The following is a 57671-nucleotide window of genomic DNA, read 5'->3' on the forward strand; positions in this document are numbered from 1 at the left end:
GACGGCGAGAAGGGCACCGGGCCACTGGCTCCGGGCGCACTCGACCGGCTGATGGCGAGCGGCAGCGGCCTGGCGCGGTTCCGCGGCGACGACGGCGTCCACGTGGTGGCGAAGGGCGAGACCCTGTCGTCGATCGCCGCGCGCGCGGGCACCGACTGGCAGACGCTGGCGCGGATCAACGGCCTCGCCGATCCCGACCGGCTGAGCGTCGGCCAGCGACTGCAGCTGCCCGATGCGCCCCGGGTGCATATCGTTCGCGCCGGCGAGACGGTGTCGGGCATCGCGCGCGCGGAGGGGACGAGCGTCGCCGCGATCACGCGCGACAATCGCCTGGCGGATGCCGACCTGATCCACCCCGGCCAGCGGCTGACGATCGGCGCGCGGGCATCTTTCCCGGTTCCTTCGACCGCGTCCGCGGCGCCTGCTGCCCCCACCGTGGCACCCATCGCACCGGCGACGACGGCCGCGATTTCGCCCGGCGCCGCCTCGGTGCGCGCGGCCGACGTCGCGGCGGATCGTGCCGCGGGGCACCAGTCGATCGGCAAATGCTACGCCTGGGTGAAGACCGCGTTGCAGCAGGCAGGCGCGGTGCCGGACTATATGCCCGGCGTGGCCGCCAAGGATGCCGGGCCGACGCTGGAGGCGCGCGGCTTCGTCAACCTGCTCGACCGGCCGGGCAACGCGATCCGCTCGCCCTATGACGCGCCAAAGGGGGCGGTGCTCGTCTACGGCGCGGCGCCCGGCGCGGTCGACCGCAACGCGCGATACGGCCATATCGAGATCCGCACCGGCACCGGCTTCGCCAGCGACTATGCCTCCGCCAACGCGCGCACCGGCGCCGCCGCCAACGGGCTGGAGGGGCGCGGCCGGGTGCTGACCGGCGTCTACGTGAAGCCGGACGCGGCGCCCGCCGCCGCGCCTGCGCCCACTGGCCCGACCCCGACTGCGGCCGAGGGGGCCTATGCTCCCGCCAACCTGCGCCTGGGCGCCAACGAACCGCATCGCGCCGCCATCGTCGAGGCGGCGACGCGGACCGGCATGACGCCGCAGACGGTCGCAGCGATCATCGACGCGGAGACGCTGAAGGACGCCAACGGCGTGTGGCGCGCCGATGCCGCGGCCAGCACCTCCTCCGCGGTGGGTATGACGCAGTTCCTGAAGGGCACCTGGGTGGCCGAGGCACAGCGCGCGGGCGGCGTCCTCAACGCGGAGGCGAAGGCGGCGGGAGTCGTCGACGCGAACAACCGCGTGGTAGACCGCGACGCGCTGCTGGCGCTGCGCACCGATGCGCGGCTGTCGATCCTGGCAGGTGCCGATTACGCGCGGCAGAACCTGGCGGCGCTGACCCGCGGCGGCAGCGTGCCGGCGGATGCCTCGCCCGCCGCGCTCGCGAAATACGCCTATCTCGCGCATCACGAGGGGCTGGCCGGCGCACGCGGCTTCGTGTCGGGCGACATGAGCTACCTGCGCGACGCGACGTTCGAGGCGAACGTTCCCGCCGCGAGCCGCCAGCGCTACCTCGACGCGGCGGGGGGCAGCGAGCCGCTCGCCTATCGCAATTGGCTGTCCGACTACGTCGACCGCCGCATCGACGTGACGCGCTTCATGGGCGATGCGGCGGGAGTCGAGGTGCCGGCGACGCGCAACCTGGTGCGATAGGAGCGGTGCGGGCACCGGACCGGATGCTTCAAGTCGTGCGCAACGGCGGCTAGACGGTCGCGCATGATCCGGACGATGCCCGCGCCCGCCCTCCTGACCATCCTCGCGCTCGCCGGGTGCAGCGCCGCGCCCGAGGCGGCGATCCCGGGCAATGCGGCGACCGCCGCGGCACCGGAAGCCGCCGCCTCCGCCTACGAGCCGTGCCGCGACCGGGCCGACGGCGATCCTGCGGCGCTCCAGCGATGCGCCGACGCGGAGATCGCGCGGATCGAAAAATCGCTGCCGGGCCACGAACAGGCCGAACGGGACCATCGCGCCGCGCTGGCCGCGCTCGGCGACGACGCGATCGAGCGCGGCGTGTTCGGCGCGGGCGCGGCGGCCGGCGTCGCGGCCGCCGATGCCGCGGTGCGGCTGTCGCGCGCGCGCGCTTCGTGGCTCGCCGGCGGTCCGGCGCCCACGGGACGCGCCGGGGCGGCCGCGCTGGGCGAGGCCGCGCGCACCGCCTGGGAGGCCGCCCGTGTTTCCGCCTGCGGCGCCTGGCACCCCGCCGACTGCGCCGCGCGCTACGACGCGCTGCTCGCACCCTATCTGCCGGAGCCAGCCCCCATGACCGATGCCGTTTCGACCACCGCCACCACAGCCACCGCCGCCGCCACCGGCCTGCCGCTGCCCGACTGCACGTCGGTCAAGGCATCGGCGCTAGTCGGTGGAGCGCTGGGCGACGCCTTCTACCGTCGCTATCCCAAATCGCTCGCCGACCCGGCCGCGGTCGAGACACTGGCGCTGGATGACAGCGAGATGGCGAACGTGGTCGGCTATCTTGCCTGTGTCGCGACGCTGACCGACGGCGATCCGGTGGTCGCCGACAATGCCGCCGCACTGTTCGCCAGCCCCCGCCACGGCCGGGCCGCCTTCGCCCGGCTGGAGGCGCTCGCCGCAAAGGGTGGCGCCGAGGCGGCCGGCGCGGCGCGCTTCCTCCGGCAGATGAAGGCGCAGGTCGCCGGATAGCGCGCGATCATCCGCGACCGAGCAGGTGGTCGACGAACTGCCCGAGCGTCCGGAACGACGACGTCCTCATCGCCTCTCCCGCGGAGCCGCCGGCGACCGGCAGCAACGCCCGCTCGAACCCCAGCTTGGCCGCCTCCTTCAGGCGCAGCGGCGCGTGCGCCACGGGGCGCAGCTCGCCCGACAGCGCGATCTCGCCGAAGGCGACCGCGTCGGCGGGCACCGCGCGCTCGCTGAGCGCGGAGACCAGCGCCGCCGCCACCGCCAGGTCGGCGGCAGGGTCCTGAATTCGATAGCCGCCGGCGACGTTGAGATAGACCTCGCAGGTGGAGAAGCTGAGGCCGCAGCGCGCCTCCAGCACGGCCAGGATCATCGCCAGCCTGCCCGAATCCCACCCCACCACCGCGCGCCGCGGCGTGGCGCCGCTGGCGAGGCGGACGACCAGCGCCTGGATCTCGACCAGCACCGGGCGCGTCCCCTCCAGCGCCGGGAACACCGTCGCCCCGGTGACGCCCTCCTCGCGCTGCGTCAGGAACAGCGCGGACGGGTTCGACACCTCGGCCAGGCCGCTGCCCTGCATCGCGAAGACGCCGATCTCGTCGGTGCCGCCGAAGCGGTTCTTCAGCGCGCGAAGGATGCGATACTGGTGGCTGCGCTCGCCCTCGAACGCCAGCACGGTGTCGACCATATGCTCCAGCACGCGCGGTCCCGCGATCGTGCCGTCCTTCGTCACGTGCCCGACCAGCACCACTGCCGTCCCGCGCTCCTTGGCGAAGCGGATCAGCTCCTGCGCGCTGGCGCGGACCTGGCTGACGGTGCCGGGCGCGCCCTCGATCAGGTCGGAGTGCATGGTCTGGATGGAATCGATCACCAGCAGCGCGGGCGGCGTGCCCTGCGACAGCGTGGTGAGGATGTCGCGCGTGGAGGTGGCCGCCGCCAGCCGCACCGGCGCGTCGCCCAGCCCCAGCCGCTGCGCGCGCAGCCGCACCTGGTCCGCCGCCTCCTCGCCCGAGACATAGGCAACGCCGTGCCCGGCCCGCGCCAGCGCGGCCGCGGCCTGCAGCAGCAGCGTCGACTTGCCGATGCCGGGATCGCCGCCGATCAGCGTCGCCGATCCCGCCACCAGCCCGCCGCCCAGCGCGCGGTCCAGCTCGGCGATGCCGAAAGGCGTGCGCGGCGGCAGCTCCACCTTGTCGTCCAGACCGACCAGCTGGATCGCGCGCCCGCCGCCCTGCAGGTTGTGCTTGGCCTGAAACGGCGTGACGACCGCCCCCGCCTCCTCCACCAGCGTGTTCCATTCCGAGCAATCCGCACACTGCCCCTGCCAGCGCGAGCTGACCGAACCGCACGCCTGACACACGTATCGCCGCTGCACCTTCGCCATCGCGCGGATGTAGCCGATGCGGAACAGGAAGGGAACGGGTGCGTGCGCGAAAACGGCGCGTTTCGCGCACGCCCGCTTCCCGGCGTCGCGCGATTGTGGTTCAAGTCGCGCCACGAACAGGGAGAAGACCGATGCGCCTGATGCTCGCCGCCGTTACCGCCGCCTTCCTCGCCGCGCCGCTCGTCGCGCAGGCGCCGATGGCCAAGCCCGGCGCGAAGGACGCCCGCCGCGTCACCGGCGGCACGTACAAGACCGATCCCGGCCACACGCTGGTGACGTGGACGGTCGATCACATGGGCTTCACGCCCTACACCGGCATCTTCGGCGACGTCGCTGGCACGCTGGAGTTCGACCCCAAGGCGCCGAACGCGGCCAAGCTGGACGTGACCATCCCGGTCGCGAAGGTGACGACCGCCTCGTCCGGCCTCACCGCCCACCTGCTGCGCGGCGGCAAGGACGGCGGCAAGCCCGACTTCTTCGGCGCCAACCCGGCGGATGCGCGCTTCGTGTCCACCCGCGTGGTGTCGAAGGGACAGGCGGCGACGATCACCGGCAATCTGACGCTGAACGGCGTCACGCGTCCGGTGACGCTCCAGGCGCAATTCTACGGCGCGGGCAAGGCGCCGGCGCAGATGGGCGGGGGCGAGAACATCGGCTTCACCGCCACCGGCACGATCCGCCGCAGCGAGTTCGGCATCGGCTACGGCATCCCGATCGTGTCCGACGCGGTCAAGCTGGACATCGCCGCCGGCTTCATGAAGCAGTAATCGGCCGCGTCACGCGGCGCGCCGCACCGTCGCCAGCCCGGCGAAGGTGCCGCGCACCGCGGGCGACGCGCCGGCGACCAGCCGCTCCACCTGCGCCACGAAGGCATCGCCGTCCGCATCGGCGGTGCGGGCGGCCATGTCCCAAGGGCCGAACTCGCGTGTGGCGATCTCGCGGCGCGACAGGACGACGACGGCGCGGTGGCGCGGGTCTTCGCGGATGCGTTCGAAGGCGGCCTCCACTGCTGCGGCCTCCCCCTCCAGCGCCTGAAGGAAGCGCACGCCGTCGGCGAACAGCAGCCCCGTCACGCGGTCGCGCGCGTTGTTGCGGCGACTGGTGGCGAGGATCTGGTCAAGCCCCTGCGTTTCGCGCGCGGTGGCGGAGCTGATATAGACGAGCTGCAGCATGGGACATCCTGGATAGAGCTGCCATCACTCTGCACCGTCCTGCTTTCCGGAAGGTAAAGGCCGCCGCACGGGCAGGTCGGCGGCAAGTCGCTTCTGGACAAGCCATGCGCGCGACGGCATGACGCGGCGGCATGATCCGTCGACTGCCCCTCGCGCTTCGACTTACGCGCCCTTAGGCGCGACACCTGCCGCGTGCCCCGCGCACGCCCCGCGCCTAAGGGCCCGACCGACCTTCTATCCCTCGATCGACCGCGAGAGTTTCGGCCATGCTGCGCGACCCATCCGCCAAATACCGCCCTTTCCCCACCGTCGACATCGCCGACCGTACCTGGCCGTCGAAGGCGATCACGCGCGCGCCGCGCTGGCTGTCGACGGACCTGCGCGACGGCAACCAGGCGTTGATCGATCCGATGGACGCGGAGAAGAAGACGCGCTTCTTCGACCTCCTCGTGAAGGTGGGGCTGAAGGAGATCGAGGTCGGCTTCCCCAGCGCGGGCGCGACCGAGTTCGACTTCATCTCCGGCCTGATCCGCTCCGGCCGCGTGCCCGACGACGTGACGGTACAGGTGCTGACGCAGTCGCGCCGCGACCTGATCGAGACCAGCTTCGCCAGCCTCAAGGGCGCGAGGAGCGCGATCGTCCACCTCTACAACGCCGTCTCGCCCGCCTGGCGCAAGATCGTCTTCGGCATGACGCGGGACGAGGTGAAGGCGATCGCGGTCGCGGGCGCGAAGGTGCTGCGCGACGAGGCGGCGAAGCAGCCCGACGTCGCCTGGCAATTCGAATATTCGCCGGAGACCTTCTCCACCGCGGAGCTCGACTTCTCGCTCGAGGTCTGCGCCGCGGTGATGGACGTCCTGCGCCCGACGAAGGACGCGCCGATCATCCTGAACCTGCCCGCCACGGTCGAATGCGCGACGCCCAACGTCTACGCCGACCAGATCGAGTATTTCTGCCGCCACCTGCCCGGTCGCGACGCAGCCGTCATCTCGCTGCACACGCACAACGATCGCGGCACCGGCGTCGCGGCGGCGGAGCTGGGGCTGATGGCGGGGGCGGACCGGGTCGAGGGCTGCCTGCTCGGCAATGGGGAGCGTACCGGCAATTGCGACCTCGTCACCGTGGCGCTCAACATGTACACGCAGGGGATCGACCCCGCGCTCGACCTCTCCGACATAGACGAGATCGTGAAGACGGTGGAATATGCCACCAGCATCCCGGTCCATCCGCGCACGCCCTATGCCGGCGACCTCGTCTTCACCGCCTTCTCCGGTTCGCACCAGGATGCGATCAAGAAGGGGTTCGCGGCGCAAGCCGCGCGCAACGACGATTACTGGGAGGTGCCGTACCTGCCGATCGACCCCGCCGACCTCGGCCGCAGCTACGAGGCGGTGATCCGCGTCAATTCGCAATCGGGCAAGGGCGGCGTCGCCTGGGTGCTGGAGCAGGACAAGGGCCTGCGCCTGCCCAAGCGGCTGCAGGCCGATTTCTCGCGCCACGTCCAGGCGCTCGCGGACGCGACCAGCCGGGAGCTGAACGCCGCCGACATCTTCGCCTGCTTCGCCGCCACCTACCTGCCGGGCGAGAGCGACCGTTTCGTGCTGCGCGACTATGAGGAGACAGGCGCGGCGGGCGACCGGCTGTTCGTCGGTCGCGTCGCGATCGACGGCCAGGAACGGTCGCTGTCCGGCCGCGGCAACGGGCTGATCTCCGGCGTGGTGGCCGCGCTGGCCGACAGCACGGGGCCGACGCTGGACGTGGTCGACTATGCCGAGCACGCGATCGGCCACGGCGCCGAGGCGCAGGCGGTGGCCTATGTCGAGTGCCGCGCCGACGACGGGCGCACGATATGGGGAGTCGGCATGGACACCGACGTCGCCACCGCCAGCGTGCGCGCGATCCTCTCGGCGGCGAACCGCGCGTAAGCGCAGCCTGGAAGGTCCAACCACGGCCTCGAAGGCCGCCGGTTCGCATCATGATGCCGGTTGGCGCCCACGCCTCAGCCCCGCCGCCGCACCACCTCGCAGCCGACGGTCGCATCGGGATAGACGTCCAGCTTGGTCGAGCGCACCTGCGCCTCGACCACGCGCTCGTCCGCGAGGCACAGTGCGGCGACCGCGTCGACCAGCGTCTCCTGCAAGGCGAATCCATGGGCGGCCAGCGCGAGGATGCCCTCGCGCACCGCGTCGTAGTCCATCACCTCGTCGATCCTGTCCGCGCCGGGAGCGCGCGGATAGGACAGCGTCATCCGCACCGACAGACGCACGCGCTGCGGCGCGGCCTCGTGCGGGTGGATGCCCAGCCGCATCGCGACGATCAGGTCGTCGATGATGATCGCATAGTCAGCCATCGCGCCCCTCGAACATCACGTCGCCGTCGCGCTTCAGGAAGCGCTGGCCGGCATCCACGTACAGCGTCTGCCCGGTGACGCTGCGCGCCTCCAGCAGGTAGACCACGGCCGCGGCCACGTTCTCGGCACCAACCGGGCGCCCCAGCAGGTTCATCCGCGCCACCCGATCGAACGCCGCATCGGACTGGTCCCCGCTCCTCAGTGTCAGCCCCGGCGCGACCGCGTTCACCCGCACCCGCGGCGCGAACGCCTGCGCCATCATCGTCGTCGCGCCGGCCAACGCGTATTTGCTGAGCGAGTAGCTGAAATAATCGGGGTTGGGATTGGCGAGCTTCTGATCGAGCAGGTTCACCACCGCGCCTTCCCCGCCCTGCCCGGCGAGCGCCGCCGCCAGCACGGCCGGCGCGACGCAGTTCACCGCGTGGAGCCGCGTGGCGAGCGCGGGGTCGATCCGCTCGGGCCGGTCCTCCTCGAACAGCGAGGCGGAATTGACGAGACCATGGATCGCGTCGCCTCGCGCCGCGCGCGCGAACAGCGCGGGCAGCGCCGCGGTGTCGGCCAGGTCGCCGCCCACCGTCGCGCCCCCCAGCTCGCGCGCCAGCGCCTCGGCCTCGTCGCGCGAACGGCCGTAGTGGATCACCACCGCGTGCCCCGCCCCCGCCACCGCGCGCGCGATCGCCGCGCCCAGCCGCTTGCCCCCGCCCGTCACCAGCACCCGCATCGGTTCGCTCCCCGGGGTCAGCGCGCCAGCCCCATCAGCGAGAGCACCTCCTTGCGGCTCCGCTCGTCGTCGCGGAACACGCCCATCATCCGGCTGGTCACCATGCCCACCCCCGGCGTGCGGACACCGCGCGCGGTCATGCAGGCGTGGCTCGCCTCGACGACGACGGCGACGCCCTGCGGCTTCAGGCCGTTCCAGATGCAGTCGGCGACTTCCGCCGTCAGCCGCTCCTGCACCTGCAACCGCCGCGCGAAGCCGTGCAGCACGCGCGCCAGCTTGGAGATGCCGACCACGTGGTCGCGCGGCAGATAGGCGATGTGCGCCTTGCCGATGATCGGCGCCATGTGATGCTCGCAATGCGACTGGAACGGAATGTCCTTCAGCAGGACGATTTCGTCGTATCCGCCCACCTCCTCGAACACGCGCGACAGATGCTGCGACGGATCGTCGGCATAGCCCGCGCAATATTCCTTCCATGCGCGCGCCACGCGCTTGGGCGTGTCGAGCAGGCCCTCGCGCGCGGGATCGTCGCCGGCCCAGCGGATCAGCGTGCGCACCGCTTCCGCTACGTCATCGGGCACTTCGATCTTCGCGGGCGTGCCGATCAGGTCGCCATCCTCCGGCTCACCGGGCACAATATTCGCTTCGTCTTCCATTCCCATCCTTCGATTACATACCGCATCGCAGCAGAGACTAGGTTCGGTTCTGCAACTGTTTCATTTATGACACTAGCGGAAGAAGCCGGGTAATTGCGTCATCAAAACGTTTGACGAACGAAAATTTCCGCCGCTAGTCTCCATACCGGAACATCGAACGATCGTGACCCGGCAAAAAGTCGGGCGCGACGAACCGGAGGGGATCACATGAGGAAGATGGAGCTTCTTGCCGCGTCCGCGATCGCGCTGGTCGCCGCCGCACCCGCCTCGGCGCAGACCGGCGCCACCACCAGCGCGGAAAACACCGCGCCCACGCGCGGGCCGGGCCAGGAAGCGCCGTCCTCCACTACGGATACCGGGCCGACCTATGCCGGCGACATCGTCATCACCGCGCAGCGCCAGTCGCAACGGCTGCAGGACGTGCCGATCGCGGTCAGCGCCTTCACCGCGGAGAACCTGGAGAAGCAGCAGATCGTCAACCCGGTGGCGTTGCAGCAGACCCTGCCGAACATCACCTTCACGAAGACCAACTTTACCTCCTCCAGCTTCACCATCCGCGGCATCGGCGACCTGTGCACGGGCGTCACCTGCGATTCGGCAACGGCGATCCACGTCAACGACATGCCGCTGCTCGGCACGCGCCTGTTCGAGAGCGAATTCTTCGACCTCGAACGCGTGGAGGTGCTGCGCGGACCGCAGGGCACGCTGTTCGGCCGCAACGCGACGTCGGGCGTCGTCAACTTCATCACCGCCAAGCCGGATCTGTCCGGCATCCGCGCCGCCGGCGAGTTCGAGTACGGCAATTTCGATTCGAAGCGCGTGAAGGGCATGCTGAACCTGCCCATCACCGAGACGCTGGGGGTGCGCGTCGCCGGAACCTACCTGAAGCGCGATGGCTTCACCTTCAACGAGGCGACCGGCAACCGCATCGACGACCGCGACCTCTACGCCGTGCGCGGCACGCTGTCCTGGGAGCCGACCAGCGACACCCGCGTCGACCTGATCGGCTATTACTTCCGCGAGAAGGATCGCCGCAGCCGCATCCAGAAGCAGCTGTGCAAGCGCGACCCCACCGGCATCCTCGGCTGCTCGCCCGACCAGCTGGCCTTCGAGACGGCCAACGCCAATTCGACGCTGGCCAGCGTGCTGACCAGCCGCGAGTTCTTCACCGTCGGCGTCAGCCCGGCCGTGGCCCCGTTCGCGCTGGGCAGCGTCTACCAGGCGCAGGACCAGTTCTTCGGCGCGACCAACCCGCGTGACGTGCGCCGCGTCCGCATCGACTACGAACCCACCTATTTCGCGGAGGAACAGCAGTACACGCTCAAGCTGTTCCACGATTTCGGCCCCGTCAGCTTCAACTTCACGGGCGGGTACATGGAAAGCCGGGTGGACTCCACCTCGGACTACAACCTGGCGATCGAGAACAGCTACGCCGGCAATGTGGGGCTGAACACGCTGAACGCCATCGGTCGGCCGGGGCTGCCGGGCGCCGCGTTCAACAACGTGCGCCAGTACCTCATCCCGAACGGGCCGTCGTCGCTGTGCCAGTCGACGCCCAGCCCGACCAACACCGGCGTCTACGGCGGCAATTCGGTCTGCGCGCCCACCAGCCTCGACTACGACCGGTCGGTGGGCCGAAACCGGCAATATTCCGCCGAGGCTCACATCGACAGCTCGTTCGACGGCATGTTCAACTTCCTGATCGGAGGCATCTACTTCGACAGCAAGGCCCGTGACGTCGATTACTACGTCACCGCCTTCGGGCTCGACTATGCGTCGGGCATCCTCGGCTCCGCCGCGTCCGGTGGCACCTCCTTTGCCGCGTCTCCGTACTTCCGGAGCGCGTCGCCGGAATTCCGCCTGAAATCCTACGGCATCTTCGGCGAGACCTATTTCGAGTTCAACGACGCGCTTAAGCTCACGCTCGGCCTGCGCTACAACAACGACGACAAGTCCGTCAGCGCGCGGACGACGCTGCTGACCGACAACAGCGTGCCGAGCCGCACGGTGCTGGTGCCCTTCGGCACGACCGATGCCAACGGCACGATGAACAACGGCAATTTCGACTATAATTCCGCCGTCGCCGGTACCCAGCCGTTTGCCGAAGACAGCGTCAGCTTCCAGCGGCTGACCGGGCGCGCGGTGGTCGATTACAAGATCACGCCCGACAATCTGATCTACGCCTCTTATTCGCGGGGTTACAAGTCGGGCGGCATCAACCCGCCCCTGTCGCCCGTGTTCGCCGTCCCCACCACCTTCGCGCCGGAGAAGGTCGACGCGTTCGAGATCGGGTCGAAGAACACCTTCGGCAACGGCCAGTTGCGACTGAACGTCACCGGCTTCTACTACAAATACCAGGGCCTTCAGCTCAGCCGCATCGTCGCGCGCACGTCGGTGAACGACAACATCAACGCCAACATCTACGGCGTCGAGGCCGAAGCGGTGGTCAGCCCGGTGCCCGCGCTCCTCATCAACATGAACTTCAGCTACCTGAAGTCGAAGGTGTCGGACGACAGGTTCCTGGCGAACCCGCGCGATCCTTCCGGCGGTCGCTCGGACGCGGTCATCATCAAGGACATCACGAACGCGTCCAACTGCGCGATCGTGCCGACCACCGCGGGCAACGTCGTCGGCGTGAACACCTACGTCGCCGCGGTCAACTCGGGTATCGGCCTGCGCGCGCCGACAGCGGTGCCGGGGACGAACACCACTGGCGCGTTCAGCGTCTGCTCGGCGCTTGCGGCGACGGCGGCGAACCCGCCCGCGGCGCTACGCGCGCTGTTCGGCGTACCCGCGGGCGCCCTGCCGTTCACCGTGCTCGGCTCGGGCGTGGAAGTGAACGTGCGGGACAACAACCTGCCGAACGCTCCCACGTACAAGTGGGCGGTCGGCGCGCAGTACACGATCGACATGGGCAGCAGCGGCTGGAACATCGTGCCGCGCGCGGACATCAACTACACCGGCAACAGCTGGGGCACGATCTTCAACCGCAACCCGATCGACCGGATCGAGGGCTATGAGGTCGTCAACGCGCAGATCCAGCTGAACGCGCCAGACGACCGCTTCTACATCCGCGGCTTCGTGCGCAACCTGACGCAGAACGACGCGACGACGGGCATGTACGTGACGGACCAGTCCTCCGGCCTGTTCACGAACATCTTCACGATCGAGCCGCGGACCTACGGCATCGCCGCCGGCTTCAAGTTCTGATGTCGCGCGGGGGTGCCGCCGGGCATCCCCGCAACCTTTGCGCCACGCCAGCCATTGCCCTCCCGCACACGATTGGGAGAATGATGCCATGACGAAGCAGTTGAAGAGCGGCGACGAGGTCAGCTGGAAGTCGCACGGCGGCACGGCGCACGGCAAGGTCGAGAAGAAGGTGACGTCGGACACGAAGATCAAGGGTCATCAGGTCCGCGCGTCGAAGGACGAGCCGCAATATGTGGTGAGGAGTGACAACGGGGGAAAGGCGGCGCACAAGGCGGCCGCGCTCCACAAGGAGTAGCGGTGATTCAGCCGGCGCTTGGGGCCGGCGCATACAGGAAGGAACGACATGGCCACCACGACGACGAAGACCGGCGGCATCCACGCCCCCGTGCAGCCCTCGGCGGAGCTCGGCGCGGTCGTCGGCAACGAGAAGCTTCCGCGCAGCCAGGTCATCAGCAAGGTTTGGGACTATATCAAGTCGAACAACCTGCAGAATCCGGAGAACAAGCGCGAGATCCTGGCGGACGACAAGCTGAAGAAGGTCTTCGGTCGCGACAAGGTGACGATGTTCGAGATGAACAAGTACATTTCCCAGCACGTTAAGGCCTGAGGCTTCCCGCCTTGGGCAGGCGCCTCCGCGAAGATCGGCGTGCGCGCCGACACATCTTCTCACCCCGTCGATGTACCGGGGTCCAGCGACCCGCATGCTCGATCGCGAGAGGGCCTGCGACGCGCAGGATGCCGGACGAACCCGGTGTGACGAAGAGGGCCTTCGCGGAGGTCTCGGCCCCAGCCGGAGCCGCGCTTCCCACGCGGTCGAAGCAGCCGGGGGCAAGCCCCCGCGCGACAGGCGCTTGATCGCGCCCGCGCCCGGCTCTACCGCACCCATGCGTGCCCCCGTAGCTCAGCAGGATAGAGCGACGGTTTCCTAAACCGCAGGTCGTGAGTTCGAATCTCGCCGGGGGCACCATTGCGGCTCGCCCGATCGATGGCGTCGATGTGGGTAGCGCCGCGGCGAAGGCGCGCCGTTGGACGGCGCGATGCGCCGCTGGCCGCGCTCCCCGGCGTGGCGTCGCTGGTGCGACGCGCTTGCCGGCTGCGCGGTGGGAGCCGGGCGACCCGCGACGAAATCGTTGCGGCTGCTTCCTTCCGGACCTGACCGGGTTGGCGACGGCCGCGCCCACCCGACTCCCGCGCGCCCTATGGCGGAGCCGGGCGGCGCGTTCAAGCCTCCGCGTCGCCCCCGCTGAAGCAGACCGACGGGACACCGCGCGCCGGGCCGTGTCCGTCAGCTGTCCGGCACGGCGAACGACAGGCCGGCGAGCCCCTCGTCGAGGCGGATCTGGCAGGACAGGCGACTGGTCGCCACCGCGTGCGGGACGAGGTCCAGCATGTCCTCCTCCTCCTCGCTCGCGTCCGACAGGCGGGCCATGTCCGCCGGGGCGATCACGACGTGACATGTCGCACAAGCGAGGTCGCCGCCGCAGGTCCCCTCCAGCGGCAGGCCCGCGCGCCGGCCGGCATCGAGCAGCCGCTCGCCCGCCCGCCCCTCGATCTCGCGCCCGTCGGCGTGGAGGATCATGCCGCCACCCGCTGTGCGTCCGCCGCCTGCGTCAGCCGGTCGCACGCCGCCGCCAGCTGCTCCGCGGTCGTGTAGCGGCCGAACCCCAGCCGCACCGAGGAGCGCGCCTGCGCGTCGGTCAGGCCGATGGCGCGCAGCACGTGGCTGGGCCGGCCCGAGCCGCTGGCGCAGGCGGGCCCGGCGGAGAAGGCGAGGTCGCGGCACTCGCTCATCAGCCGCGCCACGTCCAACCCGTCGCGCCGCACGTTCAGATTGCCGGGATAGCGCGCCGTGACGCTGCCGTTGACGGTCCAGCCGGGCAGATGTCGCCGCGCCACCTGCGCCAGGTGCGCGACATGCGCCGCATCCTCCTCGCCGCGCTCGCGCATCAGCCGTGCCGCCGCGCCGAAGCCGGCGCACAGCGCAGGCGACAGCGTGCCCGATCGCCCGCCCTCCTGATCGCCGCCGTGAAGCAGGGTGGCCGGCCTCGCGCCGTCGCGACACCACAGCGCGCCGATCCCCTTGGGCCCGTGCACCTTGTGCGCCGACAACGCCACCAGGTCGCACGAGTCCGGCACGCCGACGCGGCCATAGCCCTGGACCGCGTCGCACAGCAGCATTGCGCCGGCCGCGTGCGCGCGCTCCGCCCAGTGCGCAACCGCCTGGATCGTGCCGATCTCGTTGTTGACCAGCATGGTCGCGACCAGCCCGGTGCCCGGGGGCAGCGCGGTCGGTTCCGCCAGCCCCTCCCCATCGACCGGCAGGATCGTCGCCGCCCGCCCGGTCGCCGCCGCCGCCTCCGCCGTGTCGAGCACCGCCGCATGCTCGGTCGCCAAGGTGACGATGCCGCCGTGCGTCCCCTTGATCGCCCAGTTGAGCGCCTCCGTCGCACCCGAGGTGAAGATCACGCGCCCGCCCGGCGGCAGCAGCCGCGCGATCTCCTCCCGCGCCACCTCCACCGCCGCCTTCGCCGCGCGCCCGGCGCGGTGAGCGGAGTGCGGGTTGGCGTGGCCGTCGCGCAGCCACGGCAGCATGGCGTCGAGGGCCTCGGGCGCGAGCGGCGTGGTCGCCTGATAGTCGAGGTAGGTCATGCGGCGAACCGTCGCGCCCCGCGGGCCACCGCGCGCCACGCGGCGACGAAGCGGTCGACGTCCGCCCCCGTCGTGGTGCGGCCGAAGCTGACGCGCACCACCTCGCGCACCCGCTCCTCGGGCCAGCCCATCGCCCGCAGCACGTGGCTGGGCTTCATGCTGCCGCTGGCGCAGGCGCTGCCCGCCGACACGGCGATGCCGTCCAGGTCGAAGCGGATCAGCTGCGCCGTGGCCGCCATGCCGGGCATGCGGTAGCTGCCGATCGCGGGATGGCGCACCGCGCCGTCCGCCACCACCTCCCCGCCCGAGCGGCGGATCGCATCGTCCAGCCGCGCGCGCAGGTCGGCGTGGTCGGGTTCGGGCTCGTCCAGCGCGGCGGCATAGCCGAGCACGCCCGGCAGGTTCTCCGTGCCCGGGCGATAGCCGCGTTCCTGCCCGCCGGTGGGCGCCAGCGTCGCGAGATCGCGTACCAGCAGCGCGCCGACGCCGGGCGGGCCGCCACGTTTGTGCGCGGACAGCGCCACGAAGTCGGCGTGCCGAACCGGCGCGGGCGAGGCGGGCATCTGCGCCGCATCCACCAGCAGCAGCCCGCCCGCGGCATGCACCGCCTGCGCCACCTCGGCAAGCGGCTGGATCACGCCGGTCTCGCTGTTGCACCATTGCACCGCGACCAGCGCGTCGCCGCCATCGATCGACGCGGGATCGACGCGTCCCGCGGCGTCGACCGGGATCACGTCCGCCCGTCCCGCCGCGCGCAGCGCCGCGTCGTGCTCCACCGCGCTCACCAGCCGCCGCGCCGGGGTGGCGCGGGCCAGCGCCAGGGCCAGCGACTCGCTCGCCCCGCTGGTCAGCAGCACCTCCCCCGGCCAGCCATAGGCCGCCGCGATCCGCCCGCGCGCCTCTTCCAGCGCCGCGCGCGCCGCCCGACCCTCCGCGTGCGGCGACGACGGATTGGCCCAGTGCGCCATGGCCCCGGCCACGGCGGCGCGCGCCGCGGCGGTCATCGGCGTGGTGGCGGCATGGTCCAGGTAGAGGCGTTCGCCGTGACGATCGGGCAAGAGACGTTCCATTATCGCAATGTCGCCCTATATAGCGCCGCGATCCCCGCGTTCCCACGCGCTATCGAAAAGAGACCATGCCCGAAGTCATCTTTCCTGGGCCCGACGGCCGCATCGAAGGCCGCTTCTCCCCCGCCCCGCGCCCGCGCGCACCGGTGGCGATGATCCTGCACCCACATCCCAATGCGGGCGGCACGATGAACAACCGCATCGTGCAGGACCTGTACAAGACGTTCCAGCGCCGCGGCTTCGCCACGCTGCGCTTCAACTTCCGCGGCGTGGGCAAGAGCCAGGGGACGTTCGACAACGGCATCGGCGAATTGTCCGACGCCGCCGCCGCGCTCGACTGGGTGCAGAGCTTCCATCCGGAGGCGCAGACGACCTGGATCGCCGGCTTCTCGTTCGGCGCGTGGATCGGGATGCAGCTGCTGATGCGCCGCCCGGAGATCCGCGGTTTCATCTCGATCGCGCCGCCCGCCAACCTCTACGACTTCAGCTTTCTCGCCCCCTGCCCCTCGTCGGGGATCATCATCCAGGGTGCGGAGGACGAGGTGGCGACGCCGCTCGCGACGCAGAAGCTGGTCGACAAGCTGCGCACGCAGCGCCACATCACCATCCACCACGACACCATCCCGCGCGCGAACCATTTCTTCGAGCACGAGATGCCGGACCTGATGCGGTCGGTGGACAATTACCTCGACATGCGGCTGGACCCGAACTCGCCGATCAAGTGAGGTGAATGGCCGGTGAGCGCGGGATTCCGTCACGCCGGCCTTGTGCCGGGTCCGCCGTGCTGCGGACCCGATGGCCTGCAGGTTCCGGGCGCGGCTGATGCCGGGAGAAGCCCGGCATGACGGTGGAGAGATTGGCAGAGGTCTCTACCAGCTCAGGGTGATGAAGGCGAAATCGCTACATCGTCCAGATCAGCACGTTAGCGACCAGCACCGCCGCCATCACGAGCATCAGCGTGCCGCGCTTCCGGTCGCGGCCGGTGGCGATCAGATAGCCGCCGCCGCCCGCGCAGGCGAAGGCGCCGAGCATCGCGATGGCGGGCGCCGCTGCCGCGATCCCCTGCATCACGCGGCCCCCGCGCCGATCGCCCGCGCATAGGCGTCGACGTCGACGTTGCCGCCCGACAGCAGCACCAGCGTTCCCGGATCCACCGCCACTTTGCCCGCCAGCAGCGCGGCGAGCGCCACCGCGCCGCCCGGTTCGACCACCAGTCGCAGCGTCTCCGCCGCCCAGCGCTGCGCCGCTCGGATCTCCGCCTCGCTCACCGCCACTCCGGTCGCGTCGCGGCGCGACAGCACGTCGAAGGTCAGCGGCGAGACGCGGGTCGTCTGCAGGGAGTCGCAGGCGGTGGGCGGCGGGTTGGGGCCGACAGGCTCGATCCAGCTCGCCTCCAGGCTGCGGCGCATGTCGTCCCAGCCGTCCGGCTCCACCACCGTCACCCGCGCGTCGGCGAGCGCCAGCGCGAGACCGGCGGCAAGCCCCCCGCCCCCGCACGGCACGACGATGTGCGCGGGCGCGCCGAGCCCCGCCGCGTCCATCTGCGCCGCCGCCTCGATACCCGCACTTCCCTGCCCCTCGATGATCCAGGGGTCGTCGAAGCTGGGCACCAGCGTGGCGCCACGCGCCTCCGCCAGCCGCGCCGCAATCGCCTCGCGCGACTCGGTCGCGCGGTCGTAGTCGACCACCTCCGCGCCGAGCGCCAGCGTCCCTTCCCGCTTCGCCCGGGGGGCGTCGGCCGGCATCACGATGGTGGCAGGCATTTTCAGCCGCCGCGCCGCCCAGGCGACGCCCTGCGCATGGTTGCCCGACGAGAAGGCGACGACGCCGCGGCGCCGCGCCTCCGCGTCCAGCGCCGTGAGCCGGTGCCACGCGCCGCGGATCTTGAACGCGCCGATCGGCTGCAACGACTCGGCCTTGAAGGCCACGTCCCGCCCTCGCACCGCCCGTACGTAGAGCGGCGTGGGCGGCAGGATCGCCGCGATCTTGGCCGCTGCGTCGCGCACGCCGGCGCGGGTGGGGTGTCGCACGATCGTCACAATCTCACCATTCGTCGCACCAGCCACTTTACATCGCGAAATCGCGACCCTAATTCGCGCCTCCGCTGCCCCATGGGACTTCCAACCGCAAGGCAGCTTTCGAACGTCGTCGCCGAAAGGCACTTGGAGGTCCCTTGAATTGCACCAGCATCCTCGCGCGTTGGGGCTAGCCGCCCCGTCGACTGCTCCTGCCTCCGTCGCGGGAGCCATCGAGATCGCCCAGCGTCAGCCGGTCCAGCCGGTCACGCTCGTCCGTCCGCACGCCGCGGCTCGGGCCGCCCGGTTCTTCGTGGAGAAGTTCCCGGGCCGCTCGATGTACGCGGTGAAGGCGAACCCGAGCCCCGAGCTGCTGACGATCCTCTTCGAGAACGGCATCACGCACTATGACGTCGCCTCCATCGCGGAGGTGCGGCTGGTCGCGCGCACGCTGCCCGGCGCCACCTTGTGCTTCATGCACCCGGTGAAGGCCGAGGAGGCGATCGCCGAGGCGTATTTCACGCACGGCGTGCGCACGTTCTCGCTCGACAGCATGGAAGAGCTGGAGAAGATCGTCCGCGCCACCCGCCACGCCAGCGACCTGACGCTGTGCGTCCGGCTGCGCGTGTCGTCGGAGCATTCGAAGCTGAGCCTCGCCAGCAAGTTCGGCGTCGCGCCGAACGAGGCGAAGGAGCTGCTGTTCGCGGCGCGCCAGGCGGCCGATGCGCTCGGCATCTGCTTCCACGTCGGATCGCAGGCGATGACTCCCGACGCCTATGCCGAGGCGATGGAGCGGGTGCGCCAAGCGATCGTCGAGGCGGCGGTGACGGTGGACGTGGTCGATGTCGGCGGCGGCTTTCCCTCCGCCTACCCCGGCATGACGCCGCCGCCCTTGGAGCGCTATTTCGAGACGATCCATCGTGCCTTCGAATCGCTGCCGATCAGCTATTCGGCGGAGCTGTGGGCGGAGCCGGGTCGTGCGCTGTGCGCGGAGTACAGCAGCATCGTCGTGCGCGTGGAAAAGCGCCGCGGCAGCGAGCTGTACATCAACGATGGTGCGTACGGCGCGCTGTTTGACGCCGCGCACGTCGGCTGGCGCTTCCCCGTCGCCTTGCTGCGGGAACCCGAGTCGACCGTGCGCGATCACGGCTTCAGCTTCTACGGCCCGACCTGCGACGACATCGACCACATGGCAGGGCCCTTCGAGCTGCCGGCGGATGTCGGCACCGGCGACTATATCGAGATCGGGATGCTCGGCGCCTACGGCTCGGCGATGCGGACCGCCTTCAACGGCTTCGGATCGGACGAGACGGTGATCGCCGAGGACGAGCCGATGGTCTCGCTCTACAGCACCGTGGAGCGCGAGGTCGCCTCGAACGTCGTGAAGCTGTAACAGTCGCGTTTCAACGAATTGGCGGCGGCGCGCAGCGGCGCGTCGCCGTCCGCGGGGCATCGCCCCATGGGTCAGCGCGTCCCCTTCGAACGACGTGTGCCAATCATGTGGAAGCCACCCATGACCGACACCCTCCTGAAGACCGCGGCCGCCAACGGCCCGATCAACGACACCCGCAAGGCCGAGCTGCTGTCGAAGCAGGTCAAGCACATCGACATCAAGAGCTTCGACGCGCGCCCGATCGTCGACGCGATGAGCGACATGAGCTTCACCAGCCGCGACCTCGGCCGCGCGACGAAGATCTACAACGAGATGCTGGCCGACAAGGACTGCACCGTCGTGCTGGTCATCGCCGGGTCGACTTCCGCCGGCGGCTGCATGGACCTATATGCCGAGCTGGTGCGCAGCAACATGGTGGACGTGATCGTCGCCACCGGCGCGACCATCGTCGACATGGATTTCTTCGAAGGCCTGGGCCACAAGCACTATCAGGCGCTGGAAATCCCCGACGACGACACGCTGCGCTCGCTCTACATCGACCGCATCTACGACACGTACATCGACGAGGAGGCGTTGCAGAACGTCGACCACACGATCTTCGAGATCGCCGAGTCGCTGGAGCCCAAGGCCTATTCCTCGCGCGCCTTCATCCGGGAGATGGGCAAGTATCTCGTCGAGCACGGCAAGAAGGAGAACAGCCTCGTCAAGCTCGCCTACGAGCATGACGTGCCGATCTTCTGCCCGGCGTTCGTCGACAGCTCCGCCGGCTTCGGCCTCGTCAAGCATCAGGTCGATGCCGCGAAGGAGGGCCGCCCGTATCTGATGATCGATGCGGTGGCGGACTTCCGCGAACTCACGCAGATCAAGATCGAGGCGGGCACCACCGGCCTGCTGATGATCGGCGGCGGCGTGCCGAAGAACTTCATCCAGGACACCGTCGTCTGCGCCGAGATCCTGGGCCACGAGGACGTGGCGGTGCACAAATATGCGGTGCAGATCACCGTCGCCGACGTGCGCGACGGCGCCTGCTCCTCCTCCACCCTCCAGGAGGCGGCGAGCTGGGGCAAGGTGAACACGGGCATCGAGCAGATGGTCTTCGCCGAGGCCGGTTCAGTGATGCCGCTCCTCGCCTCCGACGCATATCATCGCGGCCACTGGAAGGATCGTGCGGTCCGCGCCTGGGCGAAGCTGTTTGCCTGAGCGGCACGCGGACAGCGATGCTGTTCGCGAGACCGCGACAGGCCGGTCGGCGCGAGCCGAAGGCATCGCGTCCGACGTCACGGGACTTGCTCCCGTGACGGCCTTTGTTGCTCTCGCGGTTCACATCATGCAGCCTCCTCCGCTCACCCGGGGGAGGCTGTTTCGATGATGGACCATGCAATCCTGCGCCCGGTCGTCGCGCTGGCGGCGTGGACGCTCGTGATGTTCACGTGGATGATCGCCACCCGCCTGCCCGCGATGCGCGCCGCCGGCATCGACATGGGCAAGCTGGTCGGTACCAAGGGCGCCGACGCGGACCGCGCGCTGCCCGCGTCGGCGCAGTGGAAGGCGCACAATTACAATCACCTGTTGGAGCAGCCGACGCTGTTCTACGCCATCTGCCTGGTCATCGCGCTGACCGGCACCGGTGGCGCGATCAATGTCGGGCTTGCTTGGGCCTACGTGACCCTTCGGATCGCACATTCGCTGGTGCAGGCGACGGTGAACCGCGTTAAGCCGCGCTTCGTGCTGTTCCTGATTTCTACCCTCTGCCTCGTCGCGCTCACCCTCCACGCGGCCATGGCGGTGTTCCGTGGCTAAGGGCGAGGGGTTCGAGCGGCATCGCCAGCCGTGGAAGCCGGACGAGGTGCAGAAGCTGCATCAGCTGGCGAAAAAGGGCATGGCGCTGAAGGCGATCGCCAAGGCGCTGACCCGCAGCGAGGAATCGGTGAAGGATCGCGCCAAGGCCGACGGTCTGTCGATCGCCAAGCTGCGCTAGCGCCTATCGTGCCTCCGTCGTCTCGCTGATCGGCTTCGTCGGCTCGGGCGACAGCGTGCGCACCAGCGTCTCGAAGCGGCCGTCGGCGATGCGGATTTCGTTGAACGAGGGGGGCGTGGCGCGGGTGCGATGCGACAGCGTGCCCGCGCCGATCAGCCGAATCGTCCAGTTGCTGCGCTCCACCGGCACGTCGAAGGGGTCGTGGACGTGGCCCGACAGCACGGCGTGCGCCCCCGCCCCGGCCAGCGCGGCGAGCGCGATGTCGCCGCGCCGCGTCTTCGCCGTTCCCTTCGTCCCCCCTTCGATCAGCGGATGGTGCCCGGCGACGAAGATCAGATTGCCCTTGGGCGCCTGCTCGATCAGCGCCAGCGCGCGGCGCAGCGACCCCGTGCTCACCCGCCCCTTCGACCAGTTCCAGCGCCATTGCGCGCGCGCGGTCGTCTTCAGCGGCACGACCGTGACGCCTGCGATCTCCAGCGGGCGCTCGATCATCTTCTCCACCGCGGCATAGCGCGAATAGGGCGCGAAGAAGCGCCGGATCGGATCCCAGTAATAGGGCAGGTCATGGTTCCCCACCTCCACCGTCACCGGTACGCCCAGCGACTTCAGCCAGGCGCCCCCGGCCTCGAACTCCTTCGTGGTGGCGCGCATGGTCAGGTCGCCTGTCATGATGACGGCGTCGGGCCGGTCGTGCGCGACGCACTCGCTGAACCAGGCGATAGCGGCGGGATCCTCCGCACCGAAGTGGACGTCGCTGACGTGGAAGAGCTTGGTCATTCGGCCTCGTGATGCAGCAAGCGGGCTGAACGCGCCACCGCCGATTGGGATGCCCGCTTGACCGCTCGCCCGTCGCTATGGCAAGCGCCGACGCGCACCGTGCGGGTGTAGCTCAATGGTAGAGCAGAAGCTTCCCAAGCTTACGACGAGGGTTCGATTCCCTTCACCCGCTCCACCGTGCGGCAGATGGTGAGCCCTCGTTGGTTCGATAGCGCTTTCGCTCAGCCGGGCCGTGCTTCAGGGTTCGACCTCCTTCACCCGCTCCACGGCCTCGCCTTCCATCGGCATCGCTGCGGCCGGCCCGCAGGTCGACGGGTCGGCCCTTCCCGTCGCGCACAAACCCGCGCTTTCGGTGCCGCGTAGGCCATCACCGCCCTTCCCCTGCCCGCCCCCCCTTGCTATCGGCGCCACCAAACCCCGCCGTCGGCGCCCGCGCGGTCCCTGCCGCCTCCCCGTCCGCCTTCGGCTGCGAGAGAAGGAATCAGGACAGCCATGACCGCGATCGGCCAGGACACGCTGAAGGCCCGCAAGACGCTCCAGGCCGGCGGCAAGAGCTACGATTACTACGCGCTCGACGTCGCCGCCGCCAAGTACGGCGACATCAGCCGGCTGCCCTTCTCGATGAAGGTGCTGCTGGAGAACATGCTCCGCTTCGAGGACGGCAAGACCGTCACGCCCGACGACGTTCAGGCGATCGTCGACTGGCAGAAGGAGCGTCGCTCCGACCGCGAGATCCAGTATCGTCCGGCGCGCGTGCTGATGCAGGACTTCACCGGCGTGCCCTGCGTGGTCGACCTCGCGGCCATGCGCGATGCGATCACGAAGCTGGGCGGCGACGCGGCGAAGATCAATCCGCAGGTTCCCGTCCACCTCGTCATCGATCACTCCGTGATGGTGGACGAGTTCGGCACGCCCAAGGCGTTCGAGGACAACGTGGACCTCGAGTATCAGCGCAACGGCGAGCGCTACGAATTCCTGAAGTGGGGATCGAAGGCGCTCGACAATTTCAAGGTCGTGCCGCCCGGCACCGGCATCTGCCACCAGGTGAACCTGGAATATGTCAGCCAGGCGATCTGGTCCTCGCAGGCGACCGGCGACCACGCGACCGCCGGCGCCGCGATCGCTTACCCCGACACGCTGGTCGGCACTGACAGCCACACGACGATGGTTAACGGCCTGGGCGTGCTCGGCTGGGGCGTGGGCGGGATCGAGGCGGAGGCGGCGATGCTGGGGCAGCCCGTGTCGATGCTGATTCCCGAAGTGGTCGGTTTCAAGCTGACCGGCGCGCTGAAGGAAGGCATCACCGCCACCGACCTGGTGCTGACGGTCACGCAGATGCTGCGCAAGAAGGGCGTCGTCGGCCGCTTCGTCGAATTCTACGGCCCCGGGCTGGACCAGATGACGCTGGCCGACCGCGCGACCATCGCCAACATGGCGCCCGAATATGGCGCGACCTGCGGCTTCTTCCCGGTGGACGACAAGACGATCGAGTACATGCGCCTCACCGCGCGCCCGGCGGAGACGATCGCGCTGACCGAGGCCTATGCGAAGGCCAACGGCTTCTGGCGTGACGCGAACTCGCCCGATCCGCTGTTCACCGACACGCTGGAGCTGGACATGGCGACGGTCGTGCCCTCGCTCGCCGGGCCGAAGCGGCCGCAGGACAAGGTGTCGCTCGACAGCGTGGACGAGGTGTTCAACGGCGACCTGTCGAAGGTCTACAACAAGGAGCGCCCCGCGCGCGTCGAGGTGACCGGGCGCGGGCACGACATCGGCGACGGCGACGTCGTGATCGCCGCGATCACCAGCTGCACGAACACCTCCAACCCCTCGGTCCTGGTCGCCGCGGGGCTGGTCGCCCGCAAGGCGCGCGAGAAGGGGCTCGCGCCCAAGCCGTGGGTGAAGACGTCGCTGGCGCCGGGATCGCAGGTCGTCACCGACTATCTCGACAAGGCCGGGCTCACCGCGGATCTCGACGCGATCGGCTTCAACCTGGTCGGCTACGGCTGCACCACCTGCATCGGCAATTCCGGCCCGCTGCCCGGCCCGATCTCCGCGGCGATCAACGAGAACGATCTCGTCGCCGCGTCGGTGCTGTCGGGCAACCGCAATTTCGAGGGCCGCGTGTCGCCCGACGTGCGCGCGAACTTCCTCGCCTCGCCACCGCTGGTGGTCGCCTATGCGCTGAAGGGCACGGTGACCGAGGACATGCTGGAGACGCCGCTGGGCCAGGGCAGTGACGGCGCCGACGTGTTCCTGCGCGACGTGTGGCCGTCGAACCAGGAGGTCGCCGACCTGATGGCGGCCAACATCGACGACGAGATGTTCCGCAGCCGCTACGGCAACGTCTACGCCGGCGACGACAAGTGGCGCGAGATCCAGGTGGAGGGGTCGGACACCTACACTTGGCGCGCCGGGTCGACCTATGTCGCCAACCCGCCCTATTTCGAGGGGCTGGAGATGACGCCCGCGCCGGTGACCGACATCGTCGAGGCGAAGCCGCTGGCGATCCTGGGCGATTCGATCACCACCGACCACATCAGCCCCGCGGGAAGCATCAAGGCGGACAGCCCCGCCGGCGTCTACCTGCAGGAGCATCAGGTCGCGAAGGCGGACTTCAACTCCTACGGCGCGCGCCGCGGCAACCATGACGTCATGATGCGCGGCACCTTCGCCAACATCCGCATCCGCAACGAGATGGTGCCCGGCGTGGAGGGCGGCATGACGAAGTACGCGGGCGAGGTGATGCCGATCTACGACGCGGCAATGCGCCACAAGGCGGACGGCACGCCGCTGGTCGTGATCGCGGGCAAGGAATACGGCACCGGCTCCTCGCGCGACTGGGCGGCGAAGGGCACCAACCTGCTGGGCGTGCGCGCCGTCATCGCCGAGAGCTTCGAGCGCATCCACCGCTCCAACCTGGTCGGCATGGGCGTGCTGCCGCTGCAGTTCGCGGACGGCGTCAGCCGCGAGACGCTGGCGCTGACCGGGGACGAGACCTTCACGATCGGCGACGTGGCGAAGCTGCGTCCGCGCCAGGACGTGACGGTGACGCTGGCGCGGGCCGACGGGTCGTCGGAGACGTTCCAGGCGCGCTGCCGCATCGATACGGTGAACGAGCTGGAGTATTTCCTGAACGGCGGCATCCTGCAGTACGTGCTGCGCAAGCTGGCGGCGTGAGGACGAGGGACGGGGCGCCCGCGCGCCCCGTCATCGCACTGCCCCGGAACGGAACAGGAAGGTCCTAAAAAAAAGTTAACGAAATGAATTGACCTTACCGTCCGCAATCATGACGCTGCCCCCCGACCGAATCCGAGGTCAAAATAACAGAAAACGGGGGTTATCATCGCATGAAGAAGACGCTCCTCCTCGCGGGCGTGATGCTCGCGGCCCTTCCCTCGACGGCATCCGCGCAGAAGGTGCAGTCGGGCACGAAGAACGGCATCAGCTACACCGCCACCAGCAAGATCGTCGGCCAGACCTCCACGGGCACCGTCGCCAGCGGCGGCAGCCCGCTGTACCTGGCGACCAACAAGGCCGGCTACAGCGGCTCGGTCGGCATGCTGATGACCTATTCCAACGGCGCGCAGTTCGTCTGCTCGGGCACGCTGCTCAGCGACCGCAGGTCGGTGCTGACCGCGGGCCATTGCGTCAGCGACGGCGGCGGGCAGAAGGCCGCCAACCTCGTGCGCACGCAGGTGATCTTCGCGGACGACGCCCTCTCGCTGGCAGACACCAGCATCTACTCCTTGCCGGCGGGCACGACGTCGATCGACGTGGCGCGCTACTACGTCAATTCCAAGTACACCGGCGAGGTCATCGACCAGAACGACATCGCCGTCCTGAAGCTGAGCGAGTTCGCGCCGTCGTACGCGCAGTCCTACGGCATCTACACCGATGACCTCGTCAACGGCCAGAAGTTCAACGTCAACGGCTTCGGCACCCGCTCGATCGTGGGCGGCGCGATCGGCACCACCCCGCCGTTCAACGCCGGCGTCGGCCGCCGTCGCCAGGGCGACAACACCTACGATTACGCGTGGGGCGACGCGGCGTTCAACGGCTTCTTCACCGACGTCATCGACGGCGAGAACTTCTTCGGCACCGCGGAGATCTCGAAGTCGTACATCTCGGACTTCGACAACGGCATCGCTGACAACGACACCGGATGCCGCACCGCCGCGGCGGTCGGCGCCGTCGCCGGCTTCGGCTGCAATCTGGGCGTGGGCGTGATGGAAGTGAACATCGCGGGCGGCGATTCGGGCGGTGCGGCCTTCATCAACGGCCTGATCTCGTCGGTGAACTCCTACGGCCTCACGTTCGGCGCGGGCGTGGGCGACTTCCGCTGCGATCCGGCACCGGGCAACTGCCTGAACAACAGCTGGGGCGAGTTCAGCGGTTACGTGCCCACGAACATCCACAAGGACTTCATCAACGGCGCGATCGCCGCGGGCGTGCCCGAGCCGGCCACCTGGGCGCTGATGATCCTGGGCTTCGGTGCGGTCGGCGGCGAGATGCGTCGTCGCCAGGCGAAGGCATCGGTCCGCTTCGCCTGACCGGCGCCGGCAGACCCAGCGAAGGAGGGCGGCGCACCGATGGGTGCGCCGCCCTTTCTCCTATTCCGCATGCACCGCGCGGCGGCGACCGTAGAGGAAATAGACGGCGAGCCCGACCAGGTTCCAGATCAGGAAATACCATTGCGTGCGCTGCGGCAGGCTGAAGAACAGGTAGACGCAGCCGAGCACGCCAATCGTGCCGACCACCGGCGCCAGCGGCGTGCGGAACGTGCGGGGCGCGTCGGGCGCGCGGCGGCGCATCACCATCATGCAGATGCACACCGCCGCGAACGCCGCCAGCGTACCCGCATTGGCCAGTGCCGCGATCGCGTCGATCGGCATCACTCCGGCGATGATCGCCACCAGCGCGGCCGTCGCCAGCGTGATCCGCACCGGCGTGCCCCGCCGCGACACCTTCGCCAGCGCGGCGGGGATCAGGCCGTCGCGCGCCATGACGAAGAAGATGCGGCTCTGCCCGAACAGGAAGCCGAGCAGCACCGTGGGCAGCGCGATCACCGCGCTGGCGGCAAGGAAGGTGGCGAAGCCCGGCCGCCCGATCTCGCGCAGGATCAGCGCCAGCGGCTCGGGACTGTCGGCGAAGCGGGTGAACGACAGGGCACCCACCGCCGCGACCGCGACCAGCATGTAGATCAACACGCAGGCGATCATCGACCCGACGATGCCGATCGCGAGGTCGCGTCCCGGGTTCTTCGTCTCCTCCGCCGCGGTGGAGATGGCGTCGAAGCCGTAGAAGGCGAAGAAGATGATCGCCGCCGCCGCCATGACGCCCCGCTCCACCCCATCCGCCGACATCGACTTGCCGAAGCCGAACGGCATGAACGGCTCCATGTTCGACGACTGGAAGGAAGGCAGCGCGACGGCGACGAAGATCGCCAGTGCCACGATCTTCACGACCACCAGCATCGCGTTCAATGTCGCGCTTTCCTTCGTGCCCAGCATCAGCAGCCCGGCGACGATGGCGATGATGACGACAGCGGGCACGTTCACCAGCCCGCCGAGCGCCGGTCCGTTGGTCAGCGCCAGGGGAAAGCCGAGCGGCGTCAGCAGCGCGGAGGCATAGCCCGACCAGCCGACCGCCACGGTGGAGACCACCAGCGAATATTCGAGGATCAGCGACCAGCCGATCGTCCAGGCGATCACCTCGCCCAGCACGACGTAGCTGTACGTATAGGCGCTTCCCGAGGCCGGGATCATCGTCGCCATTTCCGCATAGGCGAGCGCGGCGCAGGCGCAGATCGTCCCCGCGATGACGAAGGAGAGGATCACCGAGGGGCCGGCACGATCCGCGCCGACGCCGATCAGCGTCAGGATGCCGGTGCCGACGATCGCACCGACGCCCAGTGCGACGAGATGCGGCCACGACAAGGTCCGCGCCAGCGCGGTTCCGCGCTGCTCCACCTCGATCGGCTTGCGTCGCAACAGGTCCATCGTGCCCACCCCTCCATGTCAGTCGAGGGTCGTGTGTAGAACCGTCGGTGGCGGCGGGGAACCCGCGCGGGCGTCAGTTGAGCGTCTCGGGCGGCGCGACCGGCAGCAGCAGCGGCGCGACGGGCACGCCCTCGTCGATCAGCGCCCTCGCCTCCTCCGGCGTCGCCTGCCCGTGGATCGTCGCATGCTCCGCCTCACCCACATGCATCGCGCGCGCCTCGTCGGCGAAGCGACGCCCGACCCAGCGCGATCCTTCCAGTGCCTTGCCCTGCGCCGCCGCCAGTTCGGACAGCAACGCCTTGATCCGCTCCGGCCGTGCCACCGCATTGCCCTTGGGCGCGACATTGGGCGCCATCACCGCCTTCGCCACCTGCGTGTCGCCGCACAGCGGGCAGGCGACCAGTCGCCGCTCGCGCTGTTCGTCATAGGCGCGGGTGGAGGCGAACCACGCCTCGAACACGTGATCGCCGGCGCACTTCAGGTCGAAGACGATCATCCCGCCAGCAGCGGGTCGAGCCTGCCCTCGCGCTCCAGCGCGGCGAGATCGTCGGAGCCGCCGACGTGCCGTCCGTCGATGAAGATCTGCGGCACCGTGGTGCGGCCGCCCGCCCGCTCGATCATCGTCGCACGGGCATTGCGGTCGAGCGTGATGTCGGTCTCCTCCACCTCCACGTTCTTCGAGCCGAGAAGCGCCAGCGCCCGCGAGCAATACGGGCAGAAGGCCTTGGTGTAGATTTCGATGCGCGCCATGCCGACCTAGGTGTGGTCGCACGCGCGGCGTGTCAATCCGCCTCGGCCGAACCGTGGGGACGGGGATCAAGGACGCGGGCCCAGGCGAGGACCAGCACGCTGCGCGCGCCCGCCGCGCGCAGCGCCGCGGCGCAACCGTCGGCGGTGGCGCCGCTGGTGTGGACGTCGTCGATCAGCACCACCCGGCGCCCCGCCACTGCCGCCGCATCGTGGATCGCGAACGCACCGGCCAGCGCGCGCCGCCGCTCGCCACGCGACAGGCCGCGCAGGCTGGGGGTGGCGCGGCACCGCCGCAGGGCGTGGCGATCAACGGCGATGCCCGCCTCGCGCCCCAGCGCCGTGGCGATCAGCGCGGCCTGGTTGTACCCTCGCTGCCATATCCGCCAGCGATGCAGCGGCACCGGTACCAGCAGGTCGGCGTCGGCGGGCAGGTGCCGCCGCATCAATCCCGCGGCGGTGATCGCCAGCCCGGTCCGTCCGCCGTACTTCAGCTTCAGCGCCACCGCCCGCGCCACGTCGCCATAGGCGACAGCGGCGCGCACCCCACCATGCACCGGCGGATCGGACAGGCAATCCTCGCAACGCGCCCCGGCGCCGCGATCATGATCGAACGGCCGGTGGCACGCTGCGCACCACGGCGGTCCGGGGAAGCGCAGTTGCGACCAGCAGCCGGCGCAGAAGCGATGCGGCGCGGTGACGATCGCCGCGCAGGCGGGGCAGCGCGGCGGCAGCACCGCGTCCAGCACTACGCCGGCCACGCGCCCGATCGTCGCACCGCCCCTCATGCCGACCCACCCATAGGGCCTTGTCGCCCGTGGCCCGTCCCGGCACAAGCCGGTGCCATGCAGCCGCCCGACATCTTCGACCGCGCCGCGCGCCGTCGCCAGCGCGATCGCGCCGCGTCGCCGTTCGCGGCGCACGATTTCCTGCGCGCCGCGATGCTGGACGGGCTTGTCGACCGGCTGGGCGCGGTGAAGCGCGACTTCGCCGACGTACTCGACCTCGGATGCTTCAACGGCGGCTTCGCGCCCCCCTCCCCAGCCGCGCGTGTCGCGCGGGTCGACCCGGGCTTCGCCTTCGCGCGCGGCGCGGGCGGGGTCCAGGCGGACGAGGACCGGCTGCCCTTCGCCGACGCGAGCTTCGACCTGGCTGTCGCGGCGGGCACACTCGACCAGGTGGGCGACCTTCCCGGCGCGCTCTCGCTCGTCCGGCGGGTGCTGCGACCCGACGGCCTGTTCCTCGCCGCTTTCCTGGGCGGCGGCACGCTCTCGACGTTGCGCGGCGTGCTGCGCGAGGCGGAACCCGAGCGCGCGGTGGCGCGGGTGCACCCGATGGTCGATGTGCGGTCCGCCGGCGACCTGCTGGTCCGCGCCGGCTTCGCGCTGCCGGTCGCAGACGTGGAGACGCTGACGGTGCGCTACCGCGACTTGTCGCGGCTGCTGGAGGACCTGCGCTTTTCCGCCAACGGCAACGTCCTGGCGGAGCGGCACGCGATTTCGAGCGCGGTGCTGGCGCGCGCGGCGGCGGGCTTCGCGGCTCGGGCCGACGCGGAAGGGCGCACCGCCGAGCGGTTCGACATCGTCTTCCTGACCGGCTGGGCCCCCTCGCCCGACCAGCCGAAGCCCGCGCGGCGGGGCAGTGCCACCACCTCGCTGGCGCAGGCGCTGCGCGCACCGCCGGCGGCTTAGATCAGCTCGTCGTCCTCGTCGCCGGCGAGCAGGCGGCCCATTGCCTCGAACAGCGCATCCATCGCCACCGGCTTGAAGATCACGTCGTCCGCGCCTGCCGCCAGGCAGCGCTCGCGCAGGTCCAGCGCGGTGTCGGCGGTGACGACGATGATCGGCAGCCGCCCCTTCGCATCGCCGCGCGCGCGGATGTGGCCAATGGCGGTCAGCCCGTCCATGCCGGGCATGCGCAGGTCGACCAGCAGCATGTCGAGATCGTCGTTCACGTCGAGCAGGCGCAACCCGTCCTCGGCGCTCTCCGCCTCGACCATGCTTGCCCCGGCCACGTCGAGCATATCCCGCACGACACGCCGATTCATGCGGTCATCCTCGATGAACAGGACCTTCATTCGCTGCTGCCACTCAAGCGCGCCGTGCTGCACGCCCTCCCTATGCCGATGCAGCGCCTTATCACGCTAAGCCGCTTCGGGCACAAGCACTTGGCACGCGCTCTCAACCTGGATCACCAACTGTTTCTTTCCAATGGGTCGCTCGATGATCCTCGCGCGGTCGACCCCCTGCCAGGCGGCGCCCTCCCCCGCCGCGGCGAGCACGATCACCGGCGCGGGCGCGATCGCCTCGGCCAGCCGCTGGAGCGTCGCCACGTCGGTCAGCGCCGCCGCGTCGGCCAGCAGCCGCTCGGGCGCGCACTCACCGGCAATCCGCAGCGCCTCCTCCGCATCGTCGGCGAAGACCACGGGGTCCAGCGCGGCGAAGAGCGTGCGGAACATGGCGCGCTGGATCGGATTGCGCTCGATCACCAGCAGCGCCGGCGGTACCGCCGCGGTTTGTGGGGGGGCCGCGGGGACGAGCGGCAGGTCGAGCGTGAAGAGCGCGCCTTCGCCCGCCTCGCTCTCGACCGTCACGTCACCACCCATGGCCCGCGCCAGGTTGCGGCAGATGGAGAGGCCGAGGCCGGTCCCGCCGAACTGCCGCGTCGTACCGGCGTCGGCCTGCCGGAAGGACTCGAAGACCACCTCGTGCGCCTCGCGCGCGATGCCGATGCCCGTATCGGCGACGGTCAGGCGCAGCCGCCCGTCCCCGCGCTCCAGCGACAGGACGATCCCGCCGGCGGCGGTGAACTTCACCGCGTTGGACAGGAGATTGAAGACGATCTGCCGCAGCCGCGCGGCATCGCCCGTCACCCACGGATCGTCCAGGTCGACGCGGCAGTCGAACGACAGGCCCTTCGCCACGGCCTGGTCGCGCCACATCCGGGCCGCATCCCGCACCGTGGCCACGACGTCGATGTCGCGCGCCTCGATCGTCATCTTGCCGGTCTCGATCTTCGCCACGTCGAGGATGTCGTCGACCAGCGCGCGCATCGTCGTCCCCGCGCCGTGGACCAGCGCCAGCCGCTCGCGCGTGGCGGCGTCGACCGAACGGTCCGCGATCATCACCTGCGTCATGCCCAGGATGCCGTTCAGCGGCGTGCGGATCTCGTGGCTGGTGGTGGCGAGGAACTCGGTCTTCGCCGCCAGCGCCTTCTCCAGCTTGCCGTTGGTCACCTCCAGGTCCGCGTTGGCGGCCCGCACCACGTTGCGGCTGCGCCGGATCGTGACCAGCGCCACGGCGAGCAGGACGATGACCAGCGCGGTGCCCAGTGCCGCACCGACGAAGATCTGCCACTGCGTCCGCGCCGCGGCCCGCTCGAACGCGACGCTCCTCGCCAGGTCGGTCGCCTTCAGCTTGGCGATGCGCAGTTCCTGATTGGTATAGTCGAACCGGGCCGCCGCCAGCGCCGCACTGGTGGACCGCGCGATCTGCGTCGCCTGATCGTCCAGCCGCTTCAGCGCGGCGAGGTGCCGCAACGCCAGCGCCGTGTCGCCGCGGGCGAGGTAGACGCGATAGGCGGTCTCGTGCGCGTCGCGATCAGCGATCACGGTGCGGCCGAAGTCGACGCCGCGGAACCGCTCCTCGATCAGCCGGTACGCCCTATCCACCTCACCGATCCGCAACGCCGCGTCGGCTGCCGACTGGACGAGTTGCGGACGTATCGCGGACGCGGCTGGATCCCTCGCGGCGACAAGGCCCTGACGGATCGCCGCCGTCGCGCCGGGCACGTCGCCCGCTTGCAGCAACGCATTTGCCGTGTTGCCCCAGGACAGCGCGACCACGGGGCTCGATCCCATCGCCCGCGCGATCTCCCGGGCCAGCGCGAAGGCTTTCACCGCCTCATGGGGACGATCCAATTCCCGCAGCGCCAAACCCCGGCCGTTCTGGATCGCGACGGACAGACCAGGGTCGGCGGCATGCGCATCCTGCGCCTGCTGGAGGTACCGCAGCGCCGATCCGTAATCCCGGGCTGCATCGTACAGCATGGCAATCAGGATCAGTGCCTTGGCCCGACTTCGCCCCTGCTTCAGCTTTAAATAGAGCGCGTGCGCCGATTGCAGCGTCGACAGCGCCTCGGTGACGCGTGCCGCATCGGTGAGCGCGCTCCCCTCGGCAAGAAGGATGTCGGCCAGCAGCAATGAACCGGGATCGAACCGGTCAGCAAGCGCGCGGGCCGCCGCGAGCGGGCGCAGCGCGTCTACCGGACGGCCGAGGCGGTTCGTGGCCTCGCCTTGCAGCCACAGCGCAGTGGCACGCCTGATCGACCGTTCGCGCTCGTTCTTCTCACGACCCGCGACGTCGAGTGCCCGCTCTGCCCCCTCTGCGGCCTTGAATGGATCGACGAGCATATCCGAACGAACCTGCGCGACCATCACGTCGAAGTCGCTTGCAGACGCCGTTGCCGGAACTGCCGGCAGGATGGACAGTGCGACCGCGAGAAGCGGCAGACACAAGCGGCGGGTCACGCCGCTCAGGCGCGCTTCCACGCGCTCGCCAGTCGGCTGAAGGACAGGCGGGTCTCCATCGACGCGCGGCGGTTGCCGTCCTCGCGAAGGAAAGCGACCAGCGCGTCGCGCGGTACCGGACGGCTGATGAGGAAACCCTGCACCATGTCGCAGCCCATCACCGTCAGCAGCGCCAGCGCGGCATGGGTCTCGACCCCCTCGGCCACCACCTCCATGTCGAGCGCATGCGCGAGGTCGATGGTCGAACGGACGATCAGCGGGTCCCTGTTCGAGCTGGTCAGCTGCGTGATGAACAGCTTGTCGATCTTCAGCTCGCGCGCGGGCAGTTGCTTCAGATAGGCGAGGCTGGATAGGCCCGCGCCATAATCGTCGATCGCGATGCACACGCCGATATCGGCGAACCGCTGGAGGTTGGCGATGGCGCTCGCGGGATCGCGGATGACCGATGTCTCCGTCACCTCGAAGCCCAGCTTCGCGTCGGTGGCGCCGACGATATCGCACACCCGCGCTGCGAAGAGGGTGTCGCCCAGCAAGCGGCCGGAGATGTTGACGAAGATCCGCAGGTCGTGCCCCATCGCACGCAGCGCCAACTGGTCGGCGATGGCGCGCTCGATGGTCCACAGCGTCAGGCGGTCGATGAGGTCGCCGGCCTCCGCCACCGGGATGAAGTCCCCCGGCGGGATCAGGCCGCGTACCGGGTGCTGCCACCGGATCAGCGCCTCGGCGCTGTCGATCTCCTGCCGGCGGGCATGGACCTTGGGCTGGTAGAAGAGGACGAGCTCGTTCTCGTCGATCGCGCGCGCCAGTTCCGCACCCAGTGCGATCGCGTCGGGCGTGCCCGGCGGATCGCCCGCCGCATTGGCGCCTCGCGCCCGGTCCAGCGCGGCCTCGGCCTGCTCGGCCAGCCGCACCTCGTCCGCCTGCGCGCTGCCGATCGCCGTGCCGAAGCGCAGCACGATCTCGCGCCCGGCGGCAATGCGGCGCAGCCGATCGAGGATGTCGTCGGCCGCCCTTGGCGATGTCCCGCCAAAGTCGAGCTCGATCCGCTCGCGCCCGACGGGGATCATCGTCACGCCGGGAAGGTAGGGAGCCGAGGCATCGACCAGATCCGAAGCGATCCGGCTCGACCCTGCCCGGCCCAGCCGCCGCCGCAATCCGGCGAAATCAGCGACTTCCGCCACCACGTGGAAGCGCCAAGGCAGCGTGCCGACGGTCCGTGTCTCCGACACACGCGCGTCCGCTTCGGCGATGGCGCGGTGGGGGAAATCGGCGCGGGTCATGGGCCTGCGCCTAACCCACCAGGGCTGAAGAATGATTTAAGACCAAGGTCGATCGTTAAGGACGGTTAACGACGTTGAGAGATCGTAAAGAAACAGCTAACCATGGCGCGCGCTCAACGAGGCGCCAACGAGGGAGAAACTCATGCTCGCGTTCATCATCGCGCTGGTCAGCGGGATCCAGGTCAAGCCCTGGTAAGCCACCGGCATCCGGTCCGGTCCGGACGTAAGTCACGCCAATCAGGCGCGACTTGCCCCGGTCCGGACCCAAGCCGCCGCCGCCTCCCGCCTCTTCAAATCCTCATTCCGCGACGTCTCTGATGCGCCGCGACTCGGACGTCAGGCCGCGCGGCGACCCGCCGGCGGGTTCGCGAACTCCATGCTGTCGTCGATCGATCCGAAGCGTAGCGCCATCACGTCCAGCGCGTAGTTCTGGTTAAGCCGCCACGGCTTGCGGTTGCCCTGCTTCGGCAACACCGCCTCGGCCCGCTGGATGTAGCCCGACGTGAAGTCGGCGAACGGTTCCGGCGCCACTCCGCTATCGCCGATCCGCGGCGTCGCCTGCTGCACGCCGCGCCGCTTCATCGTGTTGAGCAGCCGGCAGACATAGGCGGCGACGAGGTCCGCCTTCAGCGTCCACGAGGCGTTGGTGTAACCGAAGGTGAAGGCGAGATTGGGCACGTCGGACAGCATCATGCCCTTGTACTGGATCGCCTGTCCGACGTTCACCGGCACGCCGTCGACCGCGATGCGCGCGCCGCCCATCATCGCCAGCTTCAGCCCCGTGGCGGTGACGATGACGTCCGCGGGAATCTCGCGACCCGATGCGAGCCGGATACCGGCGGGCGTGAACGTCTCGATCGTGTCGGTCACCACCGACGCCGCGCCCGAGCGGAGCGCGGCGAACAGGTCCGCGTCGGGCACCAGGCAGATGCGCTGGTCCCACGGATTGTAGCGCGGCGTGAAATGGGTCGCGACGTCATAGTCGGCGCCCAGCTGCTCGCGCACCATGCCGATCAGCCGCTCCTTCACCCGCTCCGGCCGGCGTCGCGCCATCCGGTAGAAGAACATGCCGAACAGCACGTTCTTCCAGCGTGTGACGCCATAGGCCGCGCGCGCGGGCAGCCGTCGCCGCAGCCAGTTGGCGAAACCGTCCTGCGCCGGGCGGGTGACGACATAGGTGGGCGAGCGCTGGAGCATGGTGACGTGCGCGGCGTGGCGCGCCATTTCGGGCAACAAGGTCACCGCGGTGGCGCCGCTGCCGATGACGACCACCTGCTTGCCCGAATAGTCGAGGTCCTCGGGCCAGAATTGCGGATGGACGATGCGCCCGCTGAAGTCGGCCGATCCCGGGAAGTCCGGCGCATGACCGGCTGCGTAATCGTAATAGCCCGAGCAGACGTAGAGGAAGCCGCACGTCATCTCCACGCGCTCCCCCCCTTCCTTTTCCACCTGCAGCGTCCAGCGCGCGTCGGGCGTGGACCATTCGGCGGAGATCAGCCGGTGGCGGAAACGGATCTTGCGGTCGATCCCCGCCTCGCGCGCGGTGTCCTCAACATAGGCGCGGATCGACGGGCCGTCCGCGATCGCCTTGGCCTGGGTCCAGGGGCGGAAGCTGTAGCCCAGCGTGTGCATGTCCGAATCGGAGCGGATGCCCGGATAGCGGAACAGATCCCACGTCCCGCCGATCGCGTCGCGCGCCTCGAGGATGGCGAAGCTGCGGTCGGGACAGCGCTGTTGCAGGTGCCAGGCGGCACCCACACCGGACAGTCCTGCGCCGACGACGATCACGTCCAGATGCTCGGTCATGCACTTATCCTCTCGAGGACCAGTTGCTAACCGAAATGTAAGTAGCGTGAAAGCCCCCCTGCCCGGCCACCCCGCCCCCGCGCATCAATAGTCGCGCGAGTAGCGGAGCTGGACGTTCGAGCCGCCGAACGATCCCGCCTGCGACAGGACGCTCAGCGTCCGCGTCAGCGCGATCGTCAGCTGCGTGGCGGTGAAGCCGCGCGCGTCGGTGACGATCTCGACGTAGATGTCGTCGGTCAGATACTTGCCTGCCGCCAGCGCCGACCCGCGCCCGCTCGCCTCGTCCGCGCCCAGGATGCGCAGCCGGTCGAAACCGGTCGCGCTGCGCAGCTTGCCGAGCGGATTGAGCCCGCCGCCGGACCCGCGCAGCGAGTTGAGCGCGCTCGCCAGCTGGATCGCCTCGGTCGCCGACAGGTTCTCCGGATTGGTGCCGAAGAGCAGGCGGCTCAGCACCTCGTCCTGCGGCAGCGCGGGCGTGGAGGTGAAGGCGATCTGCGGACGCTGCCCGGTCCCGGTGATCGCGATGTTGAACGTGACGCCGTCGTTCTGTGTCGTCGCCAGGATGTCGATGTCGGGATCGGTCAGTACCGGCCCGGTGAAGCGCACGCGCCCGCGTTGCAGCTCGAAGCGCTTGCCGGCGAAGGAATAGGTGCCGCGCACCACGTCAAGCCCGCCGGACACGGTCGGCGCGGCGGAGGTGCCGCCGACACGCAGGTCCATCTCCCACTCGCTTTCCAACCCCATGCCGGAGACGAACAGGCGATTGTCCGCGCGCACTCGCAGGTCGAGCCGGAACAGGCCCGCCGGCGCCGGTGTCGGCCGATCGGTCGGGCGCGCGACGCGGATGTCGCTCTTGCGCCGGACACCGGTCAGCTCCGGCACCTCGGCCGAACCCTGACGGATGATCTGGTAACGGGCCTCGGGCACGTTGATGTTGCCGCTGATGAGTCCGCCCTGCGCGTCCTTCTGGATGCGCACGTCGCCGCTGGCCGTCGCGCCGATCGCGTCGGAGCGGGCGAGCTGCGCGTCGCGCATGGCCACGCGGATGTCCATCGGGAAGCCCTGCGCCGCGGCGAGGCCGACGGCGCCTTGTGCCTGCACCGTGCCGCTGCCGGCGCGCGCCTGCACCTGCGTCAGCTCCAGCCGGTCGTTGTTGAAGCGCGCCGCGATGCGCATCTGCGTCAGGCGGGTGCCGTAGGTCTCGTTTGTGTAGGTCAGGTTGTCGGCGCGGATCAGGCCGTTGACGCGCGGCGCGGCCACGGTGCCGCCGAAGTCCGCGGCGACCGCGATCGGGCCGGACAATTGCTGCTCTGCCAGGCCCGCGAAGCTGAACAGCACGCCGGACGGGCCGTTGTAGCGGATGCCGCCCGACAGCGGGCCCTGCATCAGCCGCGTCGACCAGCTGCCGCTGCCCGCCGGGGTCAGCCGCGCGACCATGCGTCCGACCGGGGTGGCGCCGCGCCGGATCAGCGCCCGCGCCTCGCCCGCGGCGGCATCCAGCCGGCCCTGGACGACGATGTCGACGGGTTCGGACACCGCGGCGAGGCTGGAGCGGGTGAAGTTGGCGATCGTCATCCGCACGTCCGCCTCGGGCACCGCCTGCCCGGCGCGCTGGACATAGTCGAGGCTGCCGGTGGCCTGACCGCCGATGCCGAGGTTGGGGACAAAGGCGCTCAGCAGCGACAGGTCCAGCCGGTCGAGCCGGGCCTGCGCGCTGGTCGCCGCGCCGCCGAATCGGCCCGCGAGCCGCATCGTGCCGCGGTCGAAGTCGAGCCGCGTGGGCTGGAGACGATAGCTCCCCGCCTCGGGCACGATCCGCGCCGCGGCGGGCGTGCGGAAGTTCACGCCGTTCGCCTGACCCTGCAGCGCGACCAGGTAGAGCGAGGGCGAGAGGCGGCTGTTCAGCGCCACGCGGAACGGCACGCCGTTGGACCCGGTCAGCAGCGCCTGCGCGGTGCCGCGCCCGCCGGTGTAGTTCACCTTCGCCCGCGCCGCCTGGATCACCGTGGGGCCGTAGCGAAGGTCGGCGACCTGCGCGTCCGCCACGACGGACGGCGCCTTCGGATATAGCACCACCGTCGCCGCGATCAGCGCGCGACCGATGGTGAAGTCCACCGCGCCGGGGATCGTCGCCGCATAGGCCCGCGCGTTCACGCTGGCACGCTGATAGCCACCCTGCGCGCCGAGGCCCACCGTCCCGGTCACGCCGCGCCCGTCGAAGCGGACGTCGCCGGCGAACGGCCCCGCCGCGGTCTGCACCACGCGCCCGGCGAAACCGATGCCGGCGAAGACGACGCGGCGGATGTCCACGGCCAGCTGCGCGCCAGGCCGCACCAGCACGTCGGCGCTGAACGGGCCGTAGGTCGTGCCCCCGGTCGCGTTCACCTGATAGGCGTTGCCGCGGCCGACGATCCGCGCGTCGAGGTCCGCGAGGCCTACGCCGACGCCCGGCCGCGGCGCGCGCAGGCGCACCACGGGCGCGGTGGTCGTCCCTTCCACCCGCGCGAACAGCGGGCCGTATTGCGTCGAGGTCGCGTCGGCGCTCACCAGCACGCGTCCGGTCGCCGGATCGAACCGCCCCTCGCCACGCGTGATGCGGAACTGCGGCGCGTTGAGGCGCAGGTCGCGGAAGGTGACGATCCCCTCGGGCGAATATCCGAACCGCGTGCTGGCCACCGCATTGCCGCCCAGGAAGCTGCGCGCACCCTCGTTGAACAGCTGCTTCGTCTGCAACGCGACGCGTCCGGTCACGCCGAAGCCCGTTGGCGTGGCGACCAGATCGGCCTGCGTGTTGAGGTCAAGGATGCCGACCGAGTCGACCCGGAAGTTGTTGACGCGCCCCTGCAAGGCTCCCGTGTAGCGCCCCGTTTCCATGTTGGCGGCGACGATGGCGGTGGCGTTGATCGTGTCGGAACGGATGCGCAGATTGTCCGACAGGATGTTGGGCATCTGGATGGCGATGTCGCCGTCGATCCGCGCGTTGGTGGTCAGCCCGCCGAGCGCCGGGTTCAGCCCCGCGATCCGGCGCGCGCGCGCGCTGACCGGCACGAGGATGCGGTCGGCGTTCACGCGCGCCAGCCCCTCGGCATAGAGCCCCTGCACCACCGTCTGCTGGAATCCCAGCGTCGCCGCGCGCACCTTGTAGTCGACCGTCGGCGTCGCGAAGGGCCCGTTCAGCACCACGCGCGCCAGCACATCGCGGCCATTGATGTTGGGCGCGATGGCACCGGGCGTCAGCAGCTGCGCATCCACCGCGAAATTGCCGAAGCGGCTGGCGGCGAGGTCCAGCACGCCGCCCGCGTCCACCGCGAGCGCATCGGAGGTCAGCTTGATCCGCGTGTCGGCGCGTCGCTCGGCCAGCCGCGTGTCGCTCTCGATCCGCAGCCCCGGCGCGGTCAGCCGCTCCACCGGGCCTTCGAGATAGAGGCCCGGCCGGGTCAAGCCGTTGACGCGGATGCGCCCGTCCTGCGCCAGCACGTCGAGGTCGGCGAGCTTCCCGCCGCCCAGCGTGGCGTCCAGCTTGCCGCGCCAGTCCGCCCAGCTGCCGCGTCCCGTCAGCGTGGCGCCAAGCGGCGCCTTCAGGCCGGCGAGCTGCGCCACCATGCCGCCCGCGGGTGCCTGCACCCGCGCGTCGATGGCGAGACGGTTATCGTCGGGTACCGCGTCCAGCCGCACCCGCGCCACATCGCCGCCGGCCACGCCCGGCGCGCGCAGGGCCGCTGCATCGACGGTCAGCTGCGCGCGGCGATCTGCGATATGCGCCGCGCCGTCGATCCGCGCGACGTGCCGCTGGCCTGACACCGGCGGCTCCATGACGAAGCGCGCGACCGACAGGCGGCCGATGTCGATGTCGAGGTCGGGCAGGATGGGCGCGTTCGGGTCGGTCGGCTCCTCCGACGGCTTCAGCTCCGGATTGCGGCGCAGCGTGATGAGCCCGCTCGACACGCTCTTCACGTCGATATGATTGTTCAGATACGCGAACGGCCGCCAGTCCACCTCGAGCCGCGGCGAGGTGAGGAACACGCCCTTCGGATCGCTGACGCGCACGTCGCTCAGTCGCATGGTGCCGTAGAGCGAGCCGTCGATCCGGCCGACTTTGATGTTGAGACCCGAGGCGGTGGTGTAGCCGCCGATCTGGTCGGCGACGAAGCGGCGGCCGGGATCGGTGTTGATGCCCAGCACGATCACCAGCAGCAGCGCCACCAGCCCAAGGAGTGCGACGCCGATCCACTTCAGCACGCGCTGCCACAGCGGGCGGCGGGTCTCGACCACGGCGGTGTCCGACACGGGATTCTCGGCCATCAGAACGCCTGTCCGATCGAGATGTAGAGCGCGACCTTGCCGTCGCCGGGCCGGGGATTGAGCGGCGTCGCGACGTCGACGCGGAGCGGACCGAAGTTCGTGTAGATGCGGCCGCCGATGCCGGCACCGAAGCGCAGGTCGGAGCCCTTGGGAAAGGTGCTCTCATAGGCGTTGCCGCCGTCGATGAAGGGCACGATGCCGAAATCGCCGAAGCGGTAGCGCGCTTCCAGCGAGAATTCGTTGATGCTGCGTCCGCCGACGGGCCGCAGGTCGCCGAGGTCCACGTTGCCGTCCTCGTCCGGTTCCAGCACGCTCGCGGGTTCAAGCGGGCCGAGCCGCTGGAAGCCGTAACCGCGCACCGATCCGCCGCCGCCGCCATAATAGCGCCGCGACGGTGCGAGTTCGTTGCGGTCGATGCCGAAGATCGCCCCTGCGCGCGCCCGACCCGCGATGACCAGGCTGTCGCTCACCGGGAAGTAGCCGGTCGCCTCCACCATCGTGCGCGCATAGGGGCGCACGCCGCCCGATACGGACGTCTCGGGGCTCAGGTTCAGTTTCAGGCGATAGCCCTTCGTCGGGTTGAGCAGGTCGTCCGACCGGTCGAACACCGCCTGCGCCGGCAGCGCGAAGATGCCGTAGGTCTGCCGCCGCCGTTCGCCGCGATCGAAGTCGTACGCTTCCTCCGCGGTGCCGGTCAGCTCGAAGCCGAAGGCGTAGGTGAATGTCTTCTGCCAGATCGGTGTCGAATCGTACGCGATCCGCCCTGCGATCGTGCCCGTATAGGCGTTGAAGGCGTCGTAGCTCTGATAATTGAGCGCCGCTGTCAGGCTGACGGTGCGGTCGCGCCGCCCGGCATTGGCACGACGGAAGGTGGCGCTGGCGCCGCGCTGCTGCGTGCCCGCCACCGCCGTCAGGATCAGCGCGCCCTCGGGCGGGAACAGGTTGCGGTGGGTGTAGCTGCCCTCCACCTTCAGCCCCTCGCCGGTGTTGAAACCGCCGCTGCCCGCCAGGCTGCGCTGCGGCCCCTTGGTCTGGCGAACCATCAGGTCGACCACCTCGGTCCCGTCGGGACCCGGCACGCCGGTGCGCACCGGCTCCACGCCGATGGAGCCGAACAGCCCGGTCGCCACCAGCGCCTCGCGAAGGTCGTCCTGCAGGCGATTGTCGTAGAGCTGCCCGCGCTCGAACCGCGGGAAGACGTTGAGGTGGTCGAGGTCGAAGATCGGATCGCCTTCGGTGCGCAGCGCGCCGAAACTGCTTCGCGGCCCGGTATCGACCGGCAGGGTATAGTCGCCCTTGTGCGTCGCCTCGTCGAGCAGCACGTCGCGATCGCCGACCTTCACGAAAGGGTAGCCCTGCTGCGGCAGCTTCAGCGCGACGTTCGCCTCCGCGCCCTGCACCCGCGCGGCCTCGATCGGGTCGCCCACCTTCAGCGGCAGCTCGCGACGCACGAGGTCCGGCGGCACCGTCGGCCCGGCCTTCACCGCCACGCTGCCCAAGGTGTAGCGCGTGCCCGGCGTCGCGCTGACGATCGCGCGCAGGCGCCTATTCGTCCCCGGCGGCGCCTCGTCGCCCGTGGCGCCGGCGCCCGTCTCGATGGTCGAGATGGCGGTCCCGTCGTAATAACCGAGCGACTTCATCAGGCGGACGGCCAGCTGCTCGTCCTCCTTGGCGCGTGCGTTCACCTGCGTCGCGTTCGCCGCCTTCCCGCCCCCTTCCTTCAGCGCGGACAGCGAGTTGAACTCGTCGGTCAGGTTCAACGGATCGAGCCCGCGCACCTCGGTGACATAGGCAATCTCCGGCGCGTCCTCGCCCTCCGGCACGTCGGCGACGGTCTGCAACGGCACGGTGTCGAAGCTGTTCAGCGGCTCCAGCGGCTGCGCGAGCACCGGATCGGTCGCCCCCGCCGGGGGCAGCGCGCCCTCGGTCAGCGGCGCCTGCGCCGCCTGCGTGACAGGGGTAGCCGGCTGCGCGGTCGTCGCGGCGGGCGGCGGCACGCGGAGCGGCTCCAGCGGCGCGTTCACGTCGTCGACGATCGGCGGCAGCGCGGCGTCGAACTCCGCTTCCGGCACGATCGGCGCATCACCCTGCGGATCGGCGGATGGGTCGGAGGGTTGCGGGGCGTCCGGCCCCTGCGCCGGCGCCGTTCCGGGCTTCTGCATCTGGGCACTCGCCGGCACCGCCGCCAGCGCGGTCGCCATCATCAAGGCCGATCGACGGAAACGGAACCCCAGCACACACGCCCCTTTGCCACTCGCAGGCGCCGGATTACCGTTACACCCCCGTACACCGTCGCAACGCAACATCGCGCGAAGGGTTGCACGACGTGACCCACATCAACCCGGTCGCCGGCGTGTCTCCTCCGCGTGGACCTGGCCGCAAAAGCCGGTAAGGACGGCGGCGAGAGGAAGACGCGCATGAAGTTCGAGCTGGACGAAGACCATCGCATGATCGCCGATCTGGCCCGCCGGTTCGTCGACGACGAGCTGGTTCCGCTGGAAGGCCGAGTGCTGGAGCGCGAGATCGCGGGCGAGGGGCTGAAGCTGACCGCGCAGGAGCGCGCGCGGGTGGACCAGGTGTCGCGCGACCTCGGCCTGTGGGGGTTGGACGCGCCGGAGGACGTCGGCGGAACGGACCTGCCCGCAGTGGCGATGGTGGCGGTGAACGAGGCGCTGGGCCGCACGATCGTCCCCTGGGTGTTGCCCCCCGACTCGCCCAATCTGAAGATGCTGGCCGCCACCGTCACCGAGCGGCAGCGCGAGGCGTACCTCGCCCCCTATGTCCGCGGCGAGACGATCAGCGCGATCGGCATCAGCGAGCCCGGCGCGGGCGCCGACCCCGCGGGCATGCGGACCACCGCCGTCCGCGAGGGCGACGACTGGGTCCTGAACGGCCGCAAGATCTGGATCACCAAGGCGAACGTGGCGGACTTCACGATCGTGATGGCCGTCACCGACAAGGAGAAGGGCGCGCGTGGCGGCATCAGCGCGTTCCTGGTGGATCGCGACGCGCCCGGCTTCCACGTCGTGCGCCCGATCCCGGTCATCGGCGCCGAGACCCTGTACGAGATCGCGCTGGACGATTGCCGGGTGGAGGGATGGAAGCTGCTGGGCACCGAGGGCCAGGGCTTCGCGCCGATGCAGCTGCGCCTCGCCACCCGCCGCGCGGAGATGGCGGCGAACGCGATCGGCATGGCGCAGCGCGCGATGGAAATGATGATCGACTATGCCCCCCAGCGCGTCACCTTCGGGAAGCCGCTGAGCGAGCGGCAGACCGTGCAGAACTGGATCAGCGACGCCGCCATACGAATCCACGCCGCCCGCCTGATGACGTACGATTGCGCGTGGAAGCTGGACCAGGGGCGCGACGTGCGCAACGAGGTGTCGATGATCAAGTCCTACGCGCTCGAAATGGCGTGGGAGGTGCTGGACCACGCGATGCAATGCTTCGGCGCGATGGGGATGACGCGGGAGATGCCGTTGCAGCAGATGGCGGCGCGCATCCGGCTGATGCGGATCTACGACGGGCCGACGGAGATCCACAATTGGGTGGTGGCCCGCAACCTGCTGGGAACACGCGCATGAGCGACCATGTCACCGTCACGACCGATCGCCACGTCGCGACCGTCCTTTACGAACGCGGTCCGGCCAATTTCGTCAGCGCCGCCACGGTGGGCGAGATCGCGGACGCCTTCGAGGTGCTTGACGCCGATGACGCGGTGCGCGCGACCGTGCTGGCGACCGCGGGCAAGGTGTTCTGCGGCGGAGCCGACCTGTCCGGCGACAAGCCGCTCGCCGACGAGAGCGGCGAGAGCGAGACGCCGGTGCTGTACCGCAACGCGGTGCGTCTGTTCTCCACGCGCAAGCCGATCGTGGTGGCGGTGCAGGGCAGCGCGATCGGCGCCGGGCTTGGCCTCGCGCTCGTCGGCGACTTCCGCGTGGCGGCGCCGGAGGCGCGGTTCGCCGCCAGCTTCGTGACGCTCGGCTTCCACGCCGGCTTCGGCATCACGCACACCCTGCCCCGCGTCGTCGGCCAGCAGCACGCCGCGCTGATGCTGCTGACCGGGCGGCGGGTGAAGGCGGAGGACGCGCTGCGCTACGGCCTGGCCGACGAGATCGCCCCGCTCGACGACGTGCGCGCCGCGGCGCAGCGGCTGGCGGCGGAGATCGCCGCCAATGCGCCGCTGGCGGTGGAGGCGACGCGCGCGACGATGCGCGCCGACCTGGCCGAGGCGGTGCGGCAGCGGACCGAGCACGAGCGCGCCGAGCAGGACCGGCTGATGCGGACCGCCGATTTCCGCGAGGGCATCAAGGCGGTGGCGGAGCGCCGGACGGGGAACTTCGTGCGCGGCTGAGCCAGCTTCGCGCTCGCCGGCGCGTCGAACCGCAAAATTACCTCGCCCTTGCGAAACATTTGCGACAAATGGCCTTTAGCCCGCGTGGCTTGCTTGGGCGGATCACTTTAATGACGAGGCGGACGATGGGCGGGATGGGCCGCGGTGGAGCGGGCATGGCGGCCGCCTGCGCGCTGATGCTGCTCGCCGCCTGCGGCTCGGGCGGCGAGGCGCAGCAGAAGGGCGGCGGCAGCGGTGGCGGCCGGGGTGGCGACGGGCGGCCCAAGGCGGTCGGCTTCGTCACTCTCCAGACCAGCGCGGTACCCGTCACCGTGGAGCTGGCCGCGCGGACGGTCGCCTTCCAGTCGAGCGAGGTGCGCCCGCAGGTCGCCGGCGTCATCCAGCGCCGCTTCTTCACCGAGGGCAGCTTCGTCCGCCAGGGGCAGCCGCTCTATCAGATCGACCCCTCGCTGTACCGCGCCGCCGCCAACGAGGCACGCGCCGGCGTCGCCAACGCGCAGGCGACGTTCGAGGCGGCAAGGGTGCGCGCCGACCGTTTCCGCCCGCTCGCCGAGGCGGAGGCGATCAGCCGGCAGGATTATACCGACGCGGTCGCCACGCAGCGCCAGGCGCGCGCGCAGATCGACCTGAACCGCGCGCAGCTCGACACCGCGCGCACGAACCTGCGCTTCACCACCGTGCCCGCGCCGATCAGCGGGCGCATCGGCCGTTCGCTGTTTACCGTCGGCGCGCTGGTCTCGACCAGCCAGGCCGATCCGCTGGCGACGATCCAGCAGCTCGACCCCATGTTCGTCGACATCCAGCAATCCGCCGCCGACCTGCTGGCGCTGCGGCGCAATCTCGCCAGCGGCGGGGTCACGCCGGCGAGCACCACGGTGCGGCTGAAGCTGGAGGACGGCAGCGACTACGGCCGCACCGGCACTGTCGAGTTCGCCGAGGTGGTGGTCGACCAGGCGACCGGCACCGTCACGCTGCGCGCCCGCTTCCCCAATCCGGACGGGCTGCTGCTTCCCGGCATGTTCGTGCGCGCCGTGTTCTCGCAGGCGGTGCAGCAGAACGCCTTCCTCGTGCCGCAGGCCGCGGTGCAGCGCGATCCGCGCGGCAGCGCGACGCTGTTCGTCGTGGGCGCCGGCAACAAGGCGGAACAGCGCACCGTCGACGCCACGCGTACGGTGGGCGCCAACTGGGTGGTGACCAAGGGACTGAAGCCCGGCGACCGCATCATCACCCAGGGCCTGGCCGACCTGAAGCCCGGCGCGCCGATCGCGCCCGTGCCGGCCGGCACGCCGCAGCGCGTCGTCCCGCCCTCGCCCGAGGAGATGAAGAAGATGCAGGCGCAGGGCCAGGGCAAGGCCGGCGGAGGACGCTGACCGCCCATGTCCCGCATCTTCATCGATCGCCCGATCTTCGCCTGGGTGCTGGCCATCATCGTCATGATGGCGGGCGTCGGCGCGATCCTGGGCCTGCCGATCGCGCAATATCCCGACGTCGCGCCGCCGCAGGTGTCCGTGCGCGCCACCTATCCCGGCGCCAATGCGGAAACGGTGCAGAACAGCGTCACCCAGGTGATCGAGCAGACGCTGACCGGCATCGACGGTCTCCTCTACTTCAGCTCCTCCTCCACCTCGCGCGGGCAGGTGACGATCACCGCCACGTTCGACAAGGGCACCGATCCCGACATCGCGCAGGTGCAGGTGCAGAACCAGGTGCAGCAGGCGATCAGCCGCCTGCCGCAACAGGTGCAGCAGCAGGGGCTGACGGTCCGCAAATCCAACCCGGACTTCCTGATGATCGTCAGCGTCTATGACGCGACCGACCGGATGACCAATCAGGATGTCTCCGACTACCTGATCTCCAACCTCCAGGATTCGCTCGGCCGCATCCAGGGCGTCGGCGACACCAACGTCTTCGGTGCGCAATATGCGATGCGCGTGTGGCTCGATCCCGCGCGGCTGGCGAGCTTCCAGCTGATGCCGGGCGACGTCATCAGCGCGATCCAGGCGCAGAACACCGAGGTTGCGGCGGGCGAGATCGGCGGGCAGCCGATGCCCAAGGAGCAGATGCTGAACGCGGTCGTCACCGCGCAGTCGCGATTGCAGACGCCGGACCAGTTCGCGAACATCATCCTGAAGACCCAGGCCAATGGCGCGACCGTGCGGCTGGCCGACGTCGCGCGCGTGGAACTGGGTGCGGAGAGCTACAACGCGATCAGCCGCGTCAACGGCCATCCGGGCGCGGGCATCGCCGTGCTGATGGCCCCGGGCGCCGACGCGCTGACCACCTCGGAGTTGGTGAAGGCGGAGGTCGCGCGTGTCGCGAAGGGCTTCCCGCAGGGGCTGGAATATACCTTCCCCAACGATTCCACCGCTTTCATCAAGCTGTCGATCGAGGAGGTGGTGAAGACGCTGATCGAGGCGGTGATCCTGGTCGTCATCGTGATGTTCGTCTTCCTGCAGAGCTGGCGCGCCACGCTGATCCCGACCATCGCCGTGCCCGTCGTGCTGCTCGGCACCTTCGCGGTGTTCTACGTCGCCGGTTTCTCCATCAACACGCTGACGCTGTTCGGCCTGGTGCTGGCGATCGGCCTGCTGGTCGACGACGCCATCGTCGTCGTCGAGAACGTCGAGCGGCTGCTGGAGGAGAACCCCGGCATGTCGCCGCGCGAGGCGACGATCCAGTCGATGGAGGAGATCACCGTCGCGCTGGTCGCGATCGCATTGGTGCTGTCCGCGGTGTTCCTGCCGATGGCGTTCTTCGGCGGGTCGACCGGTGTCATCTACCGCCAGTTCTCCGTCACGATCGTGGCGGCGATGATCCTGTCCGTGCTGGTCGCGGTCATCCTGTCGCCGGCGCTGACCGCCACCTTGCTGAAGCAGCACAAGAGCGACGAGGGCCACGCGATCGAGCACAGCTGGCTCGCGCGCAAGGCGCCCAAGGTGGCTCACGCGCTGGAGCGGGCGCGCGACTGGTTCAACGACGCGTTCGACCGCATGGTGGCGCGCTACATCGCGGCGACGCGTTACGTGATCGATCGCAAGGCGATCTTCGTCGTGGCCTACCTCCTCACCGTCGGCCTGCTCGCCTTCCTGTTCCTGCGGATGCCCACCGGCTTCCTGCCGACCGAGGACCAGGGCAGCATCCAGATCCAGTTCCAGCTGCCCGCCGGCGCCACGCAGGGTCGCACGTTCGAGATCCAGCAGCGGATCGAGAAGTACCTGCGCGAGAACGAGCGTGCGAACGTGCGCGTCATGCTGGTCACCACCGGCGGCGGCGGCGGGGCGAGCGGGCAGAACGTCGGCCGCGGCTATATCAACCTCACCGACTGGGCCGAGCGCAAGGGCAAGGAGAATGGCGCCGAGGCGATCGTGGCGCGCGCCTCCGCCGCCTTCCGGGGCCTGCGCGACGCGCGCGTCTTCGCGCTGCAACCCGGCGCAGTCCGCGGGCTGGGCCAGTCGGACGGCTTCACCATGGAATTGCAGAACACCGGCGCGCTCAGCACGCAGGAATTCAACGCGGCGCGCGACAAGCTGCTGGCGGCGGCGGAGAACGATCCGATCCTGTCCGCCGTGCGACTGACCGAACTGCCCGATGTCGGCACGCTGAAGGTCGACATCGACCAGCAGAAACTGTCGGCGCTGGGCCTGACGCAGGCGGACGTCAACGCCACGCTGTCGACCGCCTGGGGCGGCCGCTACGTCAACGACTTCATCGATCGCGGACGGGTGAAACGCGTCTACGTGCAGGGCGACGCGCCCTACCGGTCGGACCCGGGCGATCTCGACCAGTGGTTCGTGCGCGGCGCGAACGGACAGATGGTGCCGTTCAGCTCCTTCGCGCGGATCAGCTGGTCGCAGGCGCCCGTCACGGTGTCCCGCTTCAACGGCCTGTCCTCGTTCGAATTCCAGGGGTCGGCGGCGTCGGGCTACAGCTCGGGCGACGCGATGGAGCGGATGGCGGAGCTGGCGGCGCAGATCCCCGGCACCAGCGTCGCCTGGGCAGGCATCTCCTATCAGGAGCGGCTGTCTTCGGGACAGGCGCCGTTGCTCTACGCCCTGTCCATCGCCGTCGTCTTCCTGTGCCTGGCCGCGCTGTACGAGAGCTGGTCGATCCCGCTGGCGGTGCTCCTCATCATCCCGCTCGGGCTGGTCGGTGCGGTCGTGTTCACCACGCTGCGCGGGCTCATCAACGACGTGTACCTGCAGATCGGCCTGCTGACGACCATGGGGCTGGCGGCGAAGAACGCGATCCTGATGATCGAGTTCGCCGAGCAGGCGGAGAAGAAGGGGGCGCGCGTCATCGATGCCGCGCTGGAGGCGGCCAAGCTGCGGTTGCGCCCGATCCTGATGACCAGCCTCGCCTTCATCTTCGGCGTGCTGCCGCTCGCCATCTCCACCGGCGCGGGCGCGAACAGCCGCATCGCCATCGGCACCGCCGTGATCGGCGGGATGCTGACCGCGACGATCCTCGCGGTCTTCTACATCCCGCTGTTCTTCGTCCTCGTGCGCCGCGGCTTCCGGGACGGGTGGAAGGGGCTGAAGCGCGGGGCCGATCCGTCGCCTGAAAAGGAAGCGGAGGCGAAGGCATGATCCGGCGGCTTGCGCCCCTGCTGCTGCTGTCTGTCGCGGCCTGCTCCTTCGCGCCCAAATACGTGCGGCCGGAACTGCCCGTGCCCGCGTCGTGGCCGACCGGCGACGCCTATCTGCGCCAGACCGAGGCGTCGCTGCCCGCCGTCACCTATCGCGACATCTTCCGCGACGCGCGGCTGCAACGGCTGATCGAGCAGGCGCTGGCGAACAACCGCGACCTGCGCGTCGCCGCCGCCAACATCGAGGTCGCGCGCGCCGCCTATCGCATCCAGCGCGCCGAGCTGTTTCCCGAAGTCACCACCGGCGGCACCGTCACGCAGCGCGAGATCGGCGCGGGGGCGGCGGGCGGCGCCTTTTCCGTCGGCGGCACCACCTATCAGGCGAACATCGGCGTGACCGGGTTCGAACTCGACCTGTTCGGTCGCATCCGCTCGCTCAACGCCGCCGCGCTGAACCGCTTCTTCGGCCAGGAGGCGGCTGCGCGCGCCGTCCGCCTGACGCTGGTCGGTGACGTCGCCGGCGCGTGGCTGACCTATGCCGCGGACCGCAGCCTGCTGGCGGTCGCCGAGCAGACGGCCGAGAGCGCGCGCGCCAGCTTCCGCCTGACCGAGCAGCGCCGCGCCGGCGGCGTCAGCCCGCGCAGCGACGTGCGACAGGCCGAGCAGGTGCTCGCCACCGCCGAGGCCGCGATCGCGCAGCAGCGGACCGCGCTGGCGCAGGACATCAACGCGCTCCAGCTGCTGGTCGGCGCGCCGGTGGACCCGGCGCTGCTGGCGACGACGATCGAGGAGGCGTCCGCCACGCTGGCGGAGATGCCGGCTGGCACCGACAGCCGCGTGCTGCTGCGCCGACCCGACGTGGTGCAGGCCGAGTACGAGCTGCGCGCCGCCAATGCGGAGATCGGCGCCGCGCGTGCCGCATTGTTCCCGACGATCAACCTGTCGCTGGTCTTCAGCCTGGCCAACACCGCACTGTCGGAGCTGTTCTCGCGCGATTCGCTGACGGAGACGGGGACGGCGGGGATCACCTATCCCATCTTCCGCGCGGGTGCCGGGCGCGCCGGCGTCGCGCAAACGCAGGCGCAGCGCGACGCGCTGCTGGCGCAATACGAGGCGACGATCCAGGTCGCCTTTCGCGAGGTGGCGGACGCGCTGGCGCGCCGCGGCACCGTCACGGCGGAACTGGCGGCGCAGCGGCGCTTCCTGGTCGCGGCGCGCGACAGCTTCGCGCTCGCCAATCTGCGCTACCGCGGCGGGATCGACACCTATCTCACCAGCCTCGACGCGCAGCGACAGCTTTATGCCGCGCAGCGCAGTGTGGTGGAGACCGAGCTGGTCCGCGCCACCAACCTGGTCACCCTCTATCGCACGCTGGGCGGCGATTCGCAGCTGGACGCGCGCGCGTCCGGCCCGGTTCCTGCTGCGCAGCAAAGCGTGCAGCAATGACGGCTTGACGCGGGCGGTTCCGGCGGGAACACTCTCCGGATGACCAGCCCCTCCGATCCCGGCGCCTTCTTCAGAGACATGCTGGGCCAGTGGGAGAAGATGGCGAACAGCTTCGGCAACGACGCGATGAAGCGCGAGGAGTTCGCGCGCGGGATGCAGGGCGCCACCGCCGCTTCGCTGCAGATGCAGGCGGCGTTCAAGGACACGATGGAGAAGGCGCTGGCCGCCGCCAACCTGCCGACGCGCTCGGACGTGGAGGCGCTCGCCGCGCGGGTCGATGCGATGGAGGCGACGCTGGCGCGGATCGAGGCGGCGCTGGGTGCGCAGGCGCCGGCGAAGAAGGACAAGCCGACACGGGGGCGCAAGTCGCCGGCGGGATGAGCATCGCGCTCAACTCCAATCGCCCTGAGCGAAGTCGAAGGGCATTCGCCGTGCATGGGCTTCGTCTTCGCTCAGCCCGAACGGAGCTATCGGCCGAAGAACACCCCGGCACAGCATGACCGACACCCTTACCTCCCCCTTCGCCGCGGCGCAGGCCGAGTTCGAGCGGATGCTGGCGCGGCAGGTGAAGGGCTTCGACTATTTCACCTCCCCTGCCCCCGCGGTCGGCTGCACGCCCAAGGACGTTCTGGTGGAGCGCGGCACGATGCGGTTGAACCATTATCGCCCGCTGGTAGACGACGTCTATCGCGTACCGGTGCTGCTGGTGATGGCCACCACCAACCGCGGCTTCATCTTCGACATGGTGCCCGGGCAGAGCCTGGTCGAATATCTGCTGAGGGCGGGGTTCGACGTCTTCATGCTGGAATGGGCCCCGCCCCGCCCGCACGAGCGCGCGCTGACGCTGGAGAGCTACGTGCTCGATTTCCTGCCCGCCGCGGTGGAGCGCATCGCGGAGGAGACGGGGGAACCCGACGTCAGCGTGATCGGCTATTGCTTCGGCGGCGTGCTGTCGCTGTTGTGGGCGGCGCTGGAAGGGGACGGCGTCCTCGCCAATCTCGCCACCTTCACCACGCCCGTCGATTTCCACGCGATGGATCTGTTCCAGGCGTGGTCCGACCGCCGCTTCTTCGATGTCGACCGGCTGGTCGATACGCTGGGCAACGTACCCGGCGAGATGCTGTACAGCGCCTTCTACATGCTGCGTCCCGCGGCGCAGACGGCCCAGAACATCCGCCTCTACGACAATCTGTGGAACGACGAGTTCGTGAAATCGGTCCGCATGTTCGAGCGGTGGAACAACGACACGCTGCCGCTGGCGGGCGAGTATTTCCGGCAGACGACCAAGGCGCTGATGTGGGACAACCGGCTGGCCGCGGGCACGCTGGACGTCGGGGGGCGCCGCGTCGACCTGTCGCGCATCGCCGCGCCGTTCCTCCACCTGGCGGCGGAGCACGACCACATCGTGCCGCGCGCGGCCTCCGCCCCGCTGATTGACATGGTGGGCAGCCAGGACAAGCGGGAGATCGTGCTGAAGGGCGGGCACGTCAGCCTGGTCGCGGGTCCGAACGCGGTCAAGCGGATGTGGCCCGCGCTGGCGCGCTGGCTGGCGGAGCGGTCGCAGTGAGGGAGTGCCGGATCCGCCGCTTTCGCGAGGGCGACCGCGACGGCATGGAGGCGTTCGCGCGCGCGCTGCCCGACCACGACCTCCTGTTCCTCGGCCGCGACCTGAAGCATCCTCGAGTCATCGCGGCCTGGCTGGAAGCGATCGCCGAGGGCTGGATCGACAGCCTGGTGGCCGAGCGCGAGGGCCGCATCGTCGGCACCGCGGCGCTGGTGCGCGATCCGCTGGGCTGGAGCGCACATGTCGGCGAGATCCGTCTGCTGGTCGCCGCGGACGAGCGCGGCGCGGGGCTGGGGCGCGACCTGTTGCAGGCCGGCATGGCGATCGCGGGCGAACGCGGCCTCGCCAAGCTCACCGCGACGATGACGCCCGACCAGAGAGCGTCGATCGAGCTGTTCGAGACGCTGGGCTTTCGCGGCGAAGCGCTGCTGCGCGATCAGGTGCGCGACCGCGCCGGGCAGCCGCACGACCTTCTGATCCTGGCCTACGATGCCGCCCGCGTGGCGGCGGGGCACCGCGCCTACGGATTCGGAGCGCAAGCGTGATGCCCGGGCGCAACACTTGCTTCAGGTCAGTCGTGCATCGCTGAACAAATACGACCGCCGGCGCATTGACGCCGGAAATCAGGAGACACCGTTCGATGGCGACTGCCGCCCCCACGCCGATCACCCGCCCGCCCAGCCCGCTGCTGGCCTTCACCGAGCTGCCGCGCGCGCTGTCGGAGTTCGGTTTGCTGATCCCGTCGGCGCCGTGGCTCTACTCGGTGCCGCGCGGCGACGGGCACCCGGTGCTGGTGCTGCCGGGCTTCACCACCACCGACGCCTCCACCACGGTGCTGCGCCGGTATCTTACGCGCCTCGGCTACGACGCACATACGTGGGACCTGGGCCGAAACCTGGGACCCAGGGCGATCGGGCGCGAGGGCGAGAAGCTGGCCGCGCGGCTCGCCGCGATCCACGAGGCCACGGGACGCAAGGTGAGCCTGGTCGGCTGGAGCCTGGGCGGCGTGATGGCGCGCATGGTCAGCCGCGTGCAGCCGGACGCCGTGCGGCAGGTCATCTCGCTCGGCTCCCCCTTCACCGGCTCGCCGCGTTCGACCAACGTGTGGCGCGCCTACGAGCTGCTGACCGGGCAGCGCATCGACGATGCCGCCACCAAGGAACAGCTGCGCGAGAGCGCGACGCCGCCCCCCGTCCCCTCCACCGCGATCTGGAGCCGCGAGGACGGGATCGTCGCGTGGCAGAATTGCGTGGAGCCGTTCAGCGAGAATTCGGACAATATCGAGGTGCACGGCAGCCATTGCGGGCTGGGCGTGAACCCCGCCGTTCTCTACGCCGTGGCGGACCGGCTGTCGCTGCCAGAGTATGGCTGGCGCCCGTTCAACCGGGAAGGCGTGCGCGCCTGGTTCTATCCCTCCGCCGGCCACGCCTGAGCTGCCGAGCCGCGGGGTTCCCCTTCCCCCTCCCCCGCTCTAGACAGGACGGGTGAGGGGATTGTCGAGTAACGAGCGCGCCGCGGTCGAGCGGCTGGACGCGGCGGCGATGCTGGCGCGGACGGAGCGGTGGTGTGCGATCAACAGCGGAACGCGCCACCTCTCCGGCGTGGGCGCGATGGCGGGCGAACTCGCCGACGCCTTCGCCGCGCTGCCGGGCGAGCTGCGGCTGGTCGAGCCCGAGCCGGCCGATGCCATGGCCGCGGACGGCCGCGTCGCCGCGATCGCGCATGGTCGGCACCTGCACCTGTCCGTCCGGCCCGACGCGCCGGTGCGGCTGCTGCTGACCGGTCATATGGACACCGTCTATCCTGCCGACCATCCGTTCCAGTCGGCCCGCTGGATCGACGCCGACACGCTGAACGCGCCGGGCGCCGCGGACATGAAGGGTGGGCTGTCGCTGATGCTGGAGGCGCTGCTCGCCGTGGAGGCGGGCGGCTCCCACGTCGGTTACGAGGTCGTCGTCAACTCGGACGAGGAGACCGGTTCCTTCTCCTCCGCCGCGCTGCTGGCGGCGGCGGCGCGCGGCAAGGCGGCGGCGCTCACCTACGAACCCGCGCTGCCCGACGGCACGCTGGCGGGCGCGCGCGGCGGCACGGGCAATTTCTCGATCCGGGTCACCGGGCGCGCCGCCCATGCCGGCCGGAACCCGGACGAGGGGCGCAATGCGATCGTCGCCGCGGCAGCGCTGGCGCTGCGGCTGAACGCCGCGAAGGGCGCGGGGCTGGCGGTGAACCCCGCACGGATCGACGGCGGCGGCCCCAACAACGTCGTGCCCGACCACGCCGTTCTGCGCGTCAACTTCCGCCCCGCCGATGCCGGTGCGATCGAGCGCGCGCGCGCCGCGATCGACGCCGCCGTCGCCGACGTGGCGGCGGCGCACGACGTGGCGGTCCACGTCCACGGCGGCTTCAATCGACCGCCCAAGCCGATCGACGCGGGCGCGGCGCGCCTGTTCGACCTCGTCAAGGCGGCGGGCGCGGACCTGGGGCAGCCGATCGCCTGGCGCGCCACGGGGGGCGTGTGCGACGGCAACAACATCGCCGCGTGCGGCGTGCCCGTGGTCGACACGATGGGCGCGCGCGGCGGCGCGATCCACTCGGCGGACGAGTTCCTGATCGTCCCCAGTCTGGCGGAGCGCGCGGCGCTGTCCGTCGTCACGATGCTGCGCGTCGCCCAAGGAGCCCTGTCATGACCCCCGCGACCGACTTCGTCGTCCGCGCCGCCACGCCCGACGACCTGCCGCACCTGTATGAAATGGCGAAGCTGACCGGCGGCGGCTTCACCAACCTGCCGCCCGATCGCAAGGCGCTGCGCACCAAGCTGGAGCGCAGCGACGCCGCCTTCGCGAAGGCGGAAGCGGGAACGACGATCGCCGACGAACTCTTCGTGCTGGTGCTGGAAAACGTGCGCACCGGGGACGTGCGCGGGACCTGCCAGCTGTTCACCCACGTGGGGCAGCGCCACCCCTTCTACAGCTATCGCCTCGGCACGCTGACGCAGCACAGCCGCGAACTGGATCGCACCTTCCGCGCGGAGATGCTGTCGCTGACCACCGATCTCGAAGGGTCGAGCGAGGTCGGCGGCCTGTTCCTCCACCCGGGCGAGCGCGCCGGCGGGCTGGGGCTGCTGCTCGCCCGCTCGCGCTATCTGTTCATCCGCGCGCATCGCGCCCGTTTCGCCGAGCGCATCCTGGCCGAGCTGCGCGGCATCATCGACGAGGGGGGCGGATCGCCGTTCTGGGACGGGCTGGCGGGTCGGTTCTTCGGCATGAACTTTCAGCAGGCGGACGAATTCAATGCGGTGAACGGACACCAGTTCATCGCCGACCTGATGCCCAAGCACCCGATCTACACCGCCATGCTGTCGGACACCGCGCGCGCCGCGATCGGCCTGCCGCACCCCAGCGGGCGGGCGGCGATGCGGATGCTGGAGAACGAGGGCTTCGCGCACGAGAATTACGTCGACATCTTCGATGGCGGACCGACGATGACGGCGCGCACCGATGCGGTGCGCACCATCCGCGACGCGCGCGACGCGCAGGTGGTCGCGATCGACCGCGACGGCGGTATCGAGGCGCTGGTCGCCACGGGCCGGCTGCGGGACTTCCGCTGCGCCTACGCCTCGGTGCGCGACACCGGAGAGGGCGGCGTGATCGTCGATCCCGGCTGCGCCACCGCGCTGCGCATCGGCGAGGACGCCGCCATCGTCTATGCCCCGCGGGTGTGACGTGGGAGTGGTCGAGATCAACTTCGACGGCCTGATCGGCCCCTCGCACAATTACGCGGGGCTCAGCCCCGGCAACCTCGCCGCCACCGCCAACGCAGGGGCCACCGCCCACCCGCGCGCCGCCGCGCTACAAGGCATCGCGAAGATGCGGGCCAACCTGTCGCTGGGTCTGACGCAGGGCATCCTGCTGCCGCACCCGCGACCCGACCACGACTGGCTCGCGCGGCTGTCGACCGACTATGCCGCCGCCGCGCCGCACCTGAAGGCGCAGGCGCTCTCCGCCTCGGCGATGTGGGCGGCCAATGCGGCGACGGTGTCGCCCGCGGCCGATACCGCGGACGGCCGCTGCCACCTGACCGTCGCCAATCTTTCCACCATGCCGCATCGCAGCCACGAGTGGCCCGTGACGCTGGCGCAGCTCCGCCTCGCCTTCGCGCATCCTGCCTTCGCCGTCCACGCCCCCGTCCCGCCTCCCTTCGGCGACGAGGGCGCGGCGAACCATATGCGGCTGTGCGCCTCGCACGACGCGCCCGGGGTGGAGGTGTTCGTCTACGGCGTGGCCGGCGGACCGTTCCCCGCGCGCCAGCATCGCGACGCCAGCGAGGCGATCGCGCGCGCCCACGCGCTCGATCCCGCGCGGACACTGTTCGTGCAGCAATCGGCCGAGGCGATCGCGGCGGGGGCGTTCCACAACGACGTGGTCGCCGTCGCCAACGGACGCGTGCTGCTGGCGCACGAGCAGGCGTTCGCCGACCGCGACCGCGTCTACGCCGACCTGCGCCGCCTGCTGCCCGAGGTGGAGATCGTGGAGGTGCCCGCGGCGGAGGTGAGCCTCGCCGACGCGATCGGCTCCTACCTGTTCAACGCGCAGCTCGTCACCCTGCCCGACGGCACCACGACGCTGGTCGTGCCGGAGGAAGCGCGCGCCCACCCGCGCGTCTGGTCGTGGATCGAGCGGCATCTCGCCGGCAACGGGGCGATCCGGCGGGTCGAGGTGGTGGACGTGCGCGAATCGATGGCCAATGGCGGCGGCCCCGCGTGCCTGCGGCTGCGCGTCGTCTGCGATCCCGCGACGGTGGATCCGCGTTTCCTGGTCGATGCGGCGAAGCTCGACCGCCTGGCCGACCTGGTCGGGGCGCACTGGCCGGACGCGATCCCCGCCGCCGCGATCGGCGACCCGGCACTCGTCGCGCGGATCGAGGCGGCGCACGCGGCCTTGCTCGCGGCGCTGGACCTGTCGGATAACTTGACGATTAACCCTGTCCGTTAACGCGGGAATGGCGCAATTCCGCCGTTGGCG

At 70.1% G+C, this 57671-nt stretch carries 47 protein-coding genes, 2 tRNA genes, 1 other RNA gene and 2 pseudogenes (1 of these 52 cut by a window edge); 30 read left to right on the forward strand and 22 right to left on the reverse strand.

The features are described from left to right. Both HBH26_RS00865 and HBH26_RS00870 read left to right on the forward strand, forming a co-directional pair. Nucleotides 1-1659: the 3' portion of a LysM peptidoglycan-binding domain-containing protein gene (locus tag HBH26_RS00865; protein ID WP_168132671.1), read on the forward strand. Its footprint begins 57 nt before the window's first position; 1659 of the gene's 1716 nt are visible here — the last part of the coding sequence; its start codon lies beyond the left edge, outside the window; it ends in the stop codon at nt 1657-1659. Nucleotides 1660-1722: 63 nt separating this feature from the next. Continuing rightward, on the forward strand, nt 1723-2667 hold the full coding sequence (locus tag HBH26_RS00870) for a hypothetical protein (protein WP_168132672.1): 945 nt from the start codon (nt 1723-1725) through the stop codon (nt 2665-2667). Between the two features lie 7 nt (nt 2668-2674). Here the strand turns inward: HBH26_RS00870 and radA are convergent, their stop codons facing one another. Beyond that, a complete protein-coding gene (gene radA, locus HBH26_RS00875) occupies nt 2675-4048 on the reverse strand; it encodes a DNA repair protein RadA (RefSeq protein ID WP_168132673.1) in 1374 nt (457 codons plus the stop codon). Nucleotides 4049-4179: 131 nt separating this feature from the next. Between radA and HBH26_RS00880 the strand changes: the two genes are divergently transcribed. Further along, nucleotides 4180-4815 carry a YceI family protein gene (locus HBH26_RS00880; RefSeq protein ID WP_168132674.1) on the forward strand — a complete coding sequence of 212 codons (636 nt, stop codon included), beginning with the start codon at nt 4180-4182 and terminating at the stop codon, nt 4813-4815. Nucleotides 4816-4824: 9 nt separating this feature from the next. On the opposite strand, the gene HBH26_RS00885 is transcribed toward HBH26_RS00880, so the two are convergent. Further along, entirely contained in the window at nt 4825-5220 is a 396-nt protein-coding gene (locus HBH26_RS00885) for a BLUF domain-containing protein (RefSeq protein ID WP_168132675.1), read from the reverse strand. Between the two features lie 266 nt (nt 5221-5486). On the opposite strand from HBH26_RS00885, the gene leuA reads away from it, so the two are divergent. Further along, the gene (gene leuA / locus HBH26_RS00890) at nt 5487-7145 is read left to right on the forward strand and encodes a 2-isopropylmalate synthase (RefSeq protein WP_168132676.1); all 1659 of its coding nucleotides are present in this window, start codon (nt 5487-5489) and stop codon (nt 7143-7145) included. A gap of 74 nt (nt 7146-7219) precedes the next feature. Here the strand turns inward: leuA and HBH26_RS00895 are convergent, their stop codons facing one another. Genes HBH26_RS00895 through folE form a run of 3 tightly spaced genes read right to left on the reverse strand, consistent with a single transcriptional unit; the run spans nt 7220 to nt 8947 of the window. Next, a complete protein-coding gene (locus HBH26_RS00895; RefSeq protein WP_168132677.1) occupies nt 7220-7570 on the reverse strand; it encodes a dihydroneopterin aldolase in 351 nt (116 codons plus the stop codon). Then, nucleotides 7563-8291 (reverse strand): SDR family oxidoreductase, encoded by a 729-nt coding sequence (locus HBH26_RS00900; RefSeq protein WP_168132678.1) that lies wholly within the window; start codon nt 8289-8291, stop codon nt 7563-7565. Before HBH26_RS00900 ends, HBH26_RS00895 begins: the two co-directional genes overlap by 8 nt. Nucleotides 8292-8308: 17 nt before the next feature. Further along, nucleotides 8309-8947 carry a GTP cyclohydrolase I FolE gene (gene folE, locus HBH26_RS00905; protein ID WP_168132679.1) on the reverse strand — a complete coding sequence of 213 codons (639 nt, stop codon included), beginning with the start codon at nt 8945-8947 and terminating at the stop codon, nt 8309-8311. A 207-nt stretch (nt 8948-9154) separates the two neighbouring features. Here folE and HBH26_RS00910 point away from each other — a divergent pair, with 207 nt between their 5' ends. The 4 genes from HBH26_RS00910 to HBH26_RS00925 all read left to right on the forward strand — a co-directional run bounded on the left by HBH26_RS00910 (nt 9155) and on the right by HBH26_RS00925 (nt 13124). Continuing rightward, the gene (locus HBH26_RS00910; RefSeq protein WP_168132680.1) at nt 9155-12157 is read left to right on the forward strand and encodes a TonB-dependent receptor; all 3003 of its coding nucleotides are present in this window, start codon (nt 9155-9157) and stop codon (nt 12155-12157) included. An 88-nt stretch (nt 12158-12245) separates the two neighbouring features. Then, nucleotides 12246-12452, forward strand: a complete 207-nt coding sequence (locus tag HBH26_RS00915; RefSeq protein WP_168132681.1) for a hypervirulence associated TUDOR domain-containing protein — start codon at nt 12246-12248, stop codon at nt 12450-12452. Between the two features lie 48 nt (nt 12453-12500). Continuing rightward, nucleotides 12501-12764 (forward strand): SWIB/MDM2 domain-containing protein, encoded by a 264-nt coding sequence (locus tag HBH26_RS00920; protein ID WP_168132682.1) that lies wholly within the window; start codon nt 12501-12503, stop codon nt 12762-12764. 283 nt (nt 12765-13047) lie between these two features. Then, nucleotides 13048-13124: transfer RNA gene (locus HBH26_RS00925), tRNA-Arg, on the forward strand. 130 nt (nt 13125-13254) lie between these two features. Here HBH26_RS00925 and ffs read toward each other — a convergent pair. From ffs to HBH26_RS00945, 4 genes are all read right to left on the reverse strand, one after another. Continuing rightward, nucleotides 13255-13349, reverse strand: an RNA gene (ffs, locus tag HBH26_RS00930) — signal recognition particle sRNA small type. Between the two features lie 93 nt (nt 13350-13442). After that, nucleotides 13443-13736, reverse strand: a complete 294-nt coding sequence (locus tag HBH26_RS00935; RefSeq protein ID WP_168132683.1) for a 2Fe-2S iron-sulfur cluster-binding protein — start codon at nt 13734-13736, stop codon at nt 13443-13445. Beyond that, nucleotides 13733-14806 carry a cysteine desulfurase family protein gene (locus HBH26_RS00940; RefSeq protein WP_168132684.1) on the reverse strand — a complete coding sequence of 358 codons (1074 nt, stop codon included), beginning with the start codon at nt 14804-14806 and terminating at the stop codon, nt 13733-13735. The genes HBH26_RS00935 and HBH26_RS00940 overlap by 4 nt, the downstream gene beginning before the upstream one ends. Beyond that, on the reverse strand, nt 14803-15876 hold the full coding sequence (locus HBH26_RS00945) for a cysteine desulfurase family protein (protein ID WP_168132685.1): 1074 nt from the start codon (nt 15874-15876) through the stop codon (nt 14803-14805). Before HBH26_RS00945 ends, HBH26_RS00940 begins: the two co-directional genes overlap by 4 nt. A 65-nt stretch (nt 15877-15941) precedes the next feature. Here HBH26_RS00945 and HBH26_RS00950 point away from each other — a divergent pair, with 65 nt between their 5' ends. Next, the gene (locus HBH26_RS00950) at nt 15942-16598 is read left to right on the forward strand and encodes an alpha/beta hydrolase (protein WP_168132686.1); all 657 of its coding nucleotides are present in this window, start codon (nt 15942-15944) and stop codon (nt 16596-16598) included. 175 nt (nt 16599-16773) lie between these two features. On the opposite strand, the gene HBH26_RS00955 is transcribed toward HBH26_RS00950, so the two are convergent. Both HBH26_RS00955 and HBH26_RS00960 read right to left on the reverse strand, forming a co-directional pair. Then, complete coding sequence (locus HBH26_RS00955; RefSeq protein WP_168132522.1) at nt 16774-16944, reverse strand: hypothetical protein; 171 nt, start codon at nt 16942-16944, stop codon at nt 16774-16776. Continuing rightward, complete coding sequence (locus HBH26_RS00960) at nt 16941-17912, reverse strand: threonine ammonia-lyase (protein WP_338057200.1); 972 nt, start codon at nt 17910-17912, stop codon at nt 16941-16943. The genes HBH26_RS00955 and HBH26_RS00960 overlap by 4 nt, the downstream gene beginning before the upstream one ends. A 139-nt stretch (nt 17913-18051) precedes the next feature. On the opposite strand from HBH26_RS00960, the gene HBH26_RS00965 reads away from it, so the two are divergent. The 4 genes from HBH26_RS00965 to HBH26_RS00980 all read left to right on the forward strand — a co-directional run bounded on the left by HBH26_RS00965 (nt 18052) and on the right by HBH26_RS00980 (nt 21259). Beyond that, nucleotides 18052-19281: an alanine racemase gene (locus HBH26_RS00965; RefSeq protein WP_168132687.1), complete on the forward strand. Its 1230-nt coding sequence runs from the start codon at nt 18052-18054 to the stop codon at nt 19279-19281. Between the two features lie 120 nt (nt 19282-19401). Next, nucleotides 19402-20481, forward strand: a complete 1080-nt coding sequence (locus tag HBH26_RS00970; protein WP_168132688.1) for a 1,9-bis(guanidino)-5-aza-nonane synthase — start codon at nt 19402-19404, stop codon at nt 20479-20481. 168 nt (nt 20482-20649) lie between these two features. After that, nucleotides 20650-21081, forward strand: a complete 432-nt coding sequence (locus HBH26_RS00975; protein ID WP_168133037.1) for an MAPEG family protein — start codon at nt 20650-20652, stop codon at nt 21079-21081. Then, entirely contained in the window at nt 21074-21259 is a 186-nt protein-coding gene (locus HBH26_RS00980; RefSeq protein ID WP_168132689.1) for a hypothetical protein, read from the forward strand. The genes HBH26_RS00975 and HBH26_RS00980 overlap by 8 nt, the downstream gene beginning before the upstream one ends. 3 nt (nt 21260-21262) lie before the next feature. On the opposite strand, the gene HBH26_RS00985 is transcribed toward HBH26_RS00980, so the two are convergent. Beyond that, a complete protein-coding gene (locus tag HBH26_RS00985) occupies nt 21263-22036 on the reverse strand; it encodes a metallophosphoesterase family protein (RefSeq protein WP_168132690.1) in 774 nt (257 codons plus the stop codon). A gap of 101 nt (nt 22037-22137) precedes the next feature. Here HBH26_RS00985 and HBH26_RS00990 point away from each other — a divergent pair. The 4 genes and pseudogenes from HBH26_RS00990 to HBH26_RS21280 form a co-directional block, all read left to right on the forward strand. Next, a tRNA-Gly gene (locus tag HBH26_RS00990) sits at nt 22138-22211 on the forward strand. Nucleotides 22212-22528: 317 nt separating this feature from the next. Then, entirely contained in the window at nt 22529-25216 is a 2688-nt protein-coding gene (gene acnA, locus HBH26_RS00995; protein WP_168132691.1) for an aconitate hydratase AcnA, read from the forward strand. 386 nt (nt 25217-25602) lie between these two features. Further along, nucleotides 25603-25974, forward strand: a pseudogene (locus HBH26_RS21275) (trypsin-like serine protease); the annotation flags it as partial. A gap of 507 nt (nt 25975-26481) precedes the next feature. Further along, nucleotides 26482-26589 (forward strand): annotated as a pseudogene (locus HBH26_RS21280) (PEPxxWA-CTERM sorting domain-containing protein); the annotation flags it as partial. A gap of 60 nt (nt 26590-26649) precedes the next feature. Here the strand turns inward: HBH26_RS21280 and HBH26_RS01005 are convergent. The 4 genes from HBH26_RS01005 to HBH26_RS01020 form a co-directional block, all read right to left on the reverse strand. Next, nucleotides 26650-28038, reverse strand: coding sequence for an amino acid permease (locus HBH26_RS01005; protein ID WP_168132692.1), 1389 nt, complete (start codon nt 28036-28038; stop codon nt 26650-26652). Nucleotides 28039-28111: 73 nt separating this feature from the next. Further along, nucleotides 28112-28534: a DUF1178 family protein gene (locus HBH26_RS01010; protein ID WP_168132693.1), complete on the reverse strand. Its 423-nt coding sequence runs from the start codon at nt 28532-28534 to the stop codon at nt 28112-28114. After that, the gene (grxC, locus tag HBH26_RS01015; RefSeq protein WP_168132694.1) at nt 28531-28788 is read right to left on the reverse strand and encodes a glutaredoxin 3; all 258 of its coding nucleotides are present in this window, start codon (nt 28786-28788) and stop codon (nt 28531-28533) included. Before grxC ends, HBH26_RS01010 begins: the two co-directional genes overlap by 4 nt. Before the next feature lie 32 nt (nt 28789-28820). Next, nucleotides 28821-29573 (reverse strand): ComF family protein, encoded by a 753-nt coding sequence (locus HBH26_RS01020; RefSeq protein ID WP_168132695.1) that lies wholly within the window; start codon nt 29571-29573, stop codon nt 28821-28823. Between the two features lie 57 nt (nt 29574-29630). On the opposite strand from HBH26_RS01020, the gene HBH26_RS01025 reads away from it, so the two are divergent. After that, nucleotides 29631-30476 (forward strand): class I SAM-dependent methyltransferase, encoded by an 846-nt coding sequence (locus HBH26_RS01025; protein ID WP_168132696.1) that lies wholly within the window; start codon nt 29631-29633, stop codon nt 30474-30476. On the opposite strand, the gene HBH26_RS01030 is transcribed toward HBH26_RS01025, so the two are convergent. The 6 genes from HBH26_RS01030 to HBH26_RS01055 form a co-directional block, all read right to left on the reverse strand. Next, a complete protein-coding gene (locus HBH26_RS01030) occupies nt 30473-30862 on the reverse strand; it encodes a response regulator (protein WP_168132697.1) in 390 nt (129 codons plus the stop codon). The genes HBH26_RS01025 and HBH26_RS01030 overlap by 4 nt on opposite strands. A gap of 66 nt (nt 30863-30928) precedes the next feature. After that, on the reverse strand, nt 30929-33196 hold the full coding sequence (locus tag HBH26_RS01035) for an ATP-binding protein (RefSeq protein WP_168132698.1): 2268 nt from the start codon (nt 33194-33196) through the stop codon (nt 30929-30931). A 122-nt stretch (nt 33197-33318) separates the two neighbouring features. Beyond that, entirely contained in the window at nt 33319-34593 is a 1275-nt protein-coding gene (locus tag HBH26_RS01040; protein WP_209308249.1) for an EAL domain-containing protein, read from the reverse strand. Nucleotides 34594-34929: 336 nt separating this feature from the next. Next, entirely contained in the window at nt 34930-36399 is a 1470-nt protein-coding gene (locus HBH26_RS01045) for a flavin-containing monooxygenase (RefSeq protein ID WP_168132699.1), read from the reverse strand. Nucleotides 36400-36483: 84 nt separating this feature from the next. Further along, nucleotides 36484-40701: a translocation/assembly module TamB domain-containing protein gene (locus HBH26_RS01050; RefSeq protein ID WP_168132700.1), complete on the reverse strand. Its 4218-nt coding sequence runs from the start codon at nt 40699-40701 to the stop codon at nt 36484-36486. Further along, nucleotides 40701-42905, reverse strand: a complete 2205-nt coding sequence (locus tag HBH26_RS01055) for a BamA/TamA family outer membrane protein (protein ID WP_420824966.1) — start codon at nt 42903-42905, stop codon at nt 40701-40703. The genes HBH26_RS01050 and HBH26_RS01055 overlap by 1 nt, the downstream gene beginning before the upstream one ends. A gap of 213 nt (nt 42906-43118) precedes the next feature. Between HBH26_RS01055 and HBH26_RS01060 the strand changes: the two genes are divergently transcribed. The 12 genes from HBH26_RS01060 to HBH26_RS01115 all read left to right on the forward strand — a co-directional run bounded on the left by HBH26_RS01060 (nt 43119) and on the right by HBH26_RS01115 (nt 57641). Then, nucleotides 43119-44285 (forward strand): acyl-CoA dehydrogenase family protein, encoded by a 1167-nt coding sequence (locus tag HBH26_RS01060; RefSeq protein WP_168132701.1) that lies wholly within the window; start codon nt 43119-43121, stop codon nt 44283-44285. Next, complete coding sequence (locus HBH26_RS01065; RefSeq protein ID WP_168132702.1) at nt 44282-45055, forward strand: enoyl-CoA hydratase/isomerase family protein; 774 nt, start codon at nt 44282-44284, stop codon at nt 45053-45055. Before HBH26_RS01060 ends, HBH26_RS01065 begins: the two co-directional genes overlap by 4 nt. A gap of 155 nt (nt 45056-45210) precedes the next feature. Next, a complete protein-coding gene (locus tag HBH26_RS01070) occupies nt 45211-46425 on the forward strand; it encodes an efflux RND transporter periplasmic adaptor subunit (protein ID WP_239024494.1) in 1215 nt (404 codons plus the stop codon). A gap of 6 nt (nt 46426-46431) precedes the next feature. Then, entirely contained in the window at nt 46432-49641 is a 3210-nt protein-coding gene (locus HBH26_RS01075) for an efflux RND transporter permease subunit (RefSeq protein ID WP_168132703.1), read from the forward strand. Beyond that, entirely contained in the window at nt 49638-51086 is a 1449-nt protein-coding gene (locus HBH26_RS01080; protein WP_168132704.1) for an efflux transporter outer membrane subunit, read from the forward strand. Before HBH26_RS01075 ends, HBH26_RS01080 begins: the two co-directional genes overlap by 4 nt. A 39-nt stretch (nt 51087-51125) precedes the next feature. After that, on the forward strand, nt 51126-51467 hold the full coding sequence (locus tag HBH26_RS01085; RefSeq protein ID WP_168132705.1) for a phasin family protein: 342 nt from the start codon (nt 51126-51128) through the stop codon (nt 51465-51467). A 115-nt stretch (nt 51468-51582) separates the two neighbouring features. Then, nucleotides 51583-52653, forward strand: coding sequence for an alpha/beta fold hydrolase (locus HBH26_RS01090; protein WP_168132706.1), 1071 nt, complete (start codon nt 51583-51585; stop codon nt 52651-52653). Next, nucleotides 52650-53195, forward strand: coding sequence for a GNAT family N-acetyltransferase (locus tag HBH26_RS01095; RefSeq protein WP_338057201.1), 546 nt, complete (start codon nt 52650-52652; stop codon nt 53193-53195). Before HBH26_RS01090 ends, HBH26_RS01095 begins: the two co-directional genes overlap by 4 nt. A gap of 95 nt (nt 53196-53290) precedes the next feature. After that, a complete protein-coding gene (locus tag HBH26_RS01100; RefSeq protein ID WP_168132707.1) occupies nt 53291-54082 on the forward strand; it encodes an esterase/lipase family protein in 792 nt (263 codons plus the stop codon). A 52-nt stretch (nt 54083-54134) separates the two neighbouring features. Beyond that, nucleotides 54135-55337, forward strand: a complete 1203-nt coding sequence (locus tag HBH26_RS01105; RefSeq protein WP_338057202.1) for a hydrolase — start codon at nt 54135-54137, stop codon at nt 55335-55337. After that, nucleotides 55334-56371: an arginine N-succinyltransferase gene (locus HBH26_RS01110; protein WP_168132708.1), complete on the forward strand. Its 1038-nt coding sequence runs from the start codon at nt 55334-55336 to the stop codon at nt 56369-56371. Before HBH26_RS01105 ends, HBH26_RS01110 begins: the two co-directional genes overlap by 4 nt. A 1-nt stretch (nt 56372) precedes the next feature. After that, complete coding sequence (locus HBH26_RS01115; RefSeq protein ID WP_168132709.1) at nt 56373-57641, forward strand: N-succinylarginine dihydrolase; 1269 nt, start codon at nt 56373-56375, stop codon at nt 57639-57641. The last annotated feature ends 30 nt before the right edge of the window (nt 57642-57671 follow it).

It is taken from the genome of Sphingomonas corticis (assembly GCF_012035195.1).
Classification (GTDB): Bacteria; Pseudomonadota; Alphaproteobacteria; order Sphingomonadales; family Sphingomonadaceae; genus Sphingomonas; species Sphingomonas corticis.

Excerpts from the sequence above, each read along its gene's own strand:
- HBH26_RS01090 (WP_168132706.1), top strand. The coding sequence starts at position 51,583 with ATGACCGACACCCTTACCTCCCCCTTCGCCGCGGCGCAGGCCGAGTTC.
- HBH26_RS01060 (WP_168132701.1), top strand. The coding sequence starts at position 43,119 with ATGAAGTTCGAGCTGGACGAAGACCATCGCATGATCGCCGATCTGGCC.
- HBH26_RS00900 (WP_168132678.1), bottom strand. The coding sequence starts at position 8,291 with ATGCGGGTGCTGGTGACGGGCGGGGGCAAGCGGCTGGGCGCGGCGATC.
- HBH26_RS00885 (WP_168132675.1), bottom strand. The coding sequence starts at position 5,220 with ATGCTGCAGCTCGTCTATATCAGCTCCGCCACCGCGCGCGAAACGCAG.
- HBH26_RS01080 (WP_168132704.1), top strand. The coding sequence starts at position 49,638 with ATGATCCGGCGGCTTGCGCCCCTGCTGCTGCTGTCTGTCGCGGCCTGC.
- HBH26_RS00945 (WP_168132685.1), bottom strand. The coding sequence starts at position 15,876 with ATGGAACGTCTCTTGCCCGATCGTCACGGCGAACGCCTCTACCTGGAC.
- radA (WP_168132673.1), bottom strand. The coding sequence starts at position 4,048 with ATGGCGAAGGTGCAGCGGCGATACGTGTGTCAGGCGTGCGGTTCGGTC.
- HBH26_RS00895 (WP_168132677.1), bottom strand. The coding sequence starts at position 7,570 with ATGGCTGACTATGCGATCATCATCGACGACCTGATCGTCGCGATGCGG.
- grxC (WP_168132694.1), bottom strand. The coding sequence starts at position 28,788 with ATGGCGCGCATCGAAATCTACACCAAGGCCTTCTGCCCGTATTGCTCG.
- HBH26_RS01040 (WP_209308249.1), bottom strand. The coding sequence starts at position 34,593 with ATGACCCGCGCCGATTTCCCCCACCGCGCCATCGCCGAAGCGGACGCG.
- HBH26_RS00975 (WP_168133037.1), top strand. The coding sequence starts at position 20,650 with ATGGACCATGCAATCCTGCGCCCGGTCGTCGCGCTGGCGGCGTGGACG.
- leuA (WP_168132676.1), top strand. The coding sequence starts at position 5,487 with ATGCTGCGCGACCCATCCGCCAAATACCGCCCTTTCCCCACCGTCGAC.
- HBH26_RS01110 (WP_168132708.1), top strand. The coding sequence starts at position 55,334 with ATGACCCCCGCGACCGACTTCGTCGTCCGCGCCGCCACGCCCGACGAC.
- HBH26_RS01030 (WP_168132697.1), bottom strand. The coding sequence starts at position 30,862 with ATGAAGGTCCTGTTCATCGAGGATGACCGCATGAATCGGCGTGTCGTG.
- acnA (WP_168132691.1), top strand. The coding sequence starts at position 22,529 with ATGACCGCGATCGGCCAGGACACGCTGAAGGCCCGCAAGACGCTCCAG.
- HBH26_RS01075 (WP_168132703.1), top strand. The coding sequence starts at position 46,432 with ATGTCCCGCATCTTCATCGATCGCCCGATCTTCGCCTGGGTGCTGGCC.
- HBH26_RS01065 (WP_168132702.1), top strand. The coding sequence starts at position 44,282 with ATGAGCGACCATGTCACCGTCACGACCGATCGCCACGTCGCGACCGTC.
- HBH26_RS01055 (WP_420824966.1), bottom strand. The coding sequence starts at position 42,905 with ATGATGGCGACCGCGCTGGCGGCGGTGCCGGCGAGTGCCCAGATGCAG.
- HBH26_RS00935 (WP_168132683.1), bottom strand. The coding sequence starts at position 13,736 with ATGATCCTCCACGCCGACGGGCGCGAGATCGAGGGGCGGGCGGGCGAG.
- HBH26_RS01045 (WP_168132699.1), bottom strand. The coding sequence starts at position 36,399 with ATGACCGAGCATCTGGACGTGATCGTCGTCGGCGCAGGACTGTCCGGT.
- HBH26_RS01020 (WP_168132695.1), bottom strand. The coding sequence starts at position 29,573 with ATGAGGGGCGGTGCGACGATCGGGCGCGTGGCCGGCGTAGTGCTGGAC.
- HBH26_RS00915 (WP_168132681.1), top strand. The coding sequence starts at position 12,246 with ATGACGAAGCAGTTGAAGAGCGGCGACGAGGTCAGCTGGAAGTCGCAC.
- HBH26_RS00870 (WP_168132672.1), top strand. The coding sequence starts at position 1,723 with ATGATCCGGACGATGCCCGCGCCCGCCCTCCTGACCATCCTCGCGCTC.
- HBH26_RS00940 (WP_168132684.1), bottom strand. The coding sequence starts at position 14,806 with ATGACCTACCTCGACTATCAGGCGACCACGCCGCTCGCGCCCGAGGCC.
- HBH26_RS01010 (WP_168132693.1), bottom strand. The coding sequence starts at position 28,534 with ATGATCGTCTTCGACCTGAAGTGCGCCGGCGATCACGTGTTCGAGGCG.
- HBH26_RS01005 (WP_168132692.1), bottom strand. The coding sequence starts at position 28,038 with ATGGACCTGTTGCGACGCAAGCCGATCGAGGTGGAGCAGCGCGGAACC.
- folE (WP_168132679.1), bottom strand. The coding sequence starts at position 8,947 with ATGGAAGACGAAGCGAATATTGTGCCCGGTGAGCCGGAGGATGGCGAC.
- HBH26_RS01100 (WP_168132707.1), top strand. The coding sequence starts at position 53,291 with ATGGCGACTGCCGCCCCCACGCCGATCACCCGCCCGCCCAGCCCGCTG.
- HBH26_RS00880 (WP_168132674.1), top strand. The coding sequence starts at position 4,180 with ATGCGCCTGATGCTCGCCGCCGTTACCGCCGCCTTCCTCGCCGCGCCG.
- HBH26_RS01050 (WP_168132700.1), bottom strand. The coding sequence starts at position 40,701 with ATGGCCGAGAATCCCGTGTCGGACACCGCCGTGGTCGAGACCCGCCGC.
- HBH26_RS00910 (WP_168132680.1), top strand. The coding sequence starts at position 9,155 with ATGAGGAAGATGGAGCTTCTTGCCGCGTCCGCGATCGCGCTGGTCGCC.
- HBH26_RS00970 (WP_168132688.1), top strand. The coding sequence starts at position 19,402 with ATGACCGACACCCTCCTGAAGACCGCGGCCGCCAACGGCCCGATCAAC.
- HBH26_RS00920 (WP_168132682.1), top strand. The coding sequence starts at position 12,501 with ATGGCCACCACGACGACGAAGACCGGCGGCATCCACGCCCCCGTGCAG.
- HBH26_RS00950 (WP_168132686.1), top strand. The coding sequence starts at position 15,942 with ATGCCCGAAGTCATCTTTCCTGGGCCCGACGGCCGCATCGAAGGCCGC.
- HBH26_RS01070 (WP_239024494.1), top strand. The coding sequence starts at position 45,211 with ATGGCGGCCGCCTGCGCGCTGATGCTGCTCGCCGCCTGCGGCTCGGGC.
- HBH26_RS01025 (WP_168132696.1), top strand. The coding sequence starts at position 29,631 with ATGCAGCCGCCCGACATCTTCGACCGCGCCGCGCGCCGTCGCCAGCGC.
- HBH26_RS01035 (WP_168132698.1), bottom strand. The coding sequence starts at position 33,196 with ATGCTCGTCGATCCATTCAAGGCCGCAGAGGGGGCAGAGCGGGCACTC.
- HBH26_RS01085 (WP_168132705.1), top strand. The coding sequence starts at position 51,126 with ATGACCAGCCCCTCCGATCCCGGCGCCTTCTTCAGAGACATGCTGGGC.
- HBH26_RS00985 (WP_168132690.1), bottom strand. The coding sequence starts at position 22,036 with ATGACCAAGCTCTTCCACGTCAGCGACGTCCACTTCGGTGCGGAGGAT.